This window comes from Chryseobacterium soli, from assembly GCF_000737705.1.
Taxonomy (GTDB): domain Bacteria; phylum Bacteroidota; class Bacteroidia; order Flavobacteriales; family Weeksellaceae; genus Chryseobacterium; species Chryseobacterium soli.
Genome location: NZ_JPRH01000002.1, coordinates 1 through 57,671, shown reverse-complemented (window position 1 = coordinate 57,671; position 57,671 = coordinate 1). Strand labels below are relative to the sequence as shown.

Below are 57,671 nucleotides of genomic sequence, written 5' to 3'. Positions count from 1 at the left end.
CTTCAAAGAATTTAATGATATTGGCACTGAAGAATCCTAATTCAATAGACATATATACCATAGCAAACAGCAAAATCAACAGTTTATTGACTCTGTGTTTGAGCAGCCAGAATACTAATAATAAAGTGGTCATCAGCATCGTCACAGTAATGGACAGCCCGTATGCTGCTTCCATCTTACCTGATTCTCTAAAGTGAAGAACCACAATAATACACAGAATAAGAAGTCCCCAGTTAATTCTGGGAATATACATTTGTCCTTTAACCCCTGATGGATAATCAATTTTTTGATTAGGCCACAGGTTAAGAGACATCGCTTCTGAGAAAATTGTGAAAGATCCGGTAATCAATGCCTGACTGGCAATAATTGCCGCCGCAGTAGCTAAAATTACAGCCGGTACGATCATCCACTCTTCCATAATTCCAAAAAACGGATTCACTACGGAAAATCCAGGTTTTCCATAATTGGTTAATAACCAAGCTCCCTGTCCTAAATAGTTTAAAATAAGCATGATCTTAACAAAAGCCCAGCTTACTCTGATATTTTTAGCACCGCAATGTCCTAAATCTGAATAAAGAGCTTCTGCTCCGGTTGTACAAAGGAAAACCGCACCCAGAATAACAATTGCACTGGGAGAATGAGCGATAAGTTTATAGGCATAGTAAGGATTGAAAGATCTTAAAATTTCAAAGTTCTCCTTTAAATGCATTCCCCCTAAGCCGCCTAACACTAAAAACCAGACTACCATTACAGGACCAAAAAATTTCCCGATAAAACTGGTTCCAAACTGCTGTACGACGAAGATTAAAATAAGAATTCCAATGGTAATAGGAACTACAGGTGTATGAGGATTGTAAATCTCAAGACCTTCAATAGCCGACATTACTGTAAGTGAAGGGGTAATCACCCCATCAGCAACAAGAGCCGCAGCACCTATAATGGCAATAAGATACAGCCAGCGTTTTTTAAGATTCTTAACCAGGGAAAATAAGGCTAAAATACCCCCTTCCCCTTTATTGTCTGCTCTTAAGGCAATGATCACGTACTTTACCGTGGTTTGAAGAGTAAGTGTCCAGATAATGCAGGAAAGTGCACCCTCTATATATTCATTGAAAGGCATCGTACTGCCCACGTCTCTTGCGTTCACAATTGCTTTCATTACGTAAAGCGGGGATGTCCCGATATCTCCGAAAACAATTCCTAAAGAGACTAGAATTCCAATAAAAGAAAGTTTTTTAATGTCAAAATGATGACCACCTTCTGTAACTTCTGCCATATCAGCTAATTTATTTTAAACGCGCAAATTTATACTAAATTTACGACCTCATGAACTATTCTTCATGCATAGAATAAATGAAAAAACTTCCTTTCGGAAGTTTTTCTCTATCGTTATTTAACGTACATTGCTTTTTTAATTTCCTCTTTTACTTTTTCAAGTTTAGGGAACCATTCTGCAAATAATGCAGCTGAATAAGGTGCAGGAGCATCAGGAGTTGTAATTCTCTTGATAGGAGCATCCAGATAATCGAATGCTTTCTGCTGTACCATATAAGTGATTTCAGAAGAAATAGAGGCAAATGGCCAAGCTTCTTCTAAGATAACCAATCTATTTGTTTTCTTTACGGATGCTAATACTGTATCAAAATCCAAAGGACGAACGGTTCTAAGATCGATAACTTCCACAGAAATCCCTTCTTTAGCCATATCTTCAGCTGCCTGAATAGCTAATTTCATGATTTTTCCGAAAGAAACCAAAGTAACATCTGTACCTTCTCTTTTAATATCTGCTTTTCCGATTGGCAAGTAGTACTCTTCTTCAGGAATTTCCATTTTATCACCATACATCTGCTCAGATTCCATAAAGATCACCGGATCATTATCCTGAATTGCTGTTTTCAACAATCCTTTTGCATCATAAGGGTTGGAAGGAACCACTACTTTAAGCCCCGGAACATTCGCAAACCAGTTTTCAAAAGCCTGAGAGTGCGTAGCTCCTAATTGACCTGCAGAAGCAGTAGGACCACGGAAAACGATTGGACAGTTCCACTGACCACCACTCATCTGACGGATTTTTGCTGCATTATTGATAATCTGATCAATACCTACCAATGAGAAATTGAACGTCATATATTCTACAATCGGCCTGTTACCATTCATTGCTGCTCCTACCGCAATCCCTGTAAAACCAAGTTCTGCAATAGGTGTATCGATTACTCTTTTAGGGCCAAACTCATCCAGCATCCCTTTTGAAGCTTTATATGCACCATTGTATTCTGCAACTTCCTCCCCCATTAAAAAGATGGATTCGTCTTTACGCATTTCCTCGCTCATTGCCTGTGCAATTACCTCACGAAAAGTATATTCTGCCATATTTATTTGAAAAATTTAGAGTACAAAAATAGTGATTTTTTATTATACACATCATAAAAAAGGCATCACATTGGCTGCAATGCTTCATAAATTTTATTTATACTCAATTTTATTCCGCTCTGCTTAATTCTCTATAATTTTTCTTAAGATTGGTCAGAACTTTTCCGTATGTTTTTTTATAGATCACATATAATAAGCAAAGCACGGCAAACAATACGATTCCAAAAATTACATAATTTCCAAATTCAGGAACAAAAGTATCCGGATGGGTGGTTCTGTAAGGATTTCCACTTCCACCATCATGAATACCCGCCATAAAATCTCTGGTATACTCATTAAAATGAAATATATTATCCACAATAATTAATAATAAAGATATTCCTGCATATCCTAAAATAGTATTCCTTAGGTTTAAAATCGTTTTCATTAATGCAATACTGGTAGATTCAGCTTTCATTCTTTGGTATAAATAGATTACCAGCACAAAGAAAACAAGGAATACAACCGTTCTTTCTACAGGAAACTGATGATAGAAATATCCATACCCCGTCCATATAAGCATTTCTGCCAGGCCTATCAGAAATAAAAGTTTGGCCGCTGATGTAGAATTCTGCTGTATCATTTTATAGATTTCCTGTTCTGAATATATTGTAAATTCATCAGAATCTTTATTCCAGTCTTTTTTTAAAAGTTCTAATTCGTCCATTTTATCCTGCGTTTATTTTTTGTTTTAAATTATTTTTGGCTCTATTCATTTTCACTCTTGCATTTCCTTCTGTAATTCCAAGAATTTCTCCAATTTCTCTATAAGGCTTATCTTCCAGATACATCATGATCAATGCCTTTTCAATATCAGAAAGCTGATAGATTGCCAGGTACATCTTCTTTAGTTTATATTCATCATCTTCATAAGCCTCATATTCTATTTTGAGAGTGGAAAAATCTACTTCCGACTGCTTAAGTTCTTTTTTCTGCGGTTTTTTAAATAGTGTAATTGCTGTATTCAGCGCAACACGGTACATCCAGGTAGAAAATTTAGCATCTCCTTTAAAGCCGGGAAAGGATTTCCATAGCTGAATGGTAATTTCCTGAAAAAGATCTTCATGGTCTTCTGTATTATCGGTATATATTCTGCATATCTTATGAATAAGCCTTTGGTTCGGTTTAAAAAAATCCACAAATGTTTTTTCCAAATCTGAGTTCATACTTTATGAGTGTGAAAATTTTATTTTCGTTACACTTTTTTCAAAAAAAAGCGGCATTTCATTGCTGAAATGCCGTCTTCTTATGTATTTTAACCTGATTAATTTACTTTTTGCCAGGTCTGTGTTCTTCCCATTAAAGAAATTCCCACATATCCTCTTACATTCAGTTTATCACCGGTTCTTGTAATCGTACATTTGTATGTTTTCCCTGTTTTAGGATCTGTAATCGTTCCGCCAGTAAATTCGTCACCGTCTTTTTTCAGTCCTCTGATGATTTCCAACCCCAAAATAGGTTTTCCTTTTCTGTCGTCTTTACATACCGTACAATTAGGATCTGCAGGCTTTATAAGCAGTTGAGAAACTTTACCATAATAGCTGCCGTCTGCCTTTTTATAGATCTCTACAATCGATTTTGCCTGTTTGGTTTCATCATCTATTGTTTTCCATTTACCTTCTATTTGTGCAAAAGAAAGTACACCAAATAATGAAAGTACGAGTGTTAATAATAATTTTTTCATATTTTTTATTGTTTTGATTCTAATAAAATATTTTTGTTATCTATTTAATGCTAAAAATATAAATTAATTTCAAACAAACAAAAACTTTTATTATCCTTCACATATATAACAATAGATATACCAAGTTATCAATTTAAACAGCTGCTCAACATTAGTTCAGCTTTCTATTGATTACTCGGTTCATATAATCCTGATACCATGCTTTCGCCATCAGCTTTCCTGATTCTACTTCCGGGCTCTTGAGTGTATTCAAAAGATTATTTTCAAGCCCAAGATCGCTCTTATCATAAACTCCACCGATTTCTTTTCCATCAAAGCGGTAAATATAATTCCCAATGATAAACTGCTCTGAAGAACCGTCTGAATTCACAATAATGGCAGGATATTTCTTGTCGCTCACCAAACTTCTTCCCCAACTTCTTATTTTCTTGTCATACCCGATTAGATCTGCCAGCGTAGGATAAATGTCAATCTGCTGCGCCACTTCAGGGTTCACTCCTTTGAGTTGGTAGGCCGGATTTGGAGAATAAAAAATAAGCGGAACGGCAAAACGGTTCATAGGTTTCTCATATTCCGGATAATAAATCTGGTTGGTATGATCTCCGGTGAACACGAATATCGTATTATTGAACCAAGGTTCTTTTTTAGCGGTTTCAAAATATTTTTTAATGGCATAATCCGTATACTGTATTGGCTCATGCATTTCTATTTTTCCTTTTTTGAATTTACCGTTATACTTTTCCGGGATTTTAAACGGATGGTGTGATGACGCAGTGAAAACGGTCGTCATAAATGGTTGCTTCTTCCCTACATTCTTTGCAAAGTACTGTAAAAACGGTTCATCCCATATCGCCCACATTCCGTCGAAGTCTGCGTCATTATTGTATTCCGTTTTACCGAAATAATGTTTAAATCCTAAAATATTTCCAAATCCTAAAAATCCCATTGATCCATTCGGTGCCCCATGATAAAAGGAAGTATCGTATCCCAACTCATTACACACGGAAACAATAGACTGAATTTTCTGATTTGAATATGGTGAACTGGTAAACGCATCAGTAAGACTAGGAATCCCTGCCAATACACTACTCATCCCATGAATAGACTGTCTTCCATTGGCAAAGGTATTAGGGAAAATTAAACTCTGTCCGGCAAGGCTGTCTATAAAAGGGGTATAAGAAACATAATCTTTGATATTCTTATCTTTATTGAATGCCCCTGAATATTCTCTTCCAAAAGATTCTACAATAAAAATGACAATATTGGGACGGTTTTCCACCTTCCTGTCATATATTTTATAAGGCTGAATATTATCGTCGATATATTTTTCGTCTACAAAATGAACTTCTTTAAAATTATTCGTTCCCAATGTTCTGAAAAATGAAAATGTACTGTTCAATACCACATTCCCCTGAATCGGATTGGTTACAAAACGGTTGGCGTCCACTAAATTAATGGGTCTTGTACTGTGCTTGAAATCGCCGCGAATTCCGCCAACCACCAAAACAGCAGTGACACAAAGCGTAAGAACAGACCAGATAAAGTAAGGAATAAGCTGTACAGGCTTTCTTTCGGTAATTTTCACTCTTTTGTAAAGAAAAACCCAAACTGCCATTAAAACAATAAACCATATCAGTACAAAAGGGTGCTGTCCTACGGAAACCATAAAAACTTTTCCCACATTGGATTCATGTTTGGCGACATCCAGAGCGGTAGACGTTAATCTTGCCTGTGCAAATTTATAATAGATAAAATCGCCGAAGTTCATGGCATAAGCAATCCCATTGGTAATGAAATACAGCCAGAACAGAACCTTCTGATATCCTTTCTTTGTATTGATAACAATAGGAATAATGCTCAGCAGGATAAACAGCGCATTTACATACAGAATCGCCGTCGTATCGAAGGCGGTTCCATGAAATGCCAGATTGAAATAATCTGAAACTGAATCCACTTTTATGAGCTCTTTATTAAAATACCAAAACAAAAGCCGGGCAATCTGATAAAAAACATATGCTAAGAAAATCCGGTATAAAAGGACCAGAACTTCTTGTTTTCTAAATTCTTTAAAAAATTTCATTCGGCAAATTTACATCAAAATGATATTAATGTATTTTTTCCTTCATAATATTTCAGGATAAAATTTTGAAAAACTGTATTTTTGTTGCCATGAATTTCATAAAAAATAATCTTGCCAATTTGCTCACCCTCGGGAATTTATTTTCCGGATGTGTTGGGGCGATCCATCTTATTTTAGGTGATTATCAAACGACTGCTATCTGTCTTATCCTCTCTTCTATCTTTGATTTTTTTGATGGATTTGTAGCAAGAGCTGTTCATTCTAATTCAAACCTCGGGCTCCAGCTCGATTCTCTTGCCGACATGGTGAGTTTTGGGTTGATTCCCGGACTTACGATGTATGCCGCATTAGGCCCTGGAAATGAGCTTCTTGGATTACACTTCCCTTTTGAGATCAAATACATTGGTCTTCTGGTGACAGTTTTTTCCTGCCTGAGACTTGCTATTTTTAACCTCGATGAAGAGCAGCGCTATTATTTTAAAGGGTTGAATACGCCTACCAATACGGTTTTATTATTCGGATTATATTATGCATTTAAAGAAACGAATGCATTCAGTTTTCTGTTTGAAAGCCCATTATTATTGGTACTCTTAACCATCCTTACTTCATGGCTTTTAATAAGTCCGATAAAAATGATGGCTATGAAATTCAAATCCAAAAAACTGAAAGATAATTATCCGAAAGCTGTATTAGTTATTGGTGGAATTGCCATTTTAGCGATATTCCAGATTGTAGGAATCCCGATGCTTGTTATTTATTATATTCTGGTATCATTGGTGTTTCAAAAACAACTTGGATAAATTTCATTTAATAAACCCCGATATTATATTTCAGCGTTAGACTTTGTCCATCCGCTGACAATCAAATTATAAAAATTAAAAAAATGAACTTAAAATTATATAAACCGCTCTGTATTTTTGATCTGGAAACCACCGGAACAAACATTGGAAAAGACAGGATTGTTGAAATCTGCATCTTAAAGGTGAACCCTGATGCTTCGAGAGAAAGCAAAACATGGCGCATCAACCCGGAAATGCCGATTCCTAAAGAAACCAGTGAGATCCACGGAATTTATGATGAAGATATAAAAGATGCTCCTACCTTTAAAGATATCGCTTCCAAAGTGATGGAGATGATTGCAGGGGCTGATTTGGGAGGTTTCAATTCCAACAGGTTTGATGTTCCGTTATTGGCTGAAGAACTTTTAAGAGTAGGTATGGATTTTGATCTAAGCAAATTCAAGTTAGTGGATGCTCAGACAATCTTTCATAAAAAGGAACCCAGAAATCTTGGGGCAGCCTATCAGTTTTACTGTGGAAAAATACTGGAAAACGCACATTCCGCAGAGGCTGATGTAATGGCTACTTTTGATGTGCTGGATGCACAGGTGGGTAAATATGATGATCTTCCTAATGAAATTGCTGCTTTAAGTGAGTTTACCTTCCATAACAAGAATGCTGATCTTGCCGGGCTTATCGGTTATAATGAAAAGATGGAAGAGGTGTTCAATTTTGGAAAATATAAGGGACAGGTAGTAAAAGCTGTATTTCAGAAGGATTTAGGTTATTTTGGATGGCTTCAGAATGCTGATTTCCCACTTTATACGAAGAAAGTCTTCACAAAGATTCAATTGTCAAGTAAATTTTAAAAAAATGTCGAAATTAGTTCGTTTTAAATTCTACGAAACTGCTCTTGAGGCCAACAGAGACAAACAGATCCTGGCTGAAAACGGTGTCAATAGCTTTATCGCCAATGAACAGCTTATCCAGTCCGACTGGCTGCTTTCCCAGGCTGTAGGTGGTATTCAGCTTCAGGTTTTTGAGGAAGACACTGAAAAAGCCAATGCGGTTTTACAGGATTATAAGGACAACGAACAATTTTCCTTGGAAGTAGAGCATACGATTGAAGATCCTGAGTTTGATTTTGTATGTCCAAAATGCAACTCCAATCATATTTACAGGGATGACAGTGCTACAAGTTTTTTCGGAATTTCTATTCTGACAAGCCATAAGTTTATCTGCTACTATTGTGGTAATGAGTTTACACGTTAGATGAGATGAAAATTGTTTCCTTAATACCTAAGTAAACAAAACATTCATATAAGATAAGGTGACTTATCATTGTCTATAAACTAAGATTGCTTCGTCGCTTTACTCCTCGCAATGACAAAAAATAAATAACAACAGAATTATGAAAATTATCTGCATAGGAAGAAATTACAGTGAACATGCCAAAGAGTTAGGAAATGAAATCCCAGACAAACCTGTGATTTTCATGAAACCTGATACAGCCGTTTTAAAAGGAAATGATTTTTACATTCCGGAATTTTCTGATGATGTGCATTATGAGCTGGAAGTGGTGGTAAAAATTTCAAAAGGCGGAAAATACATCCAGAAAGAAGCTGCCGGCAAACATTATGAAGAAATTGGTTTAGGAATTGATTTTACGGCGAGAGATCTTCAAAGTGATTTAAAGTCTAAAGGGCTTCCGTGGGAGCTTTCCAAGGCTTTTGATGGTTCTGCTGTGGTAAGCAATTTTTTCAAGAAAGAAAATTATAATCTGGAAGAGCTTCAGTTTTCATTATTACAAAATAAAGAGAAAGTTCAGGATGGCAACAGCAAAGACATGATCTTCAGTTGTGATGATATCATTGCTTTTGTTTCACAGTACTTTACTCTGAGAGTAGGTGATCTTATTTTCACAGGAACTCCAAAAGGGGTCGGCAAAGTACATGAAAATGATATTCTGGAAGCTTATCTTGGGGACGAAAAAGTGATTGATATCAGAATATTATAAAAACATAAATAAAGTGAAGCAGTCCTATTATAAGACTTCAGGACTGCTTTCTGCTTTACAGGTATTATTTTTCAAATAATCACGCAAATTATCCTTTACGGAATCAATAAGTATATATCTTTTTTTGTAGGAAGATCTTTTTTCTGATTTTATATCAGCTATCTCTTTTCTAGAAGTTCCAGATGGTAGCATGTACCAATTATTTCCCAGATCCTGCCCTCCCATTTCTTCCCAAAAGTCGTTATAAGAAAAAGGAATTGTATGCAGAAAAGGAATATGAATAAAATGTTTTCTGTTTTGGGCCTGGCATTTCCCTCCTACAGCATTAATAGATGGTATATCAAGCGTTTTACAAAACTCTTGCAACATTTCGATCAAAAAAGCCTTGGGTCGTATTCCATTCATCAATTTCTGAGCTTCTTTTGTAACGTAAACTCCATTTACAACAGGCCTACCCTGCAGGCAACCAATTCTACACAGCCATTTATTATTTTCATTTTTTTCCACAGAAAAAGATAGGGAAGCTACATTACCATCAAGGTGATCAATTACCAGAGACAACACCAATTCACCTTCTTTTCTGTATCGATCATTATAGCCAATCATCAACTTCGCCGGCAATCCGTTTTTCAAGGCAAACTCACAAACCAGATGATCTTCGCCCCGGATTATTTTTTCAATCTGCTTATCGTATATAAAATCATAGGTATCGCAAATGATTTTTATTCTTTGACGGATGGAATATTGAGTGGAAAGATACACCTTAAAAGGTTTTAAAAAAAGACGGGGTCTTTGAGAAAGAACTTCTCTATATCTGTCACTTTCTAAAATTTCAAACCAATATCTGGAAGGTTTACGGTTAAGCAATGTTAATACAAAACTTTTATATTGCTGTTTACGCTTATACTTTTGTCTCTCATTACTGAATGCAGTTTCTGCAAACTTCCATGCTTTTACGCTAGCTTTAAACATTACTTAAAAAATTCAATCATAAAACAAATTAAATGAAAATCAGGAAGCAAGTTGATTCATTATGATTAAAAAAAAATTAAATTAGTCAGCTAAACATGATGACACCATATCGCAGTCAAAACAACCAATAATTTAATGAAATCCATTAAAATTCTCTAAACTATCGACAATCAGCAGGCAATTAAATTTCAATAAAAAGAATCTAAGAAATAGTATACGATCTATTATCCTTAATTAAGTGGGCTAAGTTGGAAAAATGTATGTTGTAGAATTGCCGTTTTTGATTACTGGCACACCATTAATAGGGCCATTGATGATTAATATTATAAGTTATTTAACATAAACTTTGTCATTTTTTTCTTATCTTTAAATAGCAAAATTAAAAGGTTATGATAAATATTGTAGTGCCCGTAGATTTTGGGGACAAAACTGAGCAGCTTATAGAGGGCGCCGTTAAGTTCGCAAAACAACTTAATGGTAAAATTTTCCTCATCCATGTTGCTCCTTCCGATATTGGATTCGCTATCGGCGATATGGGGTTCCAGTATTTCCCAGAGGTTGAAGAGAACGAAATCAGAAATGAGCTGGTTCAGCTTAATAAAATTGAGCAACAGATTATTTCGCAGGATATAGACTGTGAGCATCTTCTGAAACAAGGCATTGCCAAAGACATCATTCTGGAATATGCCGGTTCCAAAAATGCTGATTATATTGTGATGGGTTCCCACGGAAGAAGTGGAATTTATGATGTATTTGTAGGAAGCTTAACCAAAGGAATTACAAAAGATTCCAGCATTCCTGTTCTTGTACTTCCCATCCATGATTAAGGAAATTAAATTTTAATCGTTATTATAAAAAAACCGATCAAACATAAAGTCTGATCGGTTTTTTACTATATAACCAATTAATTAACCTTCTTTTTTATAAATTTCAGGATCATAATATGGATTCTTCCCTTCTGTAGGAGAGAAATAGTCCTTATCTTTATTTCCGCCAAGACCTACTACCAATACATAGCACCAATAGATGAACATTACACAGCAGACGGTGAACAATATCCAGTTTAAAACATTTCCAAATGTCTCAAAAAACCCGAAGGTCCACTTGAAAACTTTACTTAAGAATAACCAGAAAGACGTCATTATTTTCCTTTTTTAAATTAACTTTGTACAAATTTATAAAAAATGTTTAAATTACTTTCAAAAGAAAGCAATATTTTTTCAATTCCTGTTTATATTGGTTTTCTTCTTTTAGTAGTAATAATATTTAACATACTGAATTTCAATACGTATGAAGCAATTGTTGCCGGAATAACATTTTTGGGAATTGCGTTGGGATATTTCTGTTTTCACAGCATCGCGCTTAATTATCAGACCCATCTGCCTTTATTCCTGTATACCTTTCTTATTTTTGGGCTGTATCCCGGAAATTTAGATATCGGTATTGCGGTTTCTCTTCTTACAAATTCTTTCCTGCTGATGCTGCTGACAAGTGCCGATGAAGATATCAGGAAAAAATCGTACGTGTTGGTAGGAGCTATTGTGGCATTAAATTTTATTTTTCTGCCTACCACCTGGCCCATGGCTGTTTTTGTGATTATTCACGTGATTGCTACCTCGGAAAAAATCAGTTTGAATTTGTTCAGGTTTATTTTAGGAACTGTTTTGATTGCATTCAGTTATTTTGCCCTCATGTTTTTCTTTGGGTTTACTTCGTGGAATATCGATTATTTCCCATTCAGAAAAATGAAACTGGTAACGGATTATACGGATTTATTTCCTTTGATTCCTATTGTGTTGATGCTTATCTATGCGGTATATGATCATTTTAAAAATTACAATAAGAAAAGTCCGGTAAGCAGATATAAGTATACGTTCCTGCTTGTTTTTTCAGTAGCTCAGCTGGTGAGCATTATTTTATATATGAATATGAGCTATGAGTATTTATTGCTTTTAGCCTTTCCGGTCAGTATTATTTTAAGCAGAATGCTGCGGTTTCTGCCTAAGTACTGGATGCAGGAGGTAAGCTTATGGCTTATTATTGTTAGTTTAGTGACCTTTAAAGCAGGTACTTATTTTGATTTATTTTAAAAAATTATGATTCAGATAGACGATAAATTGATTTCTGAGGAAATATTTTCCGAAGAATTTGTTTGCAACCTTACGAAATGTAAGGGTGCATGTTGTGTGGAAGGAGATGTAGGTGCTCCGTTAGATAAAGACGAACTTGAGATTTTAGATAGTATTTTCGATAAAATTAAGCCTTATCTTACTGAGGAAGGCGTCAAGGCTCTTGAAGAACAGGGGACATGGACAACTGATCCTTCAGACGGAATGTATGTAACGCCCATGGTGGAAGATCGTGAGTGTGCTTATGTAACTTTCGATGAAAGAGGTATTACGAAATGTGGTATTGAAAAAGCTTACGAAGACGGAGCAATCACGTGGCAGAAGCCGATCTCATGCCATCTGTATCCGATCCGTATTACGGAATACTCTTCTTTTACAGCTCTGAACTATCATGAGTGGAATGTTTGCAGCGATGCATGTACGCTAGGAAAAGAACTTCAGGTTCCGGTGTATAAATTCCTGAAAACACCTTTGATAAGAAAGTATGGTGAAGAATTCTACGGTGTGCTGACTGATGCAGCCGAGGAATGGAAAAAAGAATACGGAAATTAAAATAAAAACCGCAGACCATAACAGTCTGCGGTTTTTATTTGGAATTATATATACTTAATTTGAAACTCCTGCTTTAATAATAGCAGGTTGGGTGTCTTCTTTTTTAGCATTTTCCCATCCATCTTCCGGCATCAGCGTCGCAGTTATTCTGCCTTTTGTAAGGTACTTTTTCGCCACATCCTGAAGATCTTTCACGGTAAGTGCTTTTACTTTCTCCTGATGGTTCAGGATATCGTATTTGTCGCTTCCATCCAGCTGGTTTTTAGCCAGGCCATTCATCCAGAACATATTATCCTTCAGATGGGTTTTATTATCATTGTACTCCCCTTCTTTGTACTTATCAAGGTCTTTCTGGTCTGGACCTTTATCAATTAATTTCTGAAGTTCAGTAATTGCGCTTTTCGTTAGCTTTTCAGCATTCTCAGGGCCACATGGGAAACTGATGCTGAAATTGTAGGCACTGTAAGGAATTTTAGTCATTCCTCCTCTTGCGCCGCCACCGTAAATACCGCTTTCATCTTCTCTCAATTTTTCAATCACCTTAATAGTTGCCACCTCACCCAATGCAGACAAAGCCAACGCATCTTTTTCGTCATAAGGAGTTTCTCCGCTATAGGTAATGGATACCAAACTCTTCGGATCTTTTCCTTTCTTGTATACTTTGGTGTAATCTCCCGTTACCTGTCTGTATCCCGTATCTTTGAATGTGGTCGTTTTTCCTGCTGACGGAAGGCTTGCAATATATTGAAGAACTTCATTTTTAAAAGTGGCTTCATCAATATTTCCTACAAAATAAAACTGGTAATTTCCTGCATTGGCAAATTTTTCTTTATAGATATCGTATGCTTTTTTGTAATCCGTATTCGCCCAGTCTTTTTCCATTGGAATCAGTCCGATAAATCTCGGGTTTTTCTGATTCATGAATTTTGCATGTTCACTCGAAAAGTAAAACTGCGGGTTAGACATTAAATTATTCAGCATGGCAGACTGCTTTTCTTTATAGGCATTGAATGCTGCCGGATCGTAGTTCAATCCTGTGAAATAGGCATAAATAAGCTCCATAGCCGTTCCCAGATCTTTCTGCGTTGTTTTCCCGGAAATACCTTCTGACAATGGTCCGATTGATGGATTTACAGAAACCTGTTTCCCAGCAAGATAGTTGGTAAGATCAGATTTTGAAAATCCGTTTACCCCTGCTTCCGATAATGCAGAGAATGCAAATTGTGTTTTATTAAAATCAGCATCCGGAATAATGGAATTACCTCCTAAACTTCTTGCTGTAAATACAATTTCGTCGTCTTTAAAATCTGTTTTCTTGAAAGTAACTTTTGCTCCGTTGCTTAAAGTCCATGTAGTAGTTCCCAGCTTGGCATCCGTTTCTGTTTTAGCGATTTTCCCTTCAGATTTAAACGGTTTTACCAGATTTTTAATGGTCGCTTTTTCTTCATACGGTTTAAGGTCAGCCATTTTCACAGTTTCAAATGTATTCAGCACCATGGCTTCTGTAGGCATGGTAACGTTATCTTTTTTAGGTCCTGTAAGTACAATTACCCTGCTGTCGTCTCTTACCATCTTTTTAATAACATCATTGGTCTGGGCCAGTGATATAGAAGGAAGGAAATTTTTTGCATCTTCATATTCCCAGGCAATTCCCGGCATCGGTTCCTGCTCCAGGAAGTTTCTTACATATTCCTCTACCAGCATATCACTTTCTGTCTTACTGCGGTTATTGTAAGATCTTTCAAGATTAGACATCACCTGGGATTTCGCTCTGTCAAGCTCTGTTTGGGTAAATCCGAATCTTTTTGCTCTTTCCACTTCTTCCAGCAAAACTTTAAGGGCATTCAGCTGATTTCCCTCTTTTACCATCGCAAAACCCTGGAAGGCCTCTTTACTTCTGGCATAGGTACCGCCATGATACACGGAACCATAGGTAAACGGTGGATTCGCTGAATTGATTAATTCTCTTAACCTGTTGTTCAGCATGGTTGTGGCAATGTTCTCCACCATGCTCTGATTATACTGCTCTACCGTAACATCCGGTGTATAAGCTTCAGCATCTTTCATGATAAACTGTACCATAGAATTGGTCGCATCGGGATCTGTTTCTATCGCTACCAGTGTTTCTTTATGGTTGGGAAGATCAAAAGTCTTTCTCTCCCTTGGTTTTGAAGGATTTTTATACTTGCTGAAGTTATCTTTGATTTTCTTTTCTACTTCATCCACATTGATGTCTCCTACCACCACAATGGCCATCAGATCCGGTCTGTACCAATCCTGATGGAATTTTCTGATCACATCCGGTTTGAAATTCTGAAGAACTTCTTTTTTACCAATCGGTAATCTTTCTGCATATTGAGATTTATATAACAGTTTAGGTAAATACTTATCTTCCATTCTTTTGTCTGCTCCCAATCCTAATCGCAGCTCTTCCAGAACAACTCCCCGTTCTTTATTGATCTGCTCATCGGAAAGCGTCGCATTGAAGGCCCAGTCTTCCATTACTTTTAATCCGGCATCCAGATTTCCGGGTTTATCGAGTGGAACCGGAAGCATGTACACCGTTTCATCAAAGCTGGTATAGGCATTAAGGTGCTGCCCGAATTTTACTCCGATAGACTGTAGAAAGTCTACTAATTTGTTATCCGGAAAATTTTTAGTCCCATTAAAGTTCATGTGTTCCATGAAATGGGCAAGTCCGCGCTGATTCTCATCTTCCAGAATAGATCCTGCATTGATAGCCAAACGGAAATCCACTTTCTTTTCCGGCAGTGTATTTTTTTTAATATAGTACTTCATTCCATTGGGAAGTGTACCTATTTTCACAGATGGATCCGCGGGAATATTCTGTGCAAAACTTTGTGCAGACATTAAAAAAATGACGGCAAAAGAAGAAATAATTTTGTTCATACAGTTTAATTTTATTTTCAGCTTAAAAATATTAATTCTTCACTAGGTGATATTAAAATTATAGTTAAAGTTGAGTTAAAATTAAATATATATCAAAAAAGCCGGGAAATACCCGGCTTTTCTATTGTAAAATAAGTTTTTTATTTAAAATCTGCATCGGTAACGCCAGAGTTCAAAACAACCTTTGTTGTTTTAATGTTAATCTTCTGTCCGCTTCCTTCTGCTTCAATTTCAGCCGGGAATTTGATTCCATCAACAGTCATATAACTTTTTACGGTTGCTTTTCCTTCAGGAGCATTAGACGTGTATAAAAGTCCGGTAGCAGTATCAAAATAGAATTTTCCTTTATCTGAAGAAAGTACGTTGTAGTCTTTTCCATCTAATTTCTCAACCGTTACGGTCTGAAAGTTAGCGGCATCATATCCTAACGCATCAATCATCTTGGTTTTTTTCAAGTCTGCAATTTTATCAGCAGGAATATCTGTTTTCTGCCCCATTTGGTCAAAATACCCTTTTTCCCCATCAAAAAGCTGGGTCATCTGCTGTCCCATTACACTTTGTACGGACTTGAATTTATTTCCCATTTTTTTAGTCGTCATGGTAATTTCCATTCCCTGTACAGAAAGAGTATTATCAGTGATGATTGTTTTTACACTTTCTAATTTATCTTTTCCTCCTAATGCTTTTATATAGTTATCAATAACTTCTTTAGGTGTCAGTTTAGATTTTACGGCTTCCGTTGTAGCAGGAGCTGCGCTTGTCTTCTGTGCAGCCACTGTAGTGGAAAAAAGTACAGCACAAAAAAACGGAATGATTATCTTTTTCATATATACAATAAGTTTAGGATGTAAATATATGAATATTGAATGAAATACAATTAGTGTGATCCCTCAATAAAAAAAGCCGCCAAAACTGGCGGCTTTAAATATTTATATCAGCTATAATTATTTCTTAAGTTCTTCTAAAAATTCGTCATGCGAAATTTCAGTTTCTTTTTTGGAAGCTTTTTCAAGAATTACATCTTTCAGTTTAGCCATAGCTACTTCAGAAGAAATTTGTCTTACCTGCTCCTGGTCTTTCAACATTTCAACAGCATATTTCTGGATTTCTTCATCCCCTAAGTGGTGGATTCCGTAGATTGCCAACTGGTTTCTTACCAACTGCTCAGCCTGAGCTAGAACATCAGCATAATCCAACTGGATTTCGTTATCAGTCATCAATTTACCTTCGATGATCTGGTATCTCAACTGGCTTTTTTCAGCTTCAAGGATTTCTTTTGCCTGCTCTTCAGACTGGATATTCTGGTTAGAGAATAATAACCATTTAACAAGGAAAGCTTCAGGAAGTGCTACTTCTTCTTTCTCTGTTACCTGCTCTAATACTTTATTCACAAAGTGAACATCAGCATTTTGCTGGAAATATTCGTCTAATTCTGATTTTACTTTTTCTTTAAGCTGCTCTTCAGAAGTAATGTTTCCTTCTCCGTATACTTTATCAAATAAATCCTGATTAAGTTCTGCCAGGTTTAAGCTATAGAAATCTTTTACTTTAACTTCAACTTCAGCGTGGTGTAAGTGCTCGACTTCTTCTTTAGTGAAACCTAATTCTTTAGCTAATTCTTCGTCAGCAGCAAGAGTTTCTTTTGAAACTTTTACAGATCCATCCATTTTCAAAGCTTTTACCAATTTGAAAGCTTCTTTGTTTTCAGCAGTAATGGTAGCATTCTTTGGGTGGTGGTGGTGCTCTCCTTCAGCATCATCTTCTACCACCTGAGAAATTTCTAAAGCAATGTAAGAATCTTTAGTAATTTTATCTTGTGGAACCTGCTCAGCGAAACGCTTCTGCATGTTTTCGATGCTCTTGTTGATTTCTTTTTCAGAAGCTTCTACTTTGTAGTGAGGTGCTTCATATTTAGCTAAATCTATAGTGAAATCAGGCTCATACCCTACTTCAAAAGCAACTTCAATTTGATCAGCATTATAGTCTAATTGGTTGACTGGCTGAGGAACAGGCTGTCCAACTAATCTTAACTTGTTATCGTTAACATATCCGTTTAATGCATCAGACACTTGTTTGTTGATTTCTTCGAATGCAATACCTGCTTCATATTGTTTTTTAACCATACTTAAAGGCACTTTCCCTTTTCTGAATCCAGGAACTTGCGCATTTTTAGCATAATTAATCAACTGCTTTTCTACTCTTTCTTTGTAGTCAGATTTTTCCAATGTCACTGTAAGCAATGCACTTACGGCATCATGGTTTTGTGCGGTAACCTTCATTATTGATTAAAATTTTAGGTTGCAAAAATATGAATTTTTTATGAAAATACCCTATTAAAGATAAATTCTTCGCCATCAAATATTTATAAATAAAAAAACCGCTGAAAAATCCAGCGGTTTTATTTTTACAGCAATCTGTTAATTAATAATATTGTATAAAGCCTGGGCATCTGTTTCTCCTCCTGACTGGATTCCATACACTACTCCATTTCCGCTTACCGCCGAAGCTTCGGAAACACTTACTGGCTCATGGTATAATGTAAGAACAAGCTGGCTTGTTGCTGCTGAATTTTTTACAGCTGTATTCACTACCCATTTTGTTTTAAGACCTACATGCTTCCCATCTGCTCTTGTGGAAGAGGCATCATCCGTACGGGTCATTACGATATCAGAATTGGGAAAGTTATAGACTAAAAAGTGCTCATCCTTTGCTGTTCTGATTTCTTCTGTAGCATCTTCATCACCATTTTTAAAGATAACTTCAACGTTGTAGGTGTGTCCGTCTACTAATTTCACATTAGGATTCGTTGTACTGTTTACCTGATAATCGTAGGTTACAGTAGTTTGTGTAGCTGCATCCGTTACTTTCAGCAATACATCAGAGAGTTCTTCCTGCGGAAGATCATCTTTTTCATCATCGCTCCTGTTACAAGAGGTTAAGCTAAAAGAAAAAGCAATTATTAAAAGGGCTACTATAAGTGTTGTATTTTTAAAGATATTTTTCATTTTTTTAAATTTTAATTAATTAAAATTGATATTTAAGAGTGAGTATAAAGTTTCTCCCCATTTCATCGGAGAAAAAGCGCAGTCTGTTCAGATAATCTCTGTAAGCGCTGTCGAATACATTTCGTACAGAGAAATCCACTCCGAAATTTTTAGTCAGATTTACCCCTGCCTGAAGGTTCCAAAGTGAATATCCCTTTGGAGGAGTAGAAATATCTACTTCCTGTTTATAAGGATTTCCGTCTGTATCATATCTTCTCACGAAAATGTTGTACACAGGAAATCTTGTTTGTTTAAGAACCGTAGTATTACTTACGTTAACATAAAAGTTCCGCCATTCTTTTTTACTGAATTCCAATGAATTATTAAAATTAGCAGGCATCATCATAATAAGGGGAACATCGTGCGTAAGATCCTGTCCGTATACATAAGAGCCGCTTCCTTTATAGGATAAATTATCATTGATTTTAAGGGCTACATCCAGATCCACGCCATACATTTTCGCATCAATCTGCTGGTATCCGTACACTACAAAATCTCCGCCCCACTGGGTATTGCTGTATCCGATAGGAACTTCATTAATGAAGTTTTTAGTATAAAATAAATATGGATTTACGGAAATATTCAATCCGCCAAGAACATTGAATTTGGCATCAGCAACCAGATTAAACTGGTTTCCGGTTTCATTTTTAATGTTCATATCTCCTTTTTCAATGATGGCTGCAGAATGATGCAGTCCATCCGCGAAAAGCTCGGCAACATTGGGAGATCTGGAAACTCTTGCATAATTCAGTCTCAAATTGAAATTGTTTGTAGGATGATAGGTAAAGCCTACATTTCCGGAAAAATTATTATAATTCAGTTTCGGTTTTGTAAGGATTCTGTTCTGATTAATTCTTACTACAAAGTTGGAAAAATCGGCAGCATAGGAATTATTCCAGTCGCTCAGATCATACCATTTGGTTACTTCATAACGGTCAAAATCATATCTTACTCCCGCTTCTGCATCCAGTTTCGGTGTCAATTTATATTTGAAAACGGAATAAGCTCCGCCGTAAAATCGGTCATAATTGGGAACCAGACGCCTTGCCTCCGTATCAGGATTAGAATAATTATTCTGGTAGCCGCCGTTAATTCCTGTTTCAAGATTCCATTTTGTTCTTTCAATTAAATGATTAACATTGAAATCGTTCGTGATCAGTTCCAGGTCTAATCCCGGTGTCTTGCTGAGTTCCTCCGTACGTCGTATATCATATTCCTTCCTGTGATTATACTGAAAACTAAAAGTTGCGGTGATCTTTCCAAAGTTTTCAAACCGCTGGTAGGCAGAGATTTTAGCAATATGATGCTCTATATCCTGTCTTGGATTATCAATATCATAGCTGAAGTTTCTTTGGTAAAGAGGTTCTTTACTGGTAAGGGCTTCGGCCATGTCTTCTGCAGAACCGGTATGGGAACTTCTCAAAATTCCGATAGAGCTGTTGGTTAAATAATAATCAAAAGAAATCCCACTGTTAAAGGTTAATTTCTGAACTCCAAAGTTAAACCCGGAACTCTGAACCCCGGTATTCATTAATCCGTAATTGGGAGCCTGTAAATCGCCCAGTTTTTTAAAACTTCCATTTGTTTTAATTGCCCAGCCATTTTCCCAGGTTTTTGCAAGTTTCACATTAAGGCTTGCTCCACGGCCGTTAGAGATTCCGGACAGGGAAACCGCTCCCATGATGGTATCTTTTTTAGGTAAGACCTGAGGTTCCAATACTACAACACCACCGATGGCTCCGCTTCCATATTTCAGGGCAGAGGCTCCTTTTATCACATCGATGTGCTCAAAATTATTAACGTCAACATTCGGTGCATGTTCTACTCCCCATTCCTGTTCTGCCAGTTTTACTCCGTCATTGAGAATAGAAACCCTGCTTCCGTACAGTCCATGAATAACAGGTTTTGCGATATTATTCCCTGTTTTAAGCACATTAACTCCTGAAATATTGGTAAGCAGATTTCCAAGATTTTCGGTAACATTTCTTGAAATTGTTGCTTTGTCCAACGTCTTTACGACGATACTTCCGTTGTTTTTATGGCTTCCGTGAAGGGTCACCGTCTCAATATCATGGCTGTGATGCTCCAGGGTAATGGTAATATGAAGATCCTTGGTAACTCCTATATTTTCAGTATAATCATTACAATCAGGATGCTTTGCAATGAGAATATAGGTTCCTGCAGGAACTTTGTTGAGTGAAAACTTACCTTTTTCATCTGTTTTGGCCGTAAAATCACCAATTTTCACGACTGCATTTTCAAGCTTGCTTTTGTCATGGAAATCCTGAACAGTTCCTTCTACAGTGTACGTTTTCTGTGCGTTTGTAAATGCTAATCCGCAAAGGATCAACAATAAACTATATATCAATTTCATTGTAAATAGATTGATTGCGTACTCTTTAACAAGTACATTTTTGTAAAAATTTGTTGGTTGGATTTTTTCTAAGATGCAAAATGATGATGCAAAAAGTATAAACGTACAATGTATGGATGTACATTATATTTTACCTATTCATTTAACCTTAGTATTCTTAAAGTATACCATGATGATTAATGGTATAAAGCCATTAAAAATCAATACTACTTTTAAAAATTCATGAAAAATCCGTTGAAATCTATCCGTTATGAAAGTGCGGGAGGCCCCCGGAGTTGAAAAGTGAATTTAGTCTGGGACCATATTTTCTCCTGAATGGCAATAACCAGCTTTATTTCTTGCGTATAGTGCTCGAAATTGAAGGTAAATTCTTCAGGAACCAAAGTATGTCCTGTCGCTAAGAAATGACAAGCCAGACAGTCGCCGACTTTTTCTTTGGTGGTATTTTTTGAAAGGGTATTTTCTGTTTTTTTAAGATTAAAATTCTTAAAATAATCTACAGAATCATGATGGTGGAAACTTTGAGAAAACAGCGCAATACAGTATATCCCAAACAAAAGCTTGGAGATAAAACTCTTTAAAATTCTGCTTTCCTTAAAAATCATATGTCAAAAATATGAAATAATAATTTAAATTTTACATTAAGTTTCCTAAATGCTTAGTAAAACTTACTCACAATACGTCGAAGCGATTGGTACTTTGTTACAAACACCTCTGCTTTGTTCAGCATCACATGGTATGCCTATACTTTATTAAGTACTTACATCCTTGTCATACTGAACGAAACCAAAGTATTTATATCATTGATTTTTATTAATCCAGCTGAGACCCTAAATATTCCCACTCCTGAAGAGCAAGCTCCAGTTCTTCTTTGGTCGCATTATATTTAGCCAGCGTTTCTTCAGAAGGGTTTTCTTTGGTGAAAGTAGCTTCCATGCCTTCTATGGCTGTTTCAAGCTCAGAAATTTTATCTTCTACTTTTTTCAGTTTATTCTGGATATTTTTTTGTTCTTTACTAAGTATTGCAGACTGCTGACTGGCTGGTACGGGTTTTACCTCTGCTTTTGCTTCAGCTTTAACCCTTACTTCTTCTTTTTCGTCTTCATTGTGAAGTTTCGCTTTTTCAGCGGAGATTTCTCTGATGGATTCTTTCTGTCTGAACTCCAGGTATTCGTTTACGCTTCCCAGGAATTCTTTCATTTTTCCATCACGGAATTCGTAGATCTTATCACAAAGTCCCTGAAGGAATTCTCTGTCGTGAGAGATTACAATTAAAGTTCCTTCAAATTTCTGTAATGCCAGCTTAATAATTTCCTTAGACTGAATATCCAGGTGATTGGTAGGCTCATCCATAATCAACGTGTTGAAAGGACGCAGCAACAATTTACAAAGCGCCAGACGGTTTCTTTCCCCTCCGGAAAGCACTTTTGTCTTTTTATTCACTGCCTCTCCCTGAAATAAGAACGATCCTAATAAATCTCTTACTCTTGGACGGGTTTCTTCGGTTGCAGAATCTTCGGCTTCTTCTAACACTGTTTTATTAGGTGTTAACACTTCTTCCTGATTCTGTGCAAAGTAACCAATATTTACATTATGTCCTAAATTCCAGGTTCCAGAGTAATCTTTGATATCTCCGGCAAGGATTTTAGCCAGGGTTGTTTTTCCCTGTCCGTTCTGGCCAAGAAGGGCAATTCTGTCTCCTCTCTGAACGATGAAATCTACTTCGTCAAAAATCTGTTTTTTCCCGTATGCTTTCCCCAGATGGTTCGCTTCGAAAATTACTTTTCCGGGAACAACGGACTGCACGAAACGGATATTGAATTTGGAAACGTCTTCGTTATCAACTTCAATACGGTCTATTTTATCTAATTTCTTAATAAGTGACTGGGCAAAAGATGCTTTGGTTGCACTGGCACGGAACTTATTAATATTGTCTTCCATTTGCTTGATCTCCGCGTCCTGATTCTTTTTAGCCTGAATCAGTTTTTCACGACGCTCTTCACGCATCACAAGATATTTGGTATAATTAGTTTTATAATCATCCACTTTCTTGTTATTCACATCAAAAGTTCTGTTACAAACCGCGGTCATAAACTGCTTATCGTGACTTACCAGAACAATAGCACCGGGATAATCTTTCAGGAAGTTTTCTAGCCAGATAATCGATTCCATATCCAGGTGGTTGGTAGGCTCATCGAGAAGCATTAAATCATTCTTTTGAAGAAGAAGTTTTGCCAGTTCGATTCTCATTCTCCAACCTCCGGAGAATTCATCGGTTATTTTCCCGAAATCACTGGCTTTGAATCCTAACCCGAATAATACTTTTTCAATATCACCTTCCAGATTATAGGCATCATGATGCATTAAAAGATCATTAAGCTCCGTCATTTTATTAATCAGGTCTGTGTAAGCATCGCTTTCATAGTCTGTTCTGGTTGCCAGCTGATGATTCACTTCTTCAAGCTCATTTTTCCATGCATTGATCTGCTCAAATGCCTGCAGGGTTTCATCCCATACGGTTCTTCCTTTCACAAAATCCAGATCCTGTTTCAGGAAACCAATCGTGATATTTCCTTCAGGAACCACCACTCCTTCAAAAAAAGTAATTTCTTTGGAAAGCATTTTCAATAAAGTGGATTTTCCCGCTCCATTTTTACCTACCAACCCTACTTTATCATCCTTTTTAATGGTGAAATTTACGTTTTGAAACAGATAGTTTCCCGAATGATGTAATCCTAGACCTTGAACAGAAAGCATTTAATGATATTATTAAGAATTAATACTGAATATTTTTCGGGTGCAAAAATACGGAAAAAGAAATGAATAGTCGGAAATAAAAAAAGCTGTTCAAAGAACAGCTTCATGCACCTAAATTTAAAATGATGATATTATGTAGTCATTTTATTAAAAAATATTAGAAATATCCGTTTTCTATACGAGAACGTGTTCTTTCAACAACGCTTTTGTAAGCATCTCCCATTGCTGATAATTTTTCTACCGCGGAGTTTACAAGAGCCTTGTGCGTTCCTGATCCCATATCTTCAACAGATAAAATTTTCGGAACAAGACCCTTTGCAGCTTTTGCGACAGGTGTACCGTCTTTTACTCTTTTTTCCAGTTCGGCCGCCTTTTTAGCATATTTATCATCTTGTAGAAGATAAACTTCAAAACTTATTTTACCATCTGCAAGAGCATCTACCAACGCTGCCTGCAATGCAATGAATTTTTTGTAAGTTGCCAAATCTGCAGAAACACGGATTCTTGTTGCATCTAAAGCTGCTGACAATTCTACATCTCTGGGGCTTTCCATTAACCTGTAATAGATTGCTGTTGTTGTAATGGCTTCGCTTCCGAAAGTTTCTTCATCCTGAATATTGATTGAAGATGCAAAAAGGAAAGCAATCGTTCCCGGAGCCAATCTGTTCATTGAGAAAGCTAAACTTGCTGCAGAATTCGATGAAGATTTTGCCGCTTCCGCTACTGCATTCACAACGTCCGAATACGCTTCAATAGCTTCCTGACTGGTAGGAGCTTGCGGATACGCCGGATTTGTTGCAGCTTTAGCCGCTTTTAACGCAGAAACGACAACACTTGCTATTTTATCAAGGCTGAATTCGCTTACATATTCTGTTTTAATATTAGATGTATAAGAAATCTCTCTAGCATCTGTTAGTTTTGCACTTGCCAAATGCTCATCAATTTGCTTATAAAAAACAGCCTTGTTGTGTGCTTCCTGAGATTCGATCATTGCCTGAAGCTTGTCTATTTGCTGTTTTGCACTTACTGTTTTATCTGCTACTCTTTCAACAGATGCTGTTCTACATGCCATAATTGTTTTAGTTTTAAAAAGTTATTGTTTTTATTTTTGAAAATCTTTTCCCATTTTATCCAGCAATAAGTGGTGGTGTTTTTTGCCCCGCTTTTACCATAACAAACATTTCATCAAGGCTTACTCTCGCCTCGTTATAGGTAACCTGCTTGATTCCGTGGTCTGATCCTATCGCATGTTGCAAAACATTCAGAGTTTTTGCTTGTGACATCGTGATTCTTCCACTTCCGTTACCTTCGCCTTGCTCACTTACACAAGCGGAATGAAGCTTACCTGCTGTTGAAAGCCATTCTGATACTGTCATAATATTTAGTTTTTGGGTATTAATATTGTGATGATATGGGTTTGAATAATTCAAAGTAACAATGAAAAAAAATCAGAATATAGAGTAAAAACCACCAAATTGCAGGCTCAGTATTTCTACTGAATCAATATTTAAAACAAAAAAAAGACTGCCCAGACGAGCAACCTTTCTTATTAAAAACTCAGCAATTACAAATACCCTTGGAACTGCTGCCATTATTATTTAATCTTAGATCAGTACATCACAGAGTTTTCATTCTACATTCAGCTAAATATTTTTATTAAGATCAAGGATTAATTTCTTGATGAGCAGAAAAACACTCATTAAAATGTTGTATTAAATCCAAACCTTATTCCGAATTTTGGAGAAACATTATCATTGTTTTTTGTAGAAATATTATTCCAAATAAAGTCTATACGTAAAGGACGAAGGTTACCAAAACCAATATTTTCTAACCCAAAACCATATTCCATATAAGGTTTTGCCGGTACATTATATTTTATATTTGAGCGGTTCACTGCATTTGACTCCCCCGAAACATGTCCCATATACGTTCGAAATAAAAGAACACTTCTCATTTTCGTTCGGTTGAGAAGTGGGATATGATTAATGAGAAATCCATTAAAATGATGTTCTACATTGAACTGAACAAATTCATCGGCAACATACTGGTAATAATTGAGCAGGGCAAAGGTATTGGGAGCATAAAAATAAGTTTGATTTGCGGAAACTCCACTTGCTAAAGACAAGGGTACTGGATTAAAAGTTTTTCCTGCAATAATGGTAGGATCCAACACCCCAAATTTTCCCGTAAAAATAGGATGATTGTATAAAATATTGATTTTTTGATATTCAAATTGAGATTTACCTACACCATTGAAACCATTTATAACATTAAGCAACAGGGTTGGATGCAGTTTTATTCCTAAATTCCGTTCCACCCCGTTTCCGAAAACTTCTCTTCTGGGCGTGTAATTTATAAAAAATGTGGTATTGAAGTCATTCGTCTGGGTTTCTAATGCCTGAGTTTTAGGGTTGATAAAAGCAAGAGAGAATAAATCTGGCGCCGCACTTTGTATAGTACTGTAATTCGCCATCACTCCAAATTGAAAATTTTTATAAGGCTCCATTGAAATTTTCGCACTTGCTTTATCAATTTTAGACAAATAATAATTTCTTCCTCTGGAAATAATAGCTTTGGATTCATCTTCAGCATTTGGCAAAATATAATCACCTACAAAACGTGTTAAACCCGCCTGCTGGTAATCATCGGTGTAGGCCGCATCTATTATGACACGTTGGTTTTTTATTAACAGATATTTTCCTTCCAACCCAAAACTTAAAGAATTATTTTTAAAACCATAGGTGGCAAAACCCTGAATTCTAAACCTGTCATTCAACGTTTGATAAGTCCGGAAACCCAACCGGAAATTAAAGCCCTGAATTTCGTTGGATGCTACAGCACTGTAAATATTTCCCAGCTGTATGCCTTTAAATGCATTAAAGTAGCCTTCCGAAAAAGAATAGAGCGCATTGGTAAGATTGGTTATTTTTTTGGTAGTGCTTGTAAATTCTACTAATTTCTGAATTCTTTTAGTTTCCGCATCAGCATTTTCTTCAATAAAATCTTTTGTAGGAGAGGATATTTGTTCTTCATCTGCAACATTATAAAAAGATATTTTTTGAGGTTCATCAAAAGTATAATTGCTGAAAAAATCTTTTTTTATGACAAATAATCCTTTTTCATCTTTTTTGCTGAGAATAGTGAAAACGCCGTTGTAATTATTACTTTCCGGAATATATTTTTGCTGTGAGTTTAAAGAATATGTTTTACTAAAATCCAAATCTTTTACAAAATTGAGGTTCATATGGTGAGGGGTTTTCAACACGATAGAAACCAACGCATAATTTATGGAGGATATTTTGAATTCACCCCTGAAACCAAGTTCTCTGCTTTCTCTTGGAAAATAATCTATAGAGTATATGGTTTCATTATCCACCTTCAGACTATCTTTTAAAACATAATCGTACGTGCCAAAGCCTTCTCTGGAAATTGGACTCACGAAGTTTTTGTTCAGTAAAACAATATTTTCTTCATAAGGATCTATATTTTTAAAAGCTGCTTCCAGCCTTTCAAAAAGCTTCAAATTCTGGGGTACACCAATATCTTTTTTTCCAAGTAATTTACTTCTTTCCAGATTAAATTTTGGAGAAACATAATGGTGTCTAAAAGTCTGCAGAAGCTCTATGGGAATATCAAAATTATCCCCTGTTCCTGTGAGCAGACCTTTTGCCATTCCCGAATCTGTTTTTTTTTTAAACACGTCATCCGTAAAGCTTTTTGTCATCCCATTCAAACCAATTTCTGTGCTGCTCAACTCATCATATTCATAAAAGGGATTGCTTATTTTTTTATTTTCATCTTTATTTTGCCAGACTTTCAATAATATTTTATAGGCTGGATTAACTTCTTTTTTGATTCGCTTTTTTGATTTTCCAGCTAAAAGAACTGTTTCAATCACGGTTGAATCTTTTATTTCAGGCAATACTTTTTCCTGAGCTCGAAAAGTATGGCTGCAAAGAATTAAAATAAAAATCAGCATATTATTAATGCCGCTGTTACGGGCACCTGATTTTTTATTTTTCCTTCGAAAAGGCCTTTTAATAAGCATTATAAAATTGGCGTTATAAACAGGATTCATATGTGTGTTAATTCCATAAACGACTTCTTTTTGGCACATTCTGGATGCGGTTCTGAAGAGGTGATCCCAAATGGAAAGAATATCACCGTAATTGGTGTCGGTATGCGGTAATCTGTAGTGGTGGTGGATACTGTGAGAGTTTGGTGTTACAAAAATAAGTGACACAAAACGGTCTATTCGCTCCGGAAGCTTTATGCTTGAATGAGAAATAATATTTGAACTGCTTTCGAACAGTTGAAACACAATAATAATCCACGGCGAAATACCCAGCACAAAAATAGTCAGGATAAAAAAACTGACCCGCAGAAAAGTTTCGCCCGGATGTTCTCTAAAAGTCGTGCTTATATCCACCTCCATATCGCTATGATGAACCTGATGAAAGCGCCAGCAAACAGGAATTTTATGCATTAAATAATGATATACAAAATTTGAAAAGTCCAGTGCTACGATTGCTATGAGATAAAATGTGAATGTATTTTCTTTTACCGGAAGATATTTTAGCAGTCCCCAGGAATTAATTTCCGTCTGGTTAGAAACAGAAAGTGCGATAACGGATAAACACATCTGCACGGGAATTACAAAAATTAAAAAGTGTGCATTCACAAACGTATGTAATACTTTCTGCCTTGAATTCTGCATCTGATAGAAGTTTTCTATCAACCAAAACACAATCAAAATAAATAAAAACAGAGAAATCTGAATGGCGAAAATGTGATTTTCTAAAAAAGTAATCATAGTTGGAAATTTTATTTATTGCCCGAAAAATGTAGTCCCCGAAACCTCAAAAAATAAATCTAAACCATACTTTTTTAAAATTTTTGTGTGATAATTACTGCTGAAACACCCGCATATAGTAGTTGCCTTTCTATAATAATAATTGATGAAAAAGTATCCCAAATGCTGTTACCAGAGACGCTGTATATTGTCCATTTTCGCCAGATTGGCTTCAATAATAACATTCCCATTATTGACTTTTTCATTTTACAATATTTTAATTCAGAATTGAAATTATTTCAAACTCTACCACAAATGTGTACGAACAATCTGTAGAAAATTTGAATTTAGTGCAACAATGAAATATTTAACATTTTTTATGATATTGAACTGAGTATTTTGAAAATACAATTCTGTAACTGTTGGTGTAAAGTTTTCACATCATCGTCTTGGAAAGTCAACTTTGATGCTTAAAAAAATTCATGAAAGAGTTATGAAATTTCAGAAAATGCACTTTTTTAGGGAAAGGCAATAAAAAAGCTGCTCCCGGAAGAACAACCTTTCTCTATTAAAAACTTATATATTGTATATGAAATACCCTTTGGATAGTATAGAATTGTAAGAAAAACACCTGCTTTATTTTCTGTTTCAATTATTTTTCAACTAATATAGCCGGTTATTTTTATTGATATGGAGATATAGAATTTTAATTTGTCTTCAGCATTTCGCATATATCACAATTCAAAGTAACCATTATTAAAAACTAAATCCTATCGTATAAATACCCAATTAAGCATCCGTATTTTTACGGTACAAGATTACAATTATGGATTTTAGCAGATTATTATTTGAAAATCCCCCTTAAAAAAAGGGGTATCCTGCCAGACACCCCTTTTACACAACCTAAATTTAAAACTGAAAAATTACTAACATTATTATATTTAATTTTTTATTTCATGAGTATTGAACGGCTCCAAATATCATTATTCGGAACGTTGGTTCCATACAGAAAGTCTGTAATGAGACTGTCTTCCGGAAGATGCAGCTCTGTAGATACTTTTAAGCGGGTTTCATGATCTGCAGAGGTAATACTTGGAACATTTAATCCGTTATTGATCAGCTCAGCATCAATATTCTCTCCAGACCGCAGGAGTAAATCATTGCTGTACAGCCCAAAATTGGCTGAAATATGGGTGTAATCCGCCAGTTGACTGTAATGATAAGCAGGCTTTAGATTTTTTGAAAAATTTTTAAGATACGGCTCCAGTACTGCATACAGTTCAATTAATAATCCATGCTGCTCCGGATCGATTTCAAAATCATCTATGCTAAATGTTGTGCTGAACATCTCTGATACAGCATTAGCTTCTTCCAACATTAACCGTCCGTACACTTTAGAAAGGTCCTGATATACATTATCTCTGGAAACATATGCCTGAGAAAGGACTTCTCCTGAATCTATCTGATAACCCGACAGCAGTGAGTCCCAAATCTTATTTCCTTCAGCATCTGTTTTTGCATTTCTTACATCTGCAACATAATCATGCAAATCATTGCTGTTGACAAAGTCTGTAGAGATGTATACCGACTGTGAGGCTTCCAGATATCCTCCTCCTACATCTGCATGAGCTCCCGGAACAAAAACTTCTTTCCAAACGGAAGTTCCCGCTCTGTATGCCGTGTCCTGTCCGCTTTTTGAAGTTTCAAAAAAACCGGTAAGCGGAAAAAAGAATCTGCATTCATTTACCGCACATAGATGAAGTGCATTTTCTACTGCCTGCGGTACACTGACATTGTAATCGTTAAAAGGTTTGGATTCTACGGTATCAAAAACACCCAGAAACTTGATGGTAATATCTGCGGATGGATAGTTTGCCAGCAACTGGTTACAGAAATTCCTTGCCAGCATACAGCCTCTGCTGAATCCGAAAATATAAAACTGATATTGTTTGGCGGTATTATTGACAATTCCCTGAACAAAGCTGTACGCCTTATTAAGTTTATCATCTGAAGAATACCCTTCACATCCCGGTGGATTTGCACAGGTGGCCATTGCTATATTGCTGTCTTCTCCTCCTGTAACGGTACCTATTCCTTCTACATATAGTTTCTGATCTCCGGTAAACAAACTGAAAAGTTTAAAGATATTGGTGCAGGCACCGTAATAACTTTCATTAGTTTTAGGAAGTTTATCTGCTGCGGAGGCATTGATCCCGTTATTTCCAGTTCCATCGAAAAAAATTCCTACAGGTACAATATTGTCGTTTCCCATCTGTGTGTTTCGCTTTAATTATTTACACTTTCTTATGTACATTTTCGTTCTCCGCCTGCCCGTAAAGCTCCATCAAACTAATGTTTCAAATTAACGGCGGAAAAAAAAAGATTACTAGCGTAAAAACAACTAAATAAAAAATTCCGTATTTCTACGGAATTATATTTTTTCAAGCGAGTATATATTGTTTATAATGGCATAAATGACTATACCGACGGTATTCTTAGCCCCTATCTTTTCGAGGATACGCTGACGGTGGCTTTCTACTGTTCTCGGGCTGATAAAAAGCTTTTCTGCGATTTCGTTGTTGGTAAATTCCTGGCAGATCAGCTTTACCACATCTTTTTCACGCTCGGAAAGCTCATCTTCCATCTCAAACAGGGATTTCTTCTTGGCAGAGCTGTTCATGTAAGAAAAGAGCATCTGGTGGTCTTCCGCTGTGAAGAAAACTCCATTTTTATAGACCATCGTTATAGCTTCTATAAACGTTTTTTTATCTGAATTTTTTGGAAGAAATGCAGAAACACCCAATTTTACCATATAACCCAAAATAGAGGTTTTGTAATGGGAGGAAAGGATAATGATTTTTAAATCAGGGTATTTTTCTTTAAGAATTTCCACCAGTTCAAATCCGTTCATGGGCTGCATCTGTACATCTACCAGAGCAATATCCGGGAATTTCTCGGGAGTAAGGTTTTTCAGATTTTCAATAAACTCAGGTCCATTACTGGAGGTAAGGCTTACCGATATATTTTTTTCGTTTGACAACAGCATTTTGACTCCTTCCAGGATCAGCTGTTCATCGTCAATTAAGGCTATTTTGATTTGGGAATTCATTGTTTTTTGGAATTTTAATGATTAAACGGCTTCCTTTATGTAATGTGCTTTTCCATTTGTGGGAAGCATTCATTGATTTGATCCTGGATTCGATATTTTTAATCCCCATTCCTTTTTTCACGAGATCATAATCAAATCCTTGTCCGTTATCGGAAATTACCACCGCCATATCCTGCGGATAGTCTCTTATATAGATCCATAAATCTGTTGCCGTGGAATGCTTGATAACGTTGGTCGTAAACTCCTGAATAATTCTGTACAGCTGAACTTCCACAAAAATATCCTTTTTTTCGTATCCCGGTACTACATGTAGGGAAATATTGATTTTATGGGCAAGATTGGTGATCAATTCTTCCACGTACAATACAAAACCTACGGATTCAAGGTTGACAGGGTACAATGAATGAGAGATGCTTCTGGCAGCATCAATAAGGGATGACATCTGCGTATGGATATTTTTTTTAATCAGATCATCGCCCTGGGTATCCAGGTTATTAAGCCACAGTGAAAGGATATTGAGCCGGTTTCCGATATCGTCATGGATCATAACGGCAATCCTTTTTCTTTCTTCTTCCTGAGCTTTGATATTTTCCAGCACCAGCTTTTTCTGGTGAAGAACATCTGCTTCGTACTGGGCATTTTTTTCTTTGATAATGCGGTCAATAAAAAATTTATACGCCAGCAAAACAAAGACTACAATAATTATCAGGACAATAATCAAAGTAATAAAGAAGCCGATATTTAAGGTTATTTCTTTAATTTTAAAAAGGTATAAATGATTGATATATATAAAAAGCAGCAAAGGAGATTATTGACATTCCAGATCAGGTATACCTCATCATTGGAGAAGGTTTTAAGCTGCCGGAGCAGAAAAAACACAAATACTGAGACGGCGTAATACATGAATATAAAGGCATCTACCAACAGGAACCGGTCATTGATTTTGGTCTTTTTAATCTCCGTCAACAGCGAATATCCCACAAAGGATATTACGATGATATTCGAAATTACTTTTTTAAGCTCATTCGTTCCTATATTGTTTCCAATAAGGAAATAGCCGATAGCAGCTACAATTGGAATGTACCAGTAATACGACAGGTTTGATTTCTTTATAAACAGAATTCCAAGTATCAAAAGTTCTCCTGAAACATAGAGAGGATATAGAAAATCTACATTCTCCAACTGTAAAAGATAAATTGAAATTTTGACAATACTTTCTATCAAAAAAAGAAAAATGATATAATACACATACCATTTTTCTATATTTTTTAAATGCTTAAATTTTATAAGTCCAATTAATGCACTTAGAACAAGAAAGCCGTTATTCAAATAAAGTATTACTTTAAAAGTATCCTCCATTTACGTTATCTTTTATTAAATTTTTATATTCTGCAAATCGGAGGACACGGCTGAGACCAGTCGTATGTATTCGAAATAGTTTGTGCACTTCCATTGTTTTCTAATACCTGATAGAAAGAAATGAAAATTAAGGTCACTAACATTCTCTGGTAAATATCGTTGTATTTCAGTCCGAATGAACATTTAATCTGTAATAATCCTGGTTTATCAGGACACAGATCGGTTGCCGGCACATAGAATCTTTTAAATACTCTAACTCCTTCAAATTCGGTGCATTCTAAGTAAAACCAATCCATTCCTTCGGTTCTCCAAAGTTCAATAGCCGCAACAGCCTTATCCTGAGACATAATAGGTCTGTCGGTAACAGGAAGAATCATACTTTCGTCATTATCCACTCTGCGAAGATCACTCGAAAGTACAGAATTTTTAACGATGGTGTATTCTTGTTTCTCCTGAAGTGTAAGAGTTCCGTCAAGTGGGCAAAGCGTACTGAATGCATAAGCTGGCATCGCTTTTCTCTGGCCTTTCTCATCAAGCGGACAAAAAATCAATATAAGTTTATCGTTGTAGATCCCCACTTCTGTACAGAAGTCTTTGTATTGGTTATTTTCCCTGATCCAATCGAGTTGTTCTTTTGGCATTTCAAAAATGTAATTGGTAGGAATTAATTTTTCGATAGCTGTGAAATCAGATACGCAACTACTCCACTCAGCGGTTGCAAGAGTATATTCATCTCTGTTTAAAGTTGTCATAAGCATGGTTTATTTAGTGGCATAAAATTATGCAAACTAAATGTGCTATGCAAGTAAACCGTTTAATTTGAATTTTAATTAATAATTCCTTACCGTAACATGATAACAACTCTGCTGCCTTTCTTTTATGTAATAAATTCTACCGGTGTTGACATAGTAATTTAAAACTTTCTCCAGAGCAGCTTCCATCTTGGGATTGTATTTCAAGACATCATTGAATCGTATATAAGAAATATCGAAAGAATTTCCATAGTTGTGCGAGCTTATTCCTAACGAAGCATTAGAGTTTACTCTTCTTAACCGGCACTGATCTTCGAGGGTTCGGGTAATCGACGAAACGGTAAAAGTATGCCCCTTGGTTTCTTTACTGAATCTGGAACCCATTTTCTCCAGAGTGGCTTTGGCTTTAGAAACCATGTATGGCCTGCTGTAATCCAGTTTTTGAATGCGGTAGCCTTTGCCGTTTTTTTTCACTTTATGAAACTTCCCGTTGTTAATATATTTCTGTACGGTTTTGGCATCTTTCAGCAGAGTCACTCCAAAACTTTTTGAAGCATCGATATGCGGTTTATAAAGAGCACTGGGCTCCACCTTCAGAACTTGTGTAAAGTCGTAACAAGGAAAAGCCTTTTTAGAGGCTTGCGAATAATGAAAATTATAAAGAAAAGGCACAAATACCCAACAAAGAAACTTTCTCATTAACCGTGCATTTAAATGTATTAACGAAAGATAAACATTTATGTTATATCATTCAACCCAGAACAGAAACCTGCTAAAACAAAATCCATAACAAAATTTAAACCAAATTGCTGAATGTTCAAATTTACATCCCCGAAATCTGAAATATTTTTGAAATTTATCTTTTTATTTTAAGATTTAAATTTTACATTTGAAATACATTTAAAGTAAACAATATGATAAAAAAATTTTTTGCTGAATTTTTCGGCACATTTTGGCTTGTCTTCGGAGGTTGCGGTAGCGCGGTTTTCGCAGCGGGTGTTCCAGACATTGGCATTGGCCTTTTGGGGGTTGCTTTAGCCTTTGGTCTTACCGTTCTTACGATGGCCTATGCTGTCGGTCACATTTCCGGAGGTCACTTCAATCCGGCTGTTTCTTTCGGGCTTTTGGCAGGAGGAAGATTTCCGGCAAAAGACCTTGTTCCTTATATTGTAGCTCAATGTTTAGGAGCACTTGCTGCAGCGGCATGTTTGTACGTTATCCTTAACGGTGCCGGAGCAACCAACTTCTCTAAACCCGGAGATTTTGCGACCAACTTCTACGGCGAAGCAGTGTACAATGGAAAAGCATTCAGTATGGGTGCGGCATTCCTAGCTGAGTTTCTATTAACCGCATTTTTCCTGATTGTAATTTTAGGCGCAACAGACAAATGGGCTAACGGAAAATTTGCAGGTATTGCTATTGGTTTGGCATTGACGTTAATTCACTTAATCTCTATTCCTATCACCAATACTTCTGTAAACCCGGCGAGATCTCTTTCGCAGGCTGTTTTTGTAGGCGGGCTCGCGATGTCGCAGCTTTGGTTATTCTGGGTAGCTCCTATTTTAGGAGGGGTAACCGGAGGATTAATCTATAAATTCTTATTGCAGAGAGAAACTGCAGAAGCATAACGTAACAATACATTTTAAATAATAATTTTTCAAATAAACTATCTCAAAATGAGATAGTTTATTTTTTTCCTGTTCTTCAACACAAAACGGCATCTTTATTTAAAATATTCAACGACTGTATAATTCCCGTCGTTATATTTATCAAGTAATTCTTTAAGATAATATTTATGCTGTACCCCTGTTAAAATCACTATTTTTTTACCTTTATACTCATTTGCTTTTTTAATGATGTTCAGCGACATTGTATTGTTCCTTAAATCCCAGAAGTTGCACCAAAGCTGGTATCCGTCACGGTATGAAATCTTTTCTCCATTAGGCTTTACCACAAACTTACGGGCAAAAATTTCCTCCGAATTAGAAACCTTCGGTATTTCATGATGCTGTACAAACTGACGGTATCTGTTAACGGATTCAAAAGTCAGAGAGTTCAGTGTTTTGATATCTGACTGTGCAAAATCTTTTAAGGCAGTATTGGCCTGCTGGTATTTTTCATAAATGATGGTATTCACCGGGCTCAGTGCATTTTTCTTGTACAAGCTGTCCATCAGTTTTATAGTGAGATTATCCGTAGGAACCATTCCGTTATCTTTTCGGTATTGATTTCTTCCTTCAAATTCGAAAGGCAGATTAAGGGTTTTGGGATATTTCTTTGAATACAATAAGGCTGCACTTACTTCATTTGAATTTTTAGACATGCTTTCTTTCTGAAAATCTTTCATCTGCTCACTGTCAAGTTCCTGCAGGATGACATCCGGTTGTATGGTATTCAGGATTTCAAAGAGCATTTGCGGATTTAAGATTGTTGAAGGTTCATGAACGGTTCCCAGGATATAAATTTGTGTTTTACCTGAATACTGGGCATGATAAAAACCCGACACCACCACCAAAAGGCCTAAAAAAAGATTCTTCATTGTATATGATTAATTTGTAATCAGCGATTATTTAATTTTCTCTAATTCTACCAGGCCATAATGCAGCCATATTCCAAAAATACCGGTTTTCGTAAAAATTTTTTCTTCTTTATTAAATTTGACTTCCGTATTGGGTTCAGTCTGGCAAATAAAAAAATGGCCGCCGTCTATACAGTTCATTTTTCCATTTTTATGTAAATCCGTCCAACCGAATTCTGCATAGGCATCTTCTTTATTTTTTATGTCAAATAAAAAACGGTTAACGATCTGTTTTTCCTTATCGCCCCCTTTTGCAGAAGTCAGTGTCCAGCGCACAAGATCAGATTCATACTTAGCAGGAACTTTATCCGGATCTGCATCGGCAGTTTTTGTGATTATTAAAGTATCTGCATCTGCCTTCTGCCCATCATTCTTTGAGGTCACCACATAACTTCCTGACCACAGATCATTCCCGGTCTTTTTTTGTGCATATGATATATTGCATATTATGACCGTAAAAAGGAAAAATAATTTATTCATTGAATTTCTTTTTAAAGATTGACATCTGTATTTCAGTACGACTATTTTTTTCAGTTAACAATTTCATCCAAGGTTATCCCAGTTTCCTCAATATCTCCACCGTCAGGATGAAAAATCCGTAACGACCGGTGATCTCTGTCATCTATGTATAAAATTCTTGTGTTTTCGTAACCAATTGTTAAACCATCTGAAAGTTCTTTATACTGAAATTTTTGGGAATCTTCTCCAATAACTGCCAGCATTGTATTGGCAAATCCTTTCAGCTGGCTGATGGTAAGATAGAGATTCCCATCCACATTAACTTTCTCACAAAGTTCATGAAGGTCGTAAAGAATAAAATCCTCTTCATCTGAAAAAACAGAAAAATGAGGCTTAAACTCATTACTGGTTAGATATTCAAAATATGGAAGTGGGATTTCAATTTTTGCTTTATTGAGAACAGCCGTCAATTGCTTTGTCGTCTTTTTAACTTTTTTCTTTGGCTCGTTCGGATTTAAATGTCCGAATTCATCTGCTTCCCACTGTACGGTATCAAACTTAAATTCCCTTGAACAATTGGGACAATGAATGATCATAAATGTCATTTTCTTTTCCACCGCAGATTGTAGAAAATTATAATCAAATTTGCTCAGTTCTTTTGGTTCAAATCTTTTTCCGCAATCCCACGAATAAGGGCAGATCATTTCTTTCATATTCTTTTCCTTTTGATAAAAACGGTTTAAAAAGTTACAAAATGTATGTAAATCTCACCGAATCAGACTATTTCATTCATTTGAAGCTAATATTCAAAACTCAGATGTATCCCGGACTAATGTACAAAAGAAAGCATAAAAAATCCTGCCGGCAGACAGGATTTCTATTTTTTCTTTTTAATATCAAATGGATTTTTAAAAATAAGCTCTTCATGTTTTCCTTTGATCTCCATTTTACGCTGAATCAGATTTAAAGCCATTTTCCGGATAAACAGATCTTTATCATTCAGTTTCCAGTAAGAGTCTTCATGTACTTTTTTTGGATTTCGTATCAGATAAAATTCAGTTTCCCAGGTGTCTGCATTATGATAAAACTCTATAATTCCACAGTGTTCCGGAATCGCCGTATGATCCACCATTCCCATTGGAAGTAAAAAGCTGAAGGCATTACACACATAATCTCCAGAGGATATTTTATCGTGCTTCAAAAATTTTTCTCCGGTTTCAGCATTGATATATGATTTTTTGAAATCGTTTTTGAAATCACTTTTTGAAAGTTTGATCTCAATTTCATGACTGCCTCCATCTGAATCTATAATTAATATATCCGCTTCCCAATCACCCTGGAAATGATTAGTCAGCACAATTTCTTTTTCAAAATCGCAATGATAATGGATGTAGGCATGGACAAGTTCTTCGATCTTCAGCACCTTAGTATAATTATCGATTTTTAATTTGAATATGGATCAGGCAATTATGTATTATGAAACCAGCAGACTGCATCCGCGAATATCAGAATGGTCTATTCTTCCCAACACCTGAAAAGTATCACCGGTTTCCTTTCCCAGATCCTGAGTGGCAATAAATGAACAGGAATGGATATTCGCCAGATCGATAATATTAATAGCCCCGGTTCTTCCTTCTTTCTCATATGAAAAAGGGTCTTCAGCATTTCTTACCATGATCTTCATCCAGTTTGGACATTGATATTCGTTATTTCCAAGGGAATATGCCTGGGAAAGCAATTCTGTCATGGAATATTCAGAATAGATTTTTTCTGTCTTAAAGCCGTTCTGTAAAATTTTCAGCAGTTCGTCTTTTGTCATTTCCTCTTTTCTGCCTTTCATACCGCCTGTTTCAATCACCACTAAATTTTCAAGAAAGTTAAGTGATTGTTCGTTCTGCTCTGAATGGCAGTAGTCCAGAAAATCCAGCAACGCAAAAGAAACTCCGAAAAGAATTACTTTTTTATCATTCAGACTATTTAAAAGTTCCACAAGCTCCGAATGGTTATAAAGGAAATACCCATTTTCAGGTTTACCAGATTTTTCCATCAGATAATCTACCATATAAATCAGGGAAGAGTGCTGTTTCTCCAAATAACTTGGAAGCAATCCCAGAAAAATAAAATCTTCAGGCTTTCCGATAAACTGCTCAAAACTTTTATAAATACTTTCCTGATATATATTCTGATCTGCAATGTGATGTTTGGACAAATTCATCTGCGTAGTTCCTGAACTTTGAAAAAAGAGGTCTGACGTGACATTTTTGTCCAGTATCTGATGATTTTTAAACATCTCTATTGGCAAAAACGGAATTTTTGCCAATGTCTGTACCTCATCCGGATGGATTTTCAGAAAATCCACGAACTTCCTGTACACCTCAATATGATCATACTGATAACGGAAAGTTTCCAATGCTGCTTCCAGGAAATCCTGCTCTGTTTGTATGCTGAATATATTTTTCAATGCTTATACAAGTATTTTGTAGGTCTTTTATCGATTGATTCGGGAACGCAATTCGCTAAAAAACTTTTTTTAATATTTTTTTAATATCATCTATTCTACTTTGGTAGAATTCTTGCAATTATAAAATCGGAATATGGATTAAAAACAAGAGTGGATTTCGGTCCATTCGAAAGTTACCTCTTTTAAGGGGTAATTTTTTTTGCTTATTTGTCAAAAGTTTTTAATTCAAATTTTTCCTCAAAAACCCCGTAGGTAAAGTAAGAAATCCAATCTCCAAGGTTGATGTATTGAGATTCTTGTCCCAAATCCAGCACCATTGGAAGATGACGGTGTCCGTAAATGAAATAATCAATTTTCTGCGTCTTCAGCTTTTCTTTGGAATAGATGATCAAAAATTCTTTGTCTTCCCCCAGAAATGCTTTGTCCTCATCACCGGAAATCATTTTATTTTTCTGTGACATGTATAAGGCAATCTTCATTGCAATATCCGGATGCAGCCATTTAAAAAACCATTGGGCAACAGGATTGGTAAAGACCTTTTTCATTCTTTTATATCCTTTATCACCTGGTCCCAAGCCATCTCCGTGAGCCAGTAAAAATTGTTTGCCACCCATTTCAAAATACTGTTTCTTATAAAAAACAGTACATCCGATCTCTTCTTCCAGATAATCCTTCATCCAGAGATCGTGGTTTCCTACAAAAAAATAGACGTGAATACCTCTGTCTTTCAGTTCAGCGATTTTCCCGAGGACACGTACATATCCTTTCGGGATCACATGCTTCCATTCATGCCAGAAATCAAAAAGATCGCCCATCAGAAACAACACCTGAGCATCTTCTTTGATCTGATCCATCCAGCGGATAAATTTCTCCTCACGCACCTTGCTCTGCTTAGGATCCGGCGCACCGAAATGCTGATCTGATGCGAAGTATACTTTTTTCCCAGGTTCTAAATTGATGGTTGTCTTTAACACCGGCTTGTATTTTGTAAGGTCAGTTATTAATTATCTTCTGCAAACCATTCTCCGTAAGAATTTTCGGTCTCATGAAGCTTAAGGTAAGCCAGAGAAATATCTGCAGGAAGTTTTGATTTTATTTTAGCAGCAATAGCATACAGCATATTTTCACAGGTCGGCTGAAAACTGCAATAGATTACTTTATGACCTTTTTCTTCAAGATCTTCTCCCAGTTCTTTATGCGGAGAAAGCGCATTGAGTAAAACGGCATGATCCCAAACATCTACAATTTCAGATTTCACGATCGTTTTAATATCTCCAAAATCTACAACCATCCCATTCTTAGGGTTTTCCATATCATTAATAGGTTTTCCTTTCACTGTCACAAACAGTTTATAGGAATGTCCATGCATATTTTTACATTTACCATCGTAATTATACAGTACGTGGGCTGTTTCGAATGTAAAAATTTTTGTAATACGTATCATAATGCAAAGATAAGGCTTAAGTTTGAAATTAATTATTTTAGCTTTGATTTAAAATTACAAAAATGGACCATGATCAAAATGATTCAACGTTTAAAATAGCCCATAACTTTTTAAGGTCTTATCTTGATAAGGATCCTCTTTATTCTGATGAAGAAATTCAGGAACAGAAAAAATCAGAACTTGAAAACAGATTTGATTATAAGTTTATTCTGGATCTGGATTTCCGTGAGTATCTTGAAAGTGTATCCTTCGAACATCACACAAACAAAGATTTTACAGCAACTTATCCAGTAATGGTTGAAAACGGCCTGCATTATCTTCATCATAAAGATAAAAAACATTCCTTTTCTGTTCTACGGGAATACCACAATTCCCTGTATCAGGCAAATTTCGATATTAACAGAATTACCAAACCTTTTAATGAATTTTTTAACAAAAATTATTTTCATCTGGCAGGAGTGATGAACCTTAAGAATAACAGTATTCTGATTCTCCCATTTTTTAGCGAAATAAGCTATTATAAAGATTTCTGTGTATTTTGCTGTACCATGCATCCCGATAACCAGGAAGATGTTGGAAGTTTCATTAAAAAACTTTTTTATTTTGATGCAAAAGGACGTTTTATAAAAGAAGAAAAAGGACATATCCCAAACCATATTCCAACGGTTGCTTTTAATGAGCAGGACAATACTTTTACTGAGATCAGTGTGAAATATGCTGAAAAAATTCATTCCCATACTTTATATACAGTCGAAGAAGGACAAACCTTCAGTGTGGTTAACCATCAGAATGAGTTTTTAATCGATGGATTTTATGAAAAGTTATTCGTTAATGACTCTTTAGATTATGTTTTCACGCAGCATTAAAATGATATTTTGCTTCATTCTCTTACCCATAAAACCAAAGTAAAACTCGCAGAAGGACAGCTTGTAGACCAGAAAAATACCTTCATCCGGTTTTTTGATATTGATAAAAAATGGGGACTTCTAAAGAATGAGACTTTTGAAACAAGACCCGAGTATGATTACTTGGACTAGACGTTTGATGCCACAAAATTAAAAGCGTTTACAGGCGATTTCTCATGGACCCATTCTGACGAATTTTATGACCATGTTAGCCATAAAATCACTGATTTAAATGAGGATTATTATACCAGCTACGGTAAAATATTAGGGAAAGGCCAATGGGGAATCGTTAATTTAAAATCAGAAGTCATCATACCCTTTGAATATGAATGGATAGAAGAACTGACCCCCAATTTATATCTTGCCAACAAAAATGGAGAAGTGTACAGATTTGACCTGGATCACGAATACAGTCAATGGAAAAAGCATGAAGTATATTATGATGAGCATGCAGTAATGGGTGGAGAATGGTATATTCTGGACCTGCAGGGAAATGTCATCCAAAAGCTTACCCTACAGAAACTGAATGAATTATACTCTTCTGAATATACTAAAAATGAAGAGGAATTTATAGAAAACAGAGGTGTTACAGCTTATAAGTTCTGATTTCAAAAATAAGAAAATTGAAGTATTGAAAGAATCCCGGAAAATCTATTATTCAAAGATATTTCCCAGCCAATCTTCACCCAGCCGCTTCACTTTTTTTGTTTCCATATCCACTAAAACCCAAAGTGTATCAGAATCTACAACAAGCCGGTCATTACAATAAAATTCAACTTTTCTGGGCTGCTTAATTCCTTCAGGTGCTTTCGGATAGGTTTTTACGGTGATCATATCATGTAAATACACCTGCTTTTTGTATTGAATGTGATGATCTACAAGCATCCATCCATCTTTTGCATATTCTGTTTTATCTTTTACAGACTCCCAATGTTCAGCAGCAATTTCTTCTACCCAATGTACATACTGCACGTTATTGACATGGTTAAGCTGATCAATGTGATCTTCGGTTACCTGTATTTGTTTCTGATAGATTAAACTCATTATTGTGCGGCTTCATTATTAATCAAATATATAAATTTTTATTTTTTCAAACGGCATGCTAAACATCATGCAACTGGGAATCTTCAATGAACAAAACGGGTTAAAACCTGTTTCTATTGATGAAAAATACCTTTTAACTGAAATATTTTAAATAAAAAACCTTCCCCATATAGAGAAGGTTTACCTAAAAATTGTATTAAATATGGGAAAATGATTTAATGGAACTGGGCTGTTTCTGTAGAATCTTTCATGGCTACAGTTGTTGAAGAACCACTGGTTACCACATTTTGAACTTCATCAAAATATCCGGTTCCCACAAAAGACTGATGTTTTACAGCTCTGAATCCTTTCTGCTGCAATGCAAATTCACGTTCCTGCAATTCAGAATAACCAGCCATACCTCTTTCTTTATACGCTAATGCCAGTTCAAACATTGCGGTATTGAGTGCATGGAAACCAGCCAGCGTAATAAACTGGAATTTATACCCCATTTTTGCAAGTTCTTCTCTGAAATTCAACATTTCATCTACTGATAGTCTTGCTGCCCAGTTGAAAGATGGAGAACAGTTATAAGCTAGCATTTTACCCGAGAATTTTGAATGGATTCCTTCTGCAAATTTCCTTGCCAGTTCCAGGTCAGGATTTGAGGTTTCCATCCAAATCAAATCGGCATACGGTGCATAGGACAACCCACGGTCAATCCCCTGCTCTACTCCATTTTTTACGACATAAAACCCTTCGGAAGTTCTTTCTCCTGTTACAAATTTTCTGTCACGTTCATCAATATCTGAGGTCAGAAGATCCGCGGCATCTGCATCCGTTCTGGCAATAATAACACTTGGAACTCCCGTTACATCCGATGCAAGGCGGGCTGCAATAAGTTTATTAACAGCTTCCTGAGTAGGCACCAGTACTTTTCCTCCTAAATGCCCGCATTTTTTAGCAGAAGAAAGCTGATCCTCAAAGTGCACAGCGGCAGCTCCGGCCTCAATCATTTGTTTCATCAGTTCAAAAGCATTCAGGTTTCCTCCGAAACCGGCTTCCGCATCAGCAATGATCGGAACTAAATATTCCCTATCACCAGTACCGTTTACAGACTGGATCTGATCTGCTCTCAACAAGGCATTATTGATCTTTTTCACCACCGATGGTACAGAATTAGCGGGATATAAAGACTGATCGGGATACATTTCACCTGACAAATTCGCATCTGCAGCCACCTGCCACCCTGAAAGATAAATAGCTTCCAGACCGGCATCTACTTCCTGAACCGCCTGATTTCCGGTTAAGGCACCCAGTCCTGCAACATAATCCTGGGTATTTAATTTTTCCCAGAATTTCTTCGACATTTCTGTAGCAATGGTGTAATCGATTTGGTAAGTACCTCGAAGTTTTACTACATCTTCTGCCGTGTATGGTCTCTTTACTCCGCTCCAGCGGGGATTGGTAATCCAGTCTTGTTCTATAGCCTGGATTTGTTCTTGTTTTGTTTTCATATTTTTGGTTGTTGGTTAATGGTTGACAGTTATTGGTTATTGGTTATTGGTTGTTAGTTGTTAGTTTTTGGTTTTTGGTGTTTAGATTTTTGATTTTGTTTTAAATAAACGGATATGTCTTTAAAGTCAGGAATTCTTCAAATTTTTCAGAGAAGATCAATTCATTGAACAGCTCTTTGGCGAGATTGAATTTCCCGTTTCTGAATCTTTCTTCCCCCACGTATTTTTCAATGTGGTCCAGTTCTTCGAGCTCCCACTGAAGCACCATAGCCCGGGTTAATTTGCGGTCATCACTTAGTAATGTTTCATTTTGCAGCCACTGCCAGATCTGCGTTCTGGAAATCTCTGCGGTAGCAGCATCTTCCATCAGATTGTAGATGGCAGCAGCACCAGTTCCCGTCAGCCAGCTTTCAAGGTACAGGATACCTACATTGATGTTTTTACGTACGCCTTTTTCGGTCACTTCTCCTTTGGGGATTTCAAGCAGGTCAGCAGCTTTAATCTGATAGTCAAATTTTTTATCGATCTGATTTTGCAAAGGCATATATTGGTCAAAAATATCTTTCGCTACAGAAACCAATGCCGGATGAGCTACCCAGGTGCCATCATGTCCATTTTTCACTTCCCGTTTCTTATCATTACGTACTTTTTCAAAAGCAATACTGTTGGCTTCATAATTATCTTTTACCGGGATCTGGGCCGCCATTCCGCCAATAGCATGTACATTTCTTTTGTGACAGATCTCAATCACCCTTTTTGAATATGCCTCCATAAAAGGAGTTGCCATCGTTACCTGATCCCTGTCCGGAAGGACAAATTGTGGAAGGTTTCTGAATTTTTTAATGAATGAAAAAATATAATCCCATCGTCCGCAGTTTAAGCCAGAGCTATGCTCCTTGAGCTCATATAAAATCTCATCGATCTGAAATGAAGCAGTAATTGTTTCAATCAAAACTGTTGCTTTAATTGTTCCTTGCGGAATTCCCAGATAATTCTGGGCAAAAACAAATACTTCATTCCACCATCGGGCTTCTTTATACTGCTCTAATTTTGGCAGGTAAAAATAGGTTGCACTTCCCTGCTCACGCAGCTTTTCTATATTTCTGAAAAAATAAATTCCGAAATCTACCAGTGAAGCAGAAGCCTCTTCCCCGTTGATCTCTATATGTTTTTCCTGAAGATGCAATCCTCTCGGTCGAACCAGAAGAATTGCGACTTTGTCATTCAACCGATACAATTTCCCCTGTTCATTTTTGAAATCAATATTTCTGTTAATGGCATCAGAAAGATTAATCTGTCCCTGAATACAGTTATTCCAAGTCGGAGAATTACTGTCTTCAAAGTCTGCCATGAAGGTGGAAGTCCCCGCGTTCAGGGCATTGATAATCATTTTCCGGTCTACAGGTCCTGTAATTTCAACCCTGCGATCCAATAAATCTTCCGGAAGCGGCGCACACGTCCAATTTCCGGTCCGTATTTCTTCCGTTTCTTTTAAAAATCCTGGAAGATGTCCCTTGTCAAATTCCAGCTGTACTTTTTTTCTTTCCTCTAAAAGATTCAGTCTTTTGGAATTAAAATTCTGATGTAGCTCCACAAGAAAATCCATTACATCGGAAGTGAAAATTTCTTCAAAATGTCTATCTGACTTTATTTTTAATTGAGTTCTGGTTTCCATAACCTATTGATTTTGTGATTTGATATTACAAACTTAAATAAAAACATTCAATAAATAGCGAACGTTCGCTAAATATTTTAAAAAATTATTATGCGTAAAATCGCTTTCAATTATTTATATTTGAATCATGAATTCGGAAAGTGACTTTATCAAAACGGTTTTTGGGCTAAAACTCAAGCAGCAGAGGCAAAAGAAAAACTGGTCTCTGCAGGACCTTGCGGTAAAGACAGGATTGTCAAAATCTTATCTTAACGAAATCGAAAATGGGAAAAAATATCCAAAACACGACAAGATCATTCAACTTTCAGATTCGCTGGGCTGTACTTTTGATGATCTTGTTTCCACCAAACTTGATAAAAGCCTGGCTCCTTTTAATGAAATCCTGCAATCGGATTTTTTTAAAGAAATTCCCCTGGACCTTTTCGGAATCAATAAAAACAACCTGATCAGCATCATCAGCGATGCACCCAAAAAGGTTACTGCATTCATTAATGCATTGATAGAGATCTCCCAGAATTATAATTTGGGAAAGGAGCGTTTTTATTTTGCAGTCCTCAGATCTTTTCAGGAATTGTATGACAATTATTTTCCTGATATTGAAGAGAAAGCCATTCAGTTTGCCCGGGAAAACCAGCTCCAACCCGGTCAGGATTTAAAAACCGAAAAGCTGGAAAATATTCTTATTGAAAAGTTTAATTATACCATCCGCTCGGAAAATTTCGAACCATTCGGGACGCTGGAACATCTCCGTTCTTTATTTATTCCGGAGAAAAAATTACTTCTTCTCAATGACAGATTAGAAAAAGACCAAAAGATTTTTATCATCACCAAAGAGATTGCTTTTAATGTTTTAGAGCTCAAAGCCCGTCCCAACACCTACTCATGGCTGGATTTCGGAAGTTTTGAAGAAATTCTGAATAATTTTTACGCCTCTTATTTTGCGGGAGCTTTGCTTATTTCAAAAGAACAAATCATTGCCAAAACTGCTGAATTCTTCCTTCAAAATACCTGGGAACCGAAAAGTTTTGAAAACCTCATCGAAGAATTCACCCAATCTCCGGAGACTTTTTATTACCGGTTAACAAATCTCCTCTCGTCGGAAATGGGAATTAAGGATTTATTTTATTTATGTCTGGTCAAAAAGAAAAATTCAGATAAAATTCAGATTTTGAAAGAACTCCATCTGAACCATCAGCAGGCCCCTCATGCGAATGCCACCAATGAACATTACTGCCGCCGTTGGATTGCTGTGAAAAACCTTCAGCACTTAAAGGAAAATGAAACCTTAACCGGTGCCCAGATCTCTCATTACAAAGATCAGGGTGTGAGCTACCTGGTGATTTCCACTTCACAGAAAAATCCGTTTTCCGATGGGAGCAACAGAAGCTACTGTCTGGGAATTTTACTGAACTCACAGACAATTAAAAAAATAAATTTCATAAAATCCCCTTCTCTGCAAACAATTAATGTCGGCGTCACCTGTGAATCCTGCAGCATTGCAGATTGTGAAGTTCGACAGGCTCCTCCTATCCGTCTGGAAAAGGAACATTTCAATCTAAGTATGAAGAATGCTATTGAAAAAATCAGGAAAGAATTCGAATAATTTTCAATTGACAGTAAGAAGTAAAATTATTTAAATTTTCTTATCGTTCTGTAATTCAACACCTATCCTATGTAATTTTATCATTAATAAATCTTATATTAGTGATAAAAACACCCAATGATATTAGATTTATTTTTTCCGGACCGTTGCATTCACTGCAACAGAATCATTGATGCCCATCTTTTAGTATGTAATCTCTGTTTCGATCAGATTCACTTTACTCACTTTTCTTATGACAGTAATAATCCGGTTAAGGAGAAATGCAGATTGCTGTTTCCTGTTGAAAATGCCTATGCTTTGATGCAGTTTGAAAAAGAAAACCTAAGCCGAAAAATCATTCACGAACTGAAATACCGAAGCCGGGAAATAGCCGGAAAAGTTCTTGCAGAATGGGTTGCGGAACGACTGGACTTTGAGGACGAAAAACCGGATCTGCTGGCAACCGTTCCTCTGCATCCCAAGAAGCAGAGGGAAAGGGGGTATAATCAACTGCATGTATTTACGGAAATCTTGTCAGCTTTCTACAACATCCCTTTTGATCATCATCTGATCAGCCGGAATCATTATTCGAAAGCCCAGGCTTTGAAAGACAAACAACACCGCCTGGAAACCGGAAATGCATTTTCTCTCACAAAAAATATTACCGGAAAGCATATTCTTTTAATCGATGACGTTTTCACAACCGGAAATACCGTAGCAACTATTGCGTGGGAAATCTTAAACGCAGGAGATAATAAGGTGAGTGTTTTGGTGATGGCTGGGGATATATAAAGACACTTTTAGCCTGCATCTTAAAAACAACTATTTTTTATCTTTTACAATAACAGCAATATATATATTGTTAAATAAACAAGTTAAAAACACTAAATACACCAGTTATAACAGATATATAATAAAACAAAATCGGTATAAAATAAAACATAAAAGAAAATGTCTATAAAAAAATATTGATAATCAGCAATTTATAACATTTACTAATCACTACAAAAAACAGGTACTCAAAATTATTTTGTACTACATAATTTTGTCGAGTAATTCTTTGGCCAATAAGAATCAAACAAAATGGTCAAATTAAAATTCAATTAAAAACACAAAATTATGAATGTAAGAAAATTTTTTTTCCCAGCATTAGTATTGGGTTACATTGTTGGCGTAAAAGCTCAAGTGGGAATCAACACTACAACCCCACAAGGGATCTTTCACATGCAAAACACCAATTCTGCAAAACAAATGGGAGTGGTAATGCCGATTGTGGATTCTGCATCAATTACCTTAACCCCAAGCAGCACAACCCCTGTAGAAGCTACGGTAGTATATGATAATACAGCCAAATGTCTAAAGCTAAAAAGAGATGCAACCTGGACAGACTGTTTATTAGACAAAGCCGGTGTATCATCTGTGGTCAATCAAATTTTAGCTGGAGGCAACACAGGCGTACCTATTACTGCCTTAAAAATTGCAGCAGGTGATCTATACTTTGACAATCTTTTTATTAGCCGTGAAGACGGATATGTATATGGAATGGGATACTCTACCCTTAGATCTTTAGCAAAAGCAGATGGCCCCTATAAACCCAGCATCCTTTTAGCGAGGCCGGCAGTAGATATTTCTGCGGGTTATGCCAATGGTTTAGCTGTTCTAAAAAATGGTGAGCTCTGGGCATGGGGATATAATCCTTATGGATCTCTTGGGCTTGACCCACTTTCAATAGTGAATGGTACTTATCCATACAATCCTGTATCGATGGTTTCAAAAGTACCATTGCCAGCAGGAATTAAAGCTGTACGCGTGAGAACCTTCGGCAACTCACATACATTTGTATTAGGAGATGATGGCCTGCTATATGCGGCAGGGCAAAATACCAATTACAGAACAGGTTTAGGGACTAACACCGGAAATACAACAGCATTTACCGTACTGCCTTTTTTTAAAAATCTGAAAACCACCACAGGAGTAACGGTAGTCGATTTTAATGGTTCTGAGAACTTTGGGCAAGGAGTGGCTGTAACTTCCGATGGCAAATTATATGTTTGGGGAAATAGTAACAATACCCAAAGAAACCTAGCTTCAGCTACCCTGAACGGTGATATTGCAACCCCAACAGATGTAACGGCTAATTTTAATTTATTAGCAGGGGAAAAAATTATCCGTTGTGTGGTTGATGGCTACCAAGGTCTTGCTTTAACCAACAAAGATAGACTGTACGGATTTGGTTATAACCTTGCAGGTGCTATCGGATTAGGATCTAGTAATAACTTTTCACCAACAGAAATTACCATTACAGGTAAGCTTACAGACGGAACTGATCCTATTATGGATCTAGCCATAGAACAGAATGCAGCCATTGTATCTACCAAACTTAATATATATGCAACAGGACAAGCCAACGGAATCAGTGTATTGGGAGTAGGTGACAACAACAACCGTTCAGCATTTACCAAAATGTCAATAGCTACTATTGTTCCTACCACCTATACCTATGGTGAAGTTGCGCTAGGTAACTATACTTCACTTATTATTTCCGGGACAGCAGCAGCACAGGGCGGCTCTAAAGTATACGGTTCTGGAATTGGTTATTATAACTCTCTAGGAGGTTCTGTAACCTATCCTATTAACAGTCCTGCAAATGTTACCTATTAGAAAAATTACAAATCTTTAAATTTATCTTCAGCCTAAGTTAATCAATGCGTTAGTTTTTCATAGGCTTATTATATAACCATTTACTTTGGCTGAGGATTTTTAAAGCAGGTATACATTACTCTACAGATATTCCCCATCGGAAGATTCTATTATTTATCAATAACAACTTGTCATAAACAATTCAACGGATATGAATAGTCATTTTAAAAATATTCATCTAGGATCACTAATAAAAAAAAGATCCGAAGAATTAAAAATAGAAATGTCCCGTATCTGTAATTTTTTACACTGTACAGAAAAGGACATAGAAGAAATGTTTCTTTGCAAAAGCTTGGATTCAGAAATCTTATTACGCTGGAGCAAACTGCTTGGGTATGATTTTTTCAGACTGTATTCCCAACATCTGATTCTATATGCTCCCCCGGCAGCAGTGAGTAAAATAAATTTACCAGTACAAACTACGAACCTCCCACAATTTCGTAAAAATATCTATTCCAAGGAAATCATAGATCATATTCTTGAAATTATAACTAATGGTGAGAAAACGAAAAATCAGGTAATAAAAGAATATAATATTCCTAAAACTACGCTTTATAAATGGTTTAATAAATACAGTAAAATTGAAGTCTAAGTTAAAAACATTGTAAGCAAACAGACCCTTTGTAATATAAAACAATTTGAAACTGATTTCTTACTGTATCTCGATTCTAAACACACAAATGACTTTTTAATATAAGAACGCAATTTCAACTTTGGAAATTACATCCAGAACTATGAATAAGAAAAAAAGAGAACAGCCAAATTATAAAAGTATTTACACTGATATTATTCTTAAAAAATTCCCCCAAAAAAAAGATTTAGGTAATTCAATATTAAAAAAAGAAGAACTTTCTATTTTAGATATTATCAAAATTAACGAGTTAATTTCTGAAACTACAGATAAAGAGAACCTCCATTTTAATCAAAGCCATCGATCCTATAATAAAGCTGCTATCTTTGAGATTTTGGAATACCAAAAGAAAAATAAATTGAATAATTCTCAATTAGCACGACATTTTAAATTGAGCAGAACCACTGTTGCTAAATGGAAAAAGTTATTTATAAGTAAATAATCTAAAGACAGATTCATCATAAATACATAGAAAAAAAACAATTTAACACATTAATTATCAACAATTTAAATAAAACAACTTAAAAAAATTCACTTATATAAAATCCAATAAAAATAGATCTATTTTTATTGGATTTTATATTTAATTTTATTGAATAAATAAAAGTGACTTATTATTTTAATAGCATTATGAATAATATTTATTTAATATCGAAACAAAAAAAATTTATACTGCATCTCATAGCATCTATAATAGGCATTCTTATTTTTTACACAGCCTTTTTTTACTATACAAAATTATATTTAGAAATGATTTATTGTATGATATTCATTCTGGCTATTGGCTATTCCTTATTCATCATATCTAATTTTAATTTTAATTTTAAATCAACCCTTAAAATAGGGTTAATACTATTTTCGCTAGGACAGTACCCTCTTGTTTTACTATTATGGCCATACAACAGTTATTTGTGGTATCTCACCATTTTGATTATCATATATAGAATGTACAATTATAAAGTATTTGCCTGTATTTGCCTGCTTTTAATAATCGTTATTCTTACAACACCTTTTGTTTCAGAATTTTACGATTAAATCTAAATATTACATTATCCGAAGAAGCAGGCTTAGTCCTAAAATTAAGTCCTCTTATTTTTATTATCCCCCAATCTTTAATGGTTATCCATTATTTCAATTCATTCTCAAAAATTGAGAACCAGGCTGCTGCTTTAATAGAAAACAACAATAATGTAAGGGACAATAAAGAGGAAAAAGAAGATATCAATAAGGACGAAAACTTTTACGAAAATGAGAAGTACAAGGTTTTATACCAAGAAATCATTGAATATTTTGAAAAATCAAAACCTTACAAAAATTTCGATTTTAACATCCAATCGCTTGCTAAAGCTTTACAGACCAATACCTCTTATATTTCCAGAGCAATTAATATCAAAAATGAAAAAGGTTTTAAAGGTCTTTTAAATTATTACCGTATTGAGCAGGTAAAAAAAGATTTCCTGAACAATCATCAAAAAAAATATACTATAAAACACATTTATACAGATGCAGGATTCAGCCACCAGGCATCATTTAATCGTACCTTTAAAGAACTAGAAGGGATGACACCAAACGAGTTTATTAAAAATATTAAACGAAAAAATAAATTATGATTGCTATTTTCGAATTATTTCATGAGTTCTTATAAAGTCAAAAAATTATCGCTGAAGTTTTTCACCATAGCTTAAATCTCCTGCATCTCCCAACCCTGGAGTGATGTATCCTTTGGTGGTTAGCTGCTCATCAATAGCGCCCACCCATATTCTTGCATCAGGATACGCATTCTGAATGGTTTCAACTCCCTGCCTGGAAGCAATTGCTGCTACGATATGCAGCTGGGTAGGCTTTCCGTTAGTCAGCAGGTCTTTGATGGCTTCAATCAGGGAAGCTCCGGTTGCCAGCATCGGATCTGCAACGATCAAAGGTCTTCCTTCGATATTCGGACACGTTAAATAATCCTGTTTGATAGAAAAATAATCATTGGCATCATGCTTTCTATAAGCAGCTACAAAACCGCAGTCTGCTCTGTCTAAATAATTTAAAATCCCCTGAAACAAAGGAACCCCAGCCCGTAAAATGGTGGTAATAACAGGCTGTACTGCTATTTCTTTTACTTTGATAGTATCTAAAGGAGTCTGAATTTCAACCTCTCTTTGTTCTAATTCTTTACTGATTTCAAAGGCGGCAATTTCTCCGATACGTTCCATATTTCTACGGAATCTCATCCGGTCATGCTGAATTTCTACATTACGAAGTTCGTTAATCCATTCATTAACAAGAGAAAAGTGTTGCGATAAAATAGTAAGCATGAATTTTTAAGATTTTAATTACAGTTAGTCGATCTAAATCCCTGCAAAATTACAACTAAAAAACGAATTTGAATATTGAGAGTCGGGAGAAATAGGTATATTTATAAAAGTTTCCCAACCCTACTAATGACCAAATAAAAATAGATATTCAATGATGAAAAGCTTGATTTTAGGAAAAATTTCTCCTGAATTGATAAGAGATGAGACCCTTCCGGAATTATTGGCTCCTACTTTTGAAAAGTACCGTGATAAAACCGCTTTTATATTTAAAGATAAAAAACTAACTTATGGAGAATTAGACAGTTGGAGTAATGCCGTCGCTCTACAGCTTCAGCAGGCAGGTATACAACCGGGTGACTGTGTAGGTGTCTGGTATCCAAGAAGTCTGGAGCTTCCTGTTGCTATACTAGGAATCATCAAAGCAGGGGCTTCCTATATTCCTCTTGACAGGGAAATGCCTGAAGACAGAATAAAAAAAGTGTTCAGTGACATTCAGGTTAAGACCTATTTTTCAGATACCGACGCAGGTATTCATTGTCAGCCTCTTTCCATAGCTCCACAGCCTGAGCATCATATTCCTTCTTTGCCTACGTATCATTATCCTGATCATTGGGCCTATGTACTATTCACTTCCGGAAGTACAGGAAATCCTAAGGGGATCCCGATCTCCCACCGAAACATATGCCACCTGATCCGTTCTGAAGAAGATTTTATAGAAATAAAAGATACCGATATCGTTTACCAGGGATTTTCTGTGTCTTTTGACATGTGGTGTGAAGAGGTATGGATCAGTCTTTTTGCCGGAGCAACGATTTGGATCGCTGATGCTCTTACTGTAAAAGCGATTGATGAGCTGAGTGATGTTTTAACTCAAAATAAAATTACTGTACTGCATGCAGTTCCCAGTATTTTAGCCATTATTGATGAAGTACCCGGTATAAGGCTCATCAATACCGGTGGCGAAGCTTGTACAAAACAGGTGCAGGAAAAATGGGCAAAACCGTACAGGATATTTATTAACAGCTACGGTCCCACCGAAACCACTGTTTCTTCCAATATGGCAATATTGAACAGTCAGGAAGAACTTACCATTGGAAATCCGCTTCCGAATTACCACATCGCTATTGTTGACGAAAATATGGCTATTGTACCGAGAGGAGAACGCGGTGAAATGATCATCTCAGGACCCGGAGTAAGCAAGGGCTATTTTAATCTTCCTGAACTTACCGAACAAAAATTTCTGACTAATCCTTTTCCTGAACTTCCGGGTGACACTATTTACAAAACCGGTGATGCCGTACTGATACGGGAAGATGGATTTATTGAATTCCAGGGCAGAATAGATGATCAGATCAAACTTCGTGGCTATAGGATTGAACTGGGTGAGATAGAAACCCGACTGAATCAGCTTCCCGGCATTTCTTCAGCAGCAGTGGCTGTTAAAGAGGATTCCAATGAACAGGGACAACTTGTAGGCTATGTAGTCATGAACAATGCTTCCTGGTTTGATGAAAATGAAATGCGGAAAGAACTGGCCAAGTTTCTAGCACCGTATATGGTTCCTATTTCGATCATCAAAATGAAGGAAATGCCAAGGATGCCGAGCGGAAAAATCGACAGAAAAAGACTGCCCGTTCCTGAAAGCTTTAGTCAGCATGAAAAGAATGAGGATATTAAAATTGATGCTGAAGGTTCTATAGAGGAAAAACTTATTCAGACGCTTCAATGGGTGTTTCCTGGAAAAGATATTAATCTGGATCATGATTTTTTCACTGATCTGGGCGGACATTCTTTGCTGGCTGCTACCCTTGTTTCGCATTTAAGGCAAAAAGCGGGAATTCCCTACGCTTCTTTAAAAGATATTTATGAAAACCGGCCGCTGGCTGCTTACGCTGAATGTCTTAAAATCAAACATACTGAAGAACCGACAGTTCAGGAACCTTTCCAAAGGGTTTCCACTTTTCAGTATTATGCCTGTAATGCGGCGCAGACCGTTTGCCTGATGGCTATATTTGCTTTATTCAGCATTCAGATATTTTTTCCTTATTTAAGTTATTATTATTTTCAGATTAATGGGTACGGAACAATGTATGCCCTTCTGAGTGCAGTTCTTCTGTATACTTTAATTCCGCCGGTGTATTCCATTATTATTCTTTTAACGAAATGGCTCGTTATCGGAAAAATTAAAGAAGGTGACTATCCGCTTTGGGGCTGGTATTATTTCAGATGGTGGCTGTGGAAAACGGTTAAAAGACTGATGCCTTCTGAATTTATTGTAGAAACTCCTTTATATCCGAAATATCTGAGATTATTAGGCGTAAAAGTTCATCCGAGTGCACAACTCAGTCTTTTGCCTATTGCAGCTGAAGATTTGGTAACGATTGATGAAAATGTGACTACAAGTTCCGGATGCAGTATTGATAATGCCTCTGTTGAAAATGGTATTTTAAAAATAAGAAAAGTACATATCAAAGCGCACTCCTATCTTGGATCCTCAGCTATTGTATGTGGCGGAACAACGATTGAAGAGTTTGGAGAACTGCAGGACCTCAGCTGCCTGAATGAAGGAAAAACCATTGGGTTTGGAGAAGTCTGGGATGGTAGCCCCGCTGAGAAAATACGGGTAAAAACTGCCGAAGAAGTAGAAACTCCGGTATTATCCTCCACCGGAAAAAGGAACCGGTATTCTCTTTTATATGCCTGTTCTTTATTTTTCTTTCCACTCCTTATTGTACTGCCTTTGGCTCCTACTCTGTATACGCTATATTATCTGGACGACCGTTCTCCTGATTACAATTTTTATTATCTGTGGCAGGCTCCGATCCTTTCAACCGTTTATATATTACTGTTCATTGGTGTAGTCAGCCTTGTTACAAGACTTTTGCAGTACAATATGAAGCCCGGCATTTATCCGGTTTACAGTTTTATGTATTACAGAAAATGGGTGAAAGATCAGATTTTTAATTTATCACTTACCATTGTCCACCCTCTGTTTGCGTCGATCTATATCAGTAAATTTTACAGAATGATGGGAGCTAAAGTTGGTAAAAATTCAGAAATATCGACAGCGAGTGATGTTTCGCATAACCTATTGGAGATTGGGGAGGGTTCATTTATTGCCGATGCGGTAATTCTTGGGGAACATGATGTACGAAATGAAAAATTAATTTTAGCAAAAACAAAAATAGGAAACAACAGTTTTGTAGGAAACAGCGGACTGATTCCGCAGGGATATGAGCTGAATGATAACATGCTGATCGGTGTTCTAAGTAAAGCTCCCACTGAAGAACAGCTTAAAAACTCGTCTGAAAAAGATTGGTTCGGATCCCCTCCTATCGGACTTCCTTCGAGACAAAAATCAGAATCTTTTAAAGACAGTCTTACGTATAATCCGCCTTTCCGTCTTCAGCTGGCAAGAGCTTTGGTTGAGGGCATCAGGATTATCCTTCCGCAGACCATTATCATTATCTGCAGTGTTTTATTCATTGCTTATACGAGCAATTACCTGGAAGGAAAAATCCATTATCTGTTTATATTCGCTCCGTTTTACTATTTGGGAATCGTTGCTCTTCCTTCATTTTTCTTTACCGTTCTCCTGAAATGGATATTGGTAGGAAAGTATAAAAAGACAGAAATGCCGATGTACAGTTTTAAGGTGTGGATGAGTGAGGGAATTACCACCATTTATGAGGCACTGCCAGTAATCTTCTTTCTGGATTTCCTTCGCGGTACGATGTGGCTGCCATTTTTTATGAGATTTCTGGGGGTAAAAATCGGTAAGAGAGTATGGCTTAACACCACTGATATTACAGAATATGACATGGTAACCATAGGTGATGAAGCCATGCTGAATGAAGATTGCGGTCCGCAAACCCATCTTTTTGAAGACCGGATTATGAAAGTAGGAAGTGTGAAAATTGGCAACCAGACGACCATACATTCACGGACTATTATTTTATATGATACCGAAATCGGTAATAATGTGAATATTGATGCGCTTTCTCTTGTGATGAAAGGAGAATCTCTTTCTGATGACACTTCATGGCACGGAAGCCCGTTAAGAGGAAAATAATTTAATCAAACACTTATGGATTACAGTATAAAAAAAATTAAAATTGCCGACCACCTTCCCATTGTAGATGAACTGGTGGGTGAGCTTCATGTTTCGGAAAAAGAAATGAATGATAAAACTGCGGACTGGAGCCACATCCGGGATCATTATCTGCGTTTTATGATGGATTGTGAAGAAGAAAACGACGGTACTTTTCTTATTGCATCTATTGACGAAAAACCAATCGGTTTTCTATTCGGATATATTGATGAAAAAGACGACAGTAATTTTGAGCTTGGAGACGCCGATGACCTGTATGTTTCTGAAGGTTATGTAAAAAAGGAATACAGGAAACAGGGTATTTACTCTGCGTTGAATAAAGCCTTCGAGGAAACCTATTCAACTTATAACATCCGAAAAATCTACCGTTTCACATTATGCAATAATGATACAATGCAGCGTTGGCTGGCGACACAGGGTTATCAGCCCGTAAGGTTATTGTATGAAAAATGGCTTTAAAAATTAAAGTAAGAATATACAATTTTACACCAGACGGTATGATCTGCTTATTTCTGCTGTCATTCAGAATGTAACGAAGTGAAATGAAGAATCTAATCTAT

At 36.2% G+C, this 57,671-nt stretch carries 54 protein-coding genes and 1 pseudogene (1 of these 55 running past the window's edge); 20 read left to right on the top strand and 35 right to left on the bottom strand.

The features are described from left to right. From IW15_RS05540 to IW15_RS05515, 6 genes are all read right to left on the bottom strand, one after another. Positions 1-1,276 carry the 5' portion of a KUP/HAK/KT family potassium transporter gene (locus IW15_RS05540; protein ID WP_034709940.1) on the bottom strand. Its footprint begins 719 nt before the window's first position, so the window shows 1,276 of its 1,995 coding nt (coding positions 1-1,276); its start codon is at positions 1,274-1,276; its stop codon lies off the left edge, out of view. Positions 1,277-1,389: 113 nt separating this feature from the next. Continuing rightward, positions 1,390-2,370 carry a pyruvate dehydrogenase complex E1 component subunit beta gene (locus IW15_RS05535; protein ID WP_034709939.1) on the bottom strand — a complete coding sequence of 327 codons (981 nt, stop codon included), beginning with the start codon at positions 2,368-2,370 and terminating at the stop codon, positions 1,390-1,392. Positions 2,371-2,479: 109 nt separating this feature from the next. Further along, positions 2,480-3,076: a hypothetical protein gene (locus IW15_RS05530; protein WP_034709938.1), complete on the bottom strand. Its 597-nt coding sequence runs from the start codon at positions 3,074-3,076 to the stop codon at positions 2,480-2,482. Position 3,077: 1 nt separating this feature from the next. After that, positions 3,078-3,575 carry an RNA polymerase sigma factor gene (locus IW15_RS05525; protein WP_034709937.1) on the bottom strand — a complete coding sequence of 166 codons (498 nt, stop codon included), beginning with the start codon at positions 3,573-3,575 and terminating at the stop codon, positions 3,078-3,080. Between the two features lie 98 nt (positions 3,576-3,673). Beyond that, a complete protein-coding gene (locus IW15_RS05520) occupies positions 3,674-4,093 on the bottom strand; it encodes a DUF2147 domain-containing protein (protein WP_034709936.1) in 420 nt (139 codons plus the stop codon). A 151-nt stretch (positions 4,094-4,244) separates the two neighbouring features. Beyond that, complete coding sequence (locus IW15_RS05515) at positions 4,245-6,173, bottom strand: LTA synthase family protein (RefSeq protein ID WP_034709935.1); 1,929 nt, start codon at positions 6,171-6,173, stop codon at positions 4,245-4,247. A gap of 89 nt (positions 6,174-6,262) precedes the next feature. Here IW15_RS05515 and IW15_RS05510 point away from each other — a divergent pair, with 89 nt between their 5' ends. From IW15_RS05510 to IW15_RS05495, 4 genes are all read left to right on the top strand, one after another. Then, positions 6,263-6,973, top strand: a complete 711-nt coding sequence (locus IW15_RS05510) for a CDP-alcohol phosphatidyltransferase family protein (RefSeq protein WP_034709934.1) — start codon at positions 6,263-6,265, stop codon at positions 6,971-6,973. Positions 6,974-7,056: 83 nt separating this feature from the next. Further along, positions 7,057-7,821 (top strand): 3'-5' exonuclease, encoded by a 765-nt coding sequence (locus tag IW15_RS05505; protein WP_034709933.1) that lies wholly within the window; start codon positions 7,057-7,059, stop codon positions 7,819-7,821. 4 nt (positions 7,822-7,825) lie between these two features. Next, entirely contained in the window at positions 7,826-8,224 is a 399-nt protein-coding gene (locus IW15_RS05500; protein WP_034709932.1) for a putative signal transducing protein, read from the top strand. Between the two features lie 139 nt (positions 8,225-8,363). Further along, on the top strand, positions 8,364-8,969 hold the full coding sequence (locus tag IW15_RS05495) for a fumarylacetoacetate hydrolase family protein (RefSeq protein WP_034709931.1): 606 nt from the start codon (positions 8,364-8,366) through the stop codon (positions 8,967-8,969). A gap of 27 nt (positions 8,970-8,996) precedes the next feature. Here the strand turns inward: IW15_RS05495 and IW15_RS05490 are convergent, their stop codons facing one another. Then, entirely contained in the window at positions 8,997-9,941 is a 945-nt protein-coding gene (locus IW15_RS05490; protein WP_051881782.1) for a DUF535 family protein, read from the bottom strand. Positions 9,942-10,330: 389 nt separating this feature from the next. On the opposite strand from IW15_RS05490, the gene IW15_RS05485 reads away from it, so the two are divergent. After that, the gene (locus IW15_RS05485; RefSeq protein ID WP_034709930.1) at positions 10,331-10,768 is read left to right on the top strand and encodes a universal stress protein; all 438 of its coding nucleotides are present in this window, start codon (positions 10,331-10,333) and stop codon (positions 10,766-10,768) included. A gap of 81 nt (positions 10,769-10,849) precedes the next feature. Here the strand turns inward: IW15_RS05485 and IW15_RS05480 are convergent, their stop codons facing one another. Further along, on the bottom strand, positions 10,850-11,083 hold the full coding sequence (locus tag IW15_RS05480) for a hypothetical protein (RefSeq protein WP_034709929.1): 234 nt from the start codon (positions 11,081-11,083) through the stop codon (positions 10,850-10,852). Positions 11,084-11,125: 42 nt separating this feature from the next. On the opposite strand from IW15_RS05480, the gene IW15_RS05475 reads away from it, so the two are divergent. Both IW15_RS05475 and IW15_RS05470 read left to right on the top strand, forming a co-directional pair. Further along, positions 11,126-12,031, top strand: coding sequence for a DUF6427 family protein (locus IW15_RS05475; protein ID WP_034709928.1), 906 nt, complete (start codon positions 11,126-11,128; stop codon positions 12,029-12,031). Positions 12,032-12,037: 6 nt separating this feature from the next. Then, the gene (locus tag IW15_RS05470; protein ID WP_034709927.1) at positions 12,038-12,622 is read left to right on the top strand and encodes a DUF3109 family protein; all 585 of its coding nucleotides are present in this window, start codon (positions 12,038-12,040) and stop codon (positions 12,620-12,622) included. A gap of 54 nt (positions 12,623-12,676) precedes the next feature. On the opposite strand, the gene IW15_RS05465 is transcribed toward IW15_RS05470, so the two are convergent. The 16 genes from IW15_RS05465 to IW15_RS05390 form a co-directional block, all read right to left on the bottom strand. Further along, entirely contained in the window at positions 12,677-15,532 is a 2,856-nt protein-coding gene (locus IW15_RS05465) for a M16 family metallopeptidase (protein ID WP_034709926.1), read from the bottom strand. 140 nt (positions 15,533-15,672) lie between these two features. After that, entirely contained in the window at positions 15,673-16,359 is a 687-nt protein-coding gene (locus tag IW15_RS05460) for a hypothetical protein (protein ID WP_034709925.1), read from the bottom strand. A 117-nt stretch (positions 16,360-16,476) separates the two neighbouring features. After that, positions 16,477-17,811, bottom strand: coding sequence for a trigger factor (locus IW15_RS05455; RefSeq protein ID WP_034709924.1), 1,335 nt, complete (start codon positions 17,809-17,811; stop codon positions 16,477-16,479). Between the two features lie 138 nt (positions 17,812-17,949). Next, the gene (locus tag IW15_RS05450) at positions 17,950-18,537 is read right to left on the bottom strand and encodes a hypothetical protein (protein WP_034709923.1); all 588 of its coding nucleotides are present in this window, start codon (positions 18,535-18,537) and stop codon (positions 17,950-17,952) included. A gap of 19 nt (positions 18,538-18,556) precedes the next feature. After that, entirely contained in the window at positions 18,557-20,950 is a 2,394-nt protein-coding gene (locus tag IW15_RS05445; RefSeq protein WP_034709922.1) for a TonB-dependent receptor, read from the bottom strand. Between the two features lie 248 nt (positions 20,951-21,198). Then, positions 21,199-21,555 (bottom strand): hypothetical protein, encoded by a 357-nt coding sequence (locus IW15_RS05440; RefSeq protein WP_034709921.1) that lies wholly within the window; start codon positions 21,553-21,555, stop codon positions 21,199-21,201. Between the two features lie 208 nt (positions 21,556-21,763). Beyond that, on the bottom strand, positions 21,764-23,707 hold the full coding sequence (locus IW15_RS05435; RefSeq protein WP_034709920.1) for an ABC-F family ATP-binding cassette domain-containing protein: 1,944 nt from the start codon (positions 23,705-23,707) through the stop codon (positions 21,764-21,766). Between the two features lie 157 nt (positions 23,708-23,864). Beyond that, on the bottom strand, positions 23,865-24,779 hold the full coding sequence (locus IW15_RS05430; RefSeq protein ID WP_034709919.1) for a hypothetical protein: 915 nt from the start codon (positions 24,777-24,779) through the stop codon (positions 23,865-23,867). Between the two features lie 55 nt (positions 24,780-24,834). Then, positions 24,835-25,083 (bottom strand): hypothetical protein, encoded by a 249-nt coding sequence (locus tag IW15_RS05425; protein ID WP_131368503.1) that lies wholly within the window; start codon positions 25,081-25,083, stop codon positions 24,835-24,837. A gap of 323 nt (positions 25,084-25,406) precedes the next feature. Beyond that, positions 25,407-28,520 (bottom strand): DUF5686 family protein, encoded by a 3,114-nt coding sequence (locus IW15_RS05420; RefSeq protein WP_034709917.1) that lies wholly within the window; start codon positions 28,518-28,520, stop codon positions 25,407-25,409. A gap of 928 nt (positions 28,521-29,448) precedes the next feature. Beyond that, a complete protein-coding gene (locus IW15_RS05415; protein ID WP_034709916.1) occupies positions 29,449-30,771 on the bottom strand; it encodes a T6SS phospholipase effector Tle1-like catalytic domain-containing protein in 1,323 nt (440 codons plus the stop codon). 159 nt (positions 30,772-30,930) lie between these two features. Further along, the gene (locus IW15_RS05410) at positions 30,931-31,608 is read right to left on the bottom strand and encodes a response regulator transcription factor (RefSeq protein ID WP_034709915.1); all 678 of its coding nucleotides are present in this window, start codon (positions 31,606-31,608) and stop codon (positions 30,931-30,933) included. Next, the gene (locus tag IW15_RS05405; RefSeq protein WP_228384308.1) at positions 31,577-32,329 is read right to left on the bottom strand and encodes a sensor histidine kinase; all 753 of its coding nucleotides are present in this window, start codon (positions 32,327-32,329) and stop codon (positions 31,577-31,579) included. Before IW15_RS05405 ends, IW15_RS05410 begins: the two co-directional genes overlap by 32 nt. A gap of 26 nt (positions 32,330-32,355) precedes the next feature. Next, positions 32,356-32,967: a hypothetical protein gene (locus IW15_RS05400; RefSeq protein WP_034709914.1), complete on the bottom strand. Its 612-nt coding sequence runs from the start codon at positions 32,965-32,967 to the stop codon at positions 32,356-32,358. Positions 32,968-32,990: 23 nt separating this feature from the next. After that, the gene (locus IW15_RS05395; protein ID WP_034710269.1) at positions 32,991-33,719 is read right to left on the bottom strand and encodes a hypothetical protein; all 729 of its coding nucleotides are present in this window, start codon (positions 33,717-33,719) and stop codon (positions 32,991-32,993) included. A gap of 78 nt (positions 33,720-33,797) precedes the next feature. Further along, positions 33,798-34,418 carry a DUF5715 family protein gene (locus tag IW15_RS05390; RefSeq protein WP_034709913.1) on the bottom strand — a complete coding sequence of 207 codons (621 nt, stop codon included), beginning with the start codon at positions 34,416-34,418 and terminating at the stop codon, positions 33,798-33,800. Positions 34,419-34,636: 218 nt separating this feature from the next. Between IW15_RS05390 and aqpZ the strand changes: the two genes are divergently transcribed. After that, positions 34,637-35,347 (top strand): aquaporin Z, encoded by a 711-nt coding sequence (gene aqpZ / locus IW15_RS05385; protein WP_034710268.1) that lies wholly within the window; start codon positions 34,637-34,639, stop codon positions 35,345-35,347. 95 nt (positions 35,348-35,442) lie between these two features. On the opposite strand, the gene IW15_RS05380 is transcribed toward aqpZ, so the two are convergent. The 7 genes from IW15_RS05380 to queD form a co-directional block, all read right to left on the bottom strand. Continuing rightward, the gene (locus IW15_RS05380; RefSeq protein WP_034709912.1) at positions 35,443-36,258 is read right to left on the bottom strand and encodes a hypothetical protein; all 816 of its coding nucleotides are present in this window, start codon (positions 36,256-36,258) and stop codon (positions 35,443-35,445) included. 27 nt (positions 36,259-36,285) lie between these two features. Continuing rightward, positions 36,286-36,777, bottom strand: a complete 492-nt coding sequence (locus IW15_RS05375) for a hypothetical protein (RefSeq protein WP_034709910.1) — start codon at positions 36,775-36,777, stop codon at positions 36,286-36,288. A 50-nt stretch (positions 36,778-36,827) separates the two neighbouring features. Continuing rightward, positions 36,828-37,469: a hypothetical protein gene (locus IW15_RS05370; protein WP_034709909.1), complete on the bottom strand. Its 642-nt coding sequence runs from the start codon at positions 37,467-37,469 to the stop codon at positions 36,828-36,830. Positions 37,470-37,633: 164 nt separating this feature from the next. Further along, the gene (locus IW15_RS05365; protein ID WP_034709908.1) at positions 37,634-38,179 is read right to left on the bottom strand and encodes a hypothetical protein; all 546 of its coding nucleotides are present in this window, start codon (positions 38,177-38,179) and stop codon (positions 37,634-37,636) included. Between the two features lie 51 nt (positions 38,180-38,230). After that, on the bottom strand, positions 38,231-39,217 hold the full coding sequence (locus tag IW15_RS05360) for a LuxE/PaaK family acyltransferase (RefSeq protein WP_034709907.1): 987 nt from the start codon (positions 39,215-39,217) through the stop codon (positions 38,231-38,233). A gap of 203 nt (positions 39,218-39,420) precedes the next feature. Beyond that, entirely contained in the window at positions 39,421-40,191 is a 771-nt protein-coding gene (locus IW15_RS05355; protein WP_034709906.1) for a UDP-2,3-diacylglucosamine diphosphatase, read from the bottom strand. A gap of 26 nt (positions 40,192-40,217) precedes the next feature. Beyond that, on the bottom strand, positions 40,218-40,661 hold the full coding sequence (gene queD / locus IW15_RS05350; protein ID WP_034709905.1) for a 6-carboxytetrahydropterin synthase QueD: 444 nt from the start codon (positions 40,659-40,661) through the stop codon (positions 40,218-40,220). A gap of 62 nt (positions 40,662-40,723) precedes the next feature. Here queD and IW15_RS05345 point away from each other — a divergent pair, with 62 nt between their 5' ends. From IW15_RS05345 to IW15_RS22980, 4 genes and pseudogenes are all read left to right on the top strand, one after another. Further along, positions 40,724-41,527, top strand: a complete 804-nt coding sequence (locus IW15_RS05345; RefSeq protein WP_034709904.1) for a hypothetical protein — start codon at positions 40,724-40,726, stop codon at positions 41,525-41,527. Between the two features lie 9 nt (positions 41,528-41,536). Continuing rightward, the gene (locus IW15_RS22700; protein WP_165585165.1) at positions 41,537-41,698 is read left to right on the top strand and encodes a hypothetical protein; all 162 of its coding nucleotides are present in this window, start codon (positions 41,537-41,539) and stop codon (positions 41,696-41,698) included. 87 nt (positions 41,699-41,785) lie between these two features. After that, positions 41,786-41,932, top strand: a pseudogene (locus tag IW15_RS23200) (WG repeat-containing protein); the annotation flags it as partial. Positions 41,933-41,947: 15 nt separating this feature from the next. Then, positions 41,948-42,172 carry a hypothetical protein gene (locus IW15_RS22980; protein WP_034709902.1) on the top strand — a complete coding sequence of 75 codons (225 nt, stop codon included), beginning with the start codon at positions 41,948-41,950 and terminating at the stop codon, positions 42,170-42,172. A gap of 48 nt (positions 42,173-42,220) precedes the next feature. Here IW15_RS22980 and IW15_RS05335 read toward each other — a convergent pair whose 3' ends face one another. The 3 genes from IW15_RS05335 to aceB form a co-directional block, all read right to left on the bottom strand. Further along, positions 42,221-42,610 carry an acyl-CoA thioesterase gene (locus IW15_RS05335; protein WP_034709901.1) on the bottom strand — a complete coding sequence of 130 codons (390 nt, stop codon included), beginning with the start codon at positions 42,608-42,610 and terminating at the stop codon, positions 42,221-42,223. 215 nt (positions 42,611-42,825) lie between these two features. Continuing rightward, positions 42,826-44,106 (bottom strand): isocitrate lyase, encoded by a 1,281-nt coding sequence (gene aceA / locus IW15_RS05330; protein WP_034709900.1) that lies wholly within the window; start codon positions 44,104-44,106, stop codon positions 42,826-42,828. Between the two features lie 100 nt (positions 44,107-44,206). Continuing rightward, positions 44,207-45,781 (bottom strand): malate synthase A, encoded by a 1,575-nt coding sequence (aceB, locus tag IW15_RS05325; RefSeq protein WP_034709898.1) that lies wholly within the window; start codon positions 45,779-45,781, stop codon positions 44,207-44,209. A 127-nt stretch (positions 45,782-45,908) separates the two neighbouring features. Between aceB and IW15_RS05320 the strand changes: the two genes are divergently transcribed. The 6 genes from IW15_RS05320 (at position 45,909) to IW15_RS05295 (ending at position 52,304) form a co-directional block, all read left to right on the top strand. Further along, positions 45,909-47,384: a helix-turn-helix domain-containing protein gene (locus IW15_RS05320; RefSeq protein WP_034709897.1), complete on the top strand. Its 1,476-nt coding sequence runs from the start codon at positions 45,909-45,911 to the stop codon at positions 47,382-47,384. Between the two features lie 117 nt (positions 47,385-47,501). Continuing rightward, the gene (locus IW15_RS05315; protein ID WP_034709896.1) at positions 47,502-48,155 is read left to right on the top strand and encodes a ComF family protein; all 654 of its coding nucleotides are present in this window, start codon (positions 47,502-47,504) and stop codon (positions 48,153-48,155) included. Positions 48,156-48,482: 327 nt separating this feature from the next. Further along, a complete protein-coding gene (locus IW15_RS05310; RefSeq protein WP_034709895.1) occupies positions 48,483-50,024 on the top strand; it encodes an RCC1 domain-containing protein in 1,542 nt (513 codons plus the stop codon). Between the two features lie 190 nt (positions 50,025-50,214). Beyond that, positions 50,215-50,655, top strand: coding sequence for a helix-turn-helix domain-containing protein (locus IW15_RS05305; protein ID WP_034709893.1), 441 nt, complete (start codon positions 50,215-50,217; stop codon positions 50,653-50,655). Positions 50,656-50,797: 142 nt separating this feature from the next. After that, positions 50,798-51,136 carry a transposase gene (locus IW15_RS05300; RefSeq protein ID WP_034709892.1) on the top strand — a complete coding sequence of 113 codons (339 nt, stop codon included), beginning with the start codon at positions 50,798-50,800 and terminating at the stop codon, positions 51,134-51,136. A 673-nt stretch (positions 51,137-51,809) separates the two neighbouring features. After that, entirely contained in the window at positions 51,810-52,304 is a 495-nt protein-coding gene (locus IW15_RS05295) for a helix-turn-helix domain-containing protein (RefSeq protein WP_034709891.1), read from the top strand. Between the two features lie 45 nt (positions 52,305-52,349). Here the strand turns inward: IW15_RS05295 and upp are convergent, their stop codons facing one another. After that, complete coding sequence (gene upp, locus IW15_RS05290; protein ID WP_034709890.1) at positions 52,350-53,000, bottom strand: uracil phosphoribosyltransferase; 651 nt, start codon at positions 52,998-53,000, stop codon at positions 52,350-52,352. 151 nt (positions 53,001-53,151) lie between these two features. Here upp and IW15_RS05285 point away from each other — a divergent pair, with 151 nt between their 5' ends. Together IW15_RS05285 and IW15_RS05280 are read left to right on the top strand one after the other, a co-directional pair. Beyond that, on the top strand, positions 53,152-57,072 hold the full coding sequence (locus tag IW15_RS05285) for a Pls/PosA family non-ribosomal peptide synthetase (protein ID WP_034709889.1): 3,921 nt from the start codon (positions 53,152-53,154) through the stop codon (positions 57,070-57,072). 15 nt (positions 57,073-57,087) lie between these two features. Further along, entirely contained in the window at positions 57,088-57,570 is a 483-nt protein-coding gene (locus tag IW15_RS05280) for a GNAT family N-acetyltransferase (protein ID WP_034709888.1), read from the top strand. The last annotated feature ends 101 nt before the right edge of the window (positions 57,571-57,671 follow it).

What these genes read in the sequence shown, in the direction of transcription:
- IW15_RS05535 (WP_034709939.1), bottom strand. Translation starts at nt 2,370, where the DNA reads ATGGCAGAATATACTTTTCGTGAGGTAATTGCACAGGCAATGAGCGAG.
- IW15_RS05530 (WP_034709938.1), bottom strand. Translation starts at nt 3,076, where the DNA reads ATGGACGAATTAGAACTTTTAAAAAAAGACTGGAATAAAGATTCTGAT.
- IW15_RS05525 (WP_034709937.1), bottom strand. Translation starts at nt 3,575, where the DNA reads ATGAACTCAGATTTGGAAAAAACATTTGTGGATTTTTTTAAACCGAAC.
- IW15_RS05520 (WP_034709936.1), bottom strand. Translation starts at nt 4,093, where the DNA reads ATGAAAAAATTATTATTAACACTCGTACTTTCATTATTTGGTGTACTT.
- IW15_RS05515 (WP_034709935.1), bottom strand. Translation starts at nt 6,173, where the DNA reads ATGAAATTTTTTAAAGAATTTAGAAAACAAGAAGTTCTGGTCCTTTTA.
- IW15_RS05510 (WP_034709934.1), top strand. Translation starts at nt 6,263, where the DNA reads ATGAATTTCATAAAAAATAATCTTGCCAATTTGCTCACCCTCGGGAAT.
- IW15_RS05505 (WP_034709933.1), top strand. Translation starts at nt 7,057, where the DNA reads ATGAACTTAAAATTATATAAACCGCTCTGTATTTTTGATCTGGAAACC.
- IW15_RS05500 (WP_034709932.1), top strand. Translation starts at nt 7,826, where the DNA reads ATGTCGAAATTAGTTCGTTTTAAATTCTACGAAACTGCTCTTGAGGCC.
- IW15_RS05495 (WP_034709931.1), top strand. Translation starts at nt 8,364, where the DNA reads ATGAAAATTATCTGCATAGGAAGAAATTACAGTGAACATGCCAAAGAG.
- IW15_RS05490 (WP_051881782.1), bottom strand. Translation starts at nt 9,941, where the DNA reads ATGTTTAAAGCTAGCGTAAAAGCATGGAAGTTTGCAGAAACTGCATTC.
- IW15_RS05485 (WP_034709930.1), top strand. Translation starts at nt 10,331, where the DNA reads ATGATAAATATTGTAGTGCCCGTAGATTTTGGGGACAAAACTGAGCAG.
- IW15_RS05480 (WP_034709929.1), bottom strand. Translation starts at nt 11,083, where the DNA reads ATGACGTCTTTCTGGTTATTCTTAAGTAAAGTTTTCAAGTGGACCTTC.
- IW15_RS05475 (WP_034709928.1), top strand. Translation starts at nt 11,126, where the DNA reads ATGTTTAAATTACTTTCAAAAGAAAGCAATATTTTTTCAATTCCTGTT.
- IW15_RS05470 (WP_034709927.1), top strand. Translation starts at nt 12,038, where the DNA reads ATGATTCAGATAGACGATAAATTGATTTCTGAGGAAATATTTTCCGAA.
- IW15_RS05465 (WP_034709926.1), bottom strand. Translation starts at nt 15,532, where the DNA reads ATGAACAAAATTATTTCTTCTTTTGCCGTCATTTTTTTAATGTCTGCA.
- IW15_RS05460 (WP_034709925.1), bottom strand. Translation starts at nt 16,359, where the DNA reads ATGAAAAAGATAATCATTCCGTTTTTTTGTGCTGTACTTTTTTCCACT.
- IW15_RS05455 (WP_034709924.1), bottom strand. Translation starts at nt 17,811, where the DNA reads ATGAAGGTTACCGCACAAAACCATGATGCCGTAAGTGCATTGCTTACA.
- IW15_RS05450 (WP_034709923.1), bottom strand. Translation starts at nt 18,537, where the DNA reads ATGAAAAATATCTTTAAAAATACAACACTTATAGTAGCCCTTTTAATA.
- IW15_RS05445 (WP_034709922.1), bottom strand. Translation starts at nt 20,950, where the DNA reads ATGAAATTGATATATAGTTTATTGTTGATCCTTTGCGGATTAGCATTT.
- IW15_RS05440 (WP_034709921.1), bottom strand. Translation starts at nt 21,555, where the DNA reads ATGATTTTTAAGGAAAGCAGAATTTTAAAGAGTTTTATCTCCAAGCTT.
- IW15_RS05435 (WP_034709920.1), bottom strand. Translation starts at nt 23,707, where the DNA reads ATGCTTTCTGTTCAAGGTCTAGGATTACATCATTCGGGAAACTATCTG.
- IW15_RS05430 (WP_034709919.1), bottom strand. Translation starts at nt 24,779, where the DNA reads ATGGCATGTAGAACAGCATCTGTTGAAAGAGTAGCAGATAAAACAGTA.
- IW15_RS05425 (WP_131368503.1), bottom strand. Translation starts at nt 25,083, where the DNA reads ATGACAGTATCAGAATGGCTTTCAACAGCAGGTAAGCTTCATTCCGCT.
- IW15_RS05420 (WP_034709917.1), bottom strand. Translation starts at nt 28,520, where the DNA reads ATGATTACTTTTTTAGAAAATCACATTTTCGCCATTCAGATTTCTCTG.
- IW15_RS05415 (WP_034709916.1), bottom strand. Translation starts at nt 30,771, where the DNA reads ATGGGAAACGACAATATTGTACCTGTAGGAATTTTTTTCGATGGAACT.
- IW15_RS05410 (WP_034709915.1), bottom strand. Translation starts at nt 31,608, where the DNA reads ATGAATTCCCAAATCAAAATAGCCTTAATTGACGATGAACAGCTGATC.
- IW15_RS05400 (WP_034709914.1), bottom strand. Translation starts at nt 32,967, where the DNA reads ATGGAGGATACTTTTAAAGTAATACTTTATTTGAATAACGGCTTTCTT.
- IW15_RS05395 (WP_034710269.1), bottom strand. Translation starts at nt 33,719, where the DNA reads ATGACAACTTTAAACAGAGATGAATATACTCTTGCAACCGCTGAGTGG.
- IW15_RS05390 (WP_034709913.1), bottom strand. Translation starts at nt 34,418, where the DNA reads ATGAGAAAGTTTCTTTGTTGGGTATTTGTGCCTTTTCTTTATAATTTT.
- IW15_RS05380 (WP_034709912.1), bottom strand. Translation starts at nt 36,258, where the DNA reads ATGAAGAATCTTTTTTTAGGCCTTTTGGTGGTGGTGTCGGGTTTTTAT.
- IW15_RS05375 (WP_034709910.1), bottom strand. Translation starts at nt 36,777, where the DNA reads ATGAATAAATTATTTTTCCTTTTTACGGTCATAATATGCAATATATCA.
- IW15_RS05370 (WP_034709909.1), bottom strand. Translation starts at nt 37,469, where the DNA reads ATGAAAGAAATGATCTGCCCTTATTCGTGGGATTGCGGAAAAAGATTT.
- queD (WP_034709905.1), bottom strand. Translation starts at nt 40,661, where the DNA reads ATGATACGTATTACAAAAATTTTTACATTCGAAACAGCCCACGTACTG.
- IW15_RS05345 (WP_034709904.1), top strand. Translation starts at nt 40,724, where the DNA reads ATGGACCATGATCAAAATGATTCAACGTTTAAAATAGCCCATAACTTT.
- IW15_RS05335 (WP_034709901.1), bottom strand. Translation starts at nt 42,610, where the DNA reads ATGAGTTTAATCTATCAGAAACAAATACAGGTAACCGAAGATCACATT.
- aceA (WP_034709900.1), bottom strand. Translation starts at nt 44,106, where the DNA reads ATGAAAACAAAACAAGAACAAATCCAGGCTATAGAACAAGACTGGATT.
- aceB (WP_034709898.1), bottom strand. Translation starts at nt 45,781, where the DNA reads ATGGAAACCAGAACTCAATTAAAAATAAAGTCAGATAGACATTTTGAA.
- IW15_RS05320 (WP_034709897.1), top strand. Translation starts at nt 45,909, where the DNA reads ATGAATTCGGAAAGTGACTTTATCAAAACGGTTTTTGGGCTAAAACTC.
- IW15_RS05315 (WP_034709896.1), top strand. Translation starts at nt 47,502, where the DNA reads ATGATATTAGATTTATTTTTTCCGGACCGTTGCATTCACTGCAACAGA.
- IW15_RS05310 (WP_034709895.1), top strand. Translation starts at nt 48,483, where the DNA reads ATGAATGTAAGAAAATTTTTTTTCCCAGCATTAGTATTGGGTTACATT.
- IW15_RS05305 (WP_034709893.1), top strand. Translation starts at nt 50,215, where the DNA reads ATGAATAGTCATTTTAAAAATATTCATCTAGGATCACTAATAAAAAAA.
- IW15_RS05300 (WP_034709892.1), top strand. Translation starts at nt 50,798, where the DNA reads ATGAATAAGAAAAAAAGAGAACAGCCAAATTATAAAAGTATTTACACT.
- IW15_RS05295 (WP_034709891.1), top strand. Translation starts at nt 51,810, where the DNA reads ATGGTTATCCATTATTTCAATTCATTCTCAAAAATTGAGAACCAGGCT.
- upp (WP_034709890.1), bottom strand. Translation starts at nt 53,000, where the DNA reads ATGCTTACTATTTTATCGCAACACTTTTCTCTTGTTAATGAATGGATT.
- IW15_RS05285 (WP_034709889.1), top strand. Translation starts at nt 53,152, where the DNA reads ATGATGAAAAGCTTGATTTTAGGAAAAATTTCTCCTGAATTGATAAGA.
- IW15_RS05280 (WP_034709888.1), top strand. Translation starts at nt 57,088, where the DNA reads ATGGATTACAGTATAAAAAAAATTAAAATTGCCGACCACCTTCCCATT.